The 43,671-nt window shown below is 44.2% G+C and carries 38 protein-coding genes and 3 pseudogenes; 20 read left to right on the top strand and 21 right to left on the bottom strand.

Features of this window, described 5'->3' with window-relative positions; all coding sequences use genetic code 11:
- Together ACK5MF_RS05265 and glgX are read right to left on the bottom strand one after the other, a co-directional pair.
- A pseudogene (locus ACK5MF_RS05265) lies at nucleotides 1-196 on the bottom strand (helix-turn-helix domain-containing protein); the annotation flags it as partial.
- Nucleotides 197-411: 215 nt separating this feature from the next.
- The gene (glgX, locus tag ACK5MF_RS05260; RefSeq protein ID WP_416920052.1) at nucleotides 412-2,391 is read right to left on the bottom strand and encodes a glycogen debranching protein GlgX; all 1,980 of its coding nucleotides are present in this window, start codon (nucleotides 2,389-2,391) and stop codon (nucleotides 412-414) included.
- Between the two features lie 445 nt (nucleotides 2,392-2,836).
- On the opposite strand from glgX, the gene lamB reads away from it, so the two are divergent.
- Nucleotides 2,837-4,018, top strand: a complete 1,182-nt coding sequence (gene lamB / locus ACK5MF_RS05255) for a maltoporin LamB (protein ID WP_416920050.1) — start codon at nucleotides 2,837-2,839, stop codon at nucleotides 4,016-4,018.
- Nucleotides 4,019-4,124: 106 nt separating this feature from the next.
- Nucleotides 4,125-4,955, top strand: a complete 831-nt coding sequence (locus ACK5MF_RS05250) for a MalM family protein (RefSeq protein WP_416920049.1) — start codon at nucleotides 4,125-4,127, stop codon at nucleotides 4,953-4,955.
- A gap of 233 nt (nucleotides 4,956-5,188) precedes the next feature.
- Here the strand turns inward: ACK5MF_RS05250 and nagB are convergent, their stop codons facing one another.
- On the bottom strand, nucleotides 5,189-5,989 hold the full coding sequence (gene nagB, locus ACK5MF_RS05245) for a glucosamine-6-phosphate deaminase (protein WP_416920047.1): 801 nt from the start codon (nucleotides 5,987-5,989) through the stop codon (nucleotides 5,189-5,191).
- 387 nt (nucleotides 5,990-6,376) lie between these two features.
- Between nagB and ACK5MF_RS05240 the strand changes: the two genes are divergently transcribed.
- On the top strand, nucleotides 6,377-6,628 hold the full coding sequence (locus ACK5MF_RS05240) for a DUF3081 domain-containing protein (RefSeq protein WP_165313243.1): 252 nt from the start codon (nucleotides 6,377-6,379) through the stop codon (nucleotides 6,626-6,628).
- Between the two features lie 162 nt (nucleotides 6,629-6,790).
- Here the strand turns inward: ACK5MF_RS05240 and ACK5MF_RS05235 are convergent, their stop codons facing one another.
- Entirely contained in the window at nucleotides 6,791-7,159 is a 369-nt protein-coding gene (locus ACK5MF_RS05235; RefSeq protein WP_416920045.1) for a DUF413 domain-containing protein, read from the bottom strand.
- A gap of 150 nt (nucleotides 7,160-7,309) precedes the next feature.
- Between ACK5MF_RS05235 and ACK5MF_RS05230 the strand changes: the two genes are divergently transcribed.
- Nucleotides 7,310-8,197, top strand: coding sequence for a LysR family transcriptional regulator (locus tag ACK5MF_RS05230; RefSeq protein ID WP_416920043.1), 888 nt, complete (start codon nucleotides 7,310-7,312; stop codon nucleotides 8,195-8,197).
- A gap of 150 nt (nucleotides 8,198-8,347) precedes the next feature.
- Here the strand turns inward: ACK5MF_RS05230 and ACK5MF_RS05225 are convergent, their stop codons facing one another.
- Nucleotides 8,348-8,785, bottom strand: a complete 438-nt coding sequence (locus tag ACK5MF_RS05225; RefSeq protein ID WP_416920041.1) for a DoxX family protein — start codon at nucleotides 8,783-8,785, stop codon at nucleotides 8,348-8,350.
- A 305-nt stretch (nucleotides 8,786-9,090) separates the two neighbouring features.
- Between ACK5MF_RS05225 and ACK5MF_RS05220 the strand changes: the two genes are divergently transcribed.
- Nucleotides 9,091-9,561, top strand: a complete 471-nt coding sequence (locus ACK5MF_RS05220; RefSeq protein ID WP_416920040.1) for a methylated-DNA--[protein]-cysteine S-methyltransferase — start codon at nucleotides 9,091-9,093, stop codon at nucleotides 9,559-9,561.
- Nucleotides 9,562-9,616: 55 nt separating this feature from the next.
- On the opposite strand, the gene nhaD is transcribed toward ACK5MF_RS05220, so the two are convergent.
- The 6 genes from nhaD to ACK5MF_RS05190 all read right to left on the bottom strand — a co-directional run bounded on the left by nhaD (nucleotide 9,617) and on the right by ACK5MF_RS05190 (nucleotide 16,907).
- A complete protein-coding gene (nhaD, locus tag ACK5MF_RS05215; RefSeq protein ID WP_416920038.1) occupies nucleotides 9,617-11,062 on the bottom strand; it encodes a sodium:proton antiporter NhaD in 1,446 nt (481 codons plus the stop codon).
- A gap of 219 nt (nucleotides 11,063-11,281) precedes the next feature.
- The gene (locus tag ACK5MF_RS05210; protein WP_416920036.1) at nucleotides 11,282-12,577 is read right to left on the bottom strand and encodes a dicarboxylate/amino acid:cation symporter; all 1,296 of its coding nucleotides are present in this window, start codon (nucleotides 12,575-12,577) and stop codon (nucleotides 11,282-11,284) included.
- Between the two features lie 688 nt (nucleotides 12,578-13,265).
- Nucleotides 13,266-14,309, bottom strand: coding sequence for a DUF2955 domain-containing protein (locus tag ACK5MF_RS05205; protein ID WP_416920034.1), 1,044 nt, complete (start codon nucleotides 14,307-14,309; stop codon nucleotides 13,266-13,268).
- A 12-nt stretch (nucleotides 14,310-14,321) separates the two neighbouring features.
- Nucleotides 14,322-15,380 carry an HlyD family secretion protein gene (locus ACK5MF_RS05200; protein WP_416920032.1) on the bottom strand — a complete coding sequence of 353 codons (1,059 nt, stop codon included), beginning with the start codon at nucleotides 15,378-15,380 and terminating at the stop codon, nucleotides 14,322-14,324.
- Between the two features lie 17 nt (nucleotides 15,381-15,397).
- On the bottom strand, nucleotides 15,398-15,871 hold the full coding sequence (slyA, locus tag ACK5MF_RS05195) for a transcriptional regulator SlyA (protein WP_416920030.1): 474 nt from the start codon (nucleotides 15,869-15,871) through the stop codon (nucleotides 15,398-15,400).
- 136 nt (nucleotides 15,872-16,007) lie between these two features.
- Complete coding sequence (locus tag ACK5MF_RS05190) at nucleotides 16,008-16,907, bottom strand: LysR substrate-binding domain-containing protein (protein ID WP_416920028.1); 900 nt, start codon at nucleotides 16,905-16,907, stop codon at nucleotides 16,008-16,010.
- Between the two features lie 205 nt (nucleotides 16,908-17,112).
- Between ACK5MF_RS05190 and ACK5MF_RS05185 the strand changes: the two genes are divergently transcribed.
- On the top strand, nucleotides 17,113-17,916 hold the full coding sequence (locus ACK5MF_RS05185; protein ID WP_416920027.1) for a DODA-type extradiol aromatic ring-opening family dioxygenase: 804 nt from the start codon (nucleotides 17,113-17,115) through the stop codon (nucleotides 17,914-17,916).
- A 22-nt stretch (nucleotides 17,917-17,938) separates the two neighbouring features.
- Here ACK5MF_RS05185 and ACK5MF_RS05180 read toward each other — a convergent pair whose 3' ends face one another.
- Both ACK5MF_RS05180 and ACK5MF_RS05175 read right to left on the bottom strand, forming a co-directional pair.
- Nucleotides 17,939-18,580 (bottom strand): esterase/lipase family protein, encoded by a 642-nt coding sequence (locus ACK5MF_RS05180; protein ID WP_416920025.1) that lies wholly within the window; start codon nucleotides 18,578-18,580, stop codon nucleotides 17,939-17,941.
- Nucleotides 18,581-18,737: 157 nt separating this feature from the next.
- Nucleotides 18,738-19,007: an Lpp/OprI family alanine-zipper lipoprotein gene (locus tag ACK5MF_RS05175; RefSeq protein WP_416920023.1), complete on the bottom strand. Its 270-nt coding sequence runs from the start codon at nucleotides 19,005-19,007 to the stop codon at nucleotides 18,738-18,740.
- 328 nt (nucleotides 19,008-19,335) lie between these two features.
- Between ACK5MF_RS05175 and ACK5MF_RS05170 the strand changes: the two genes are divergently transcribed.
- From ACK5MF_RS05170 to ACK5MF_RS05135, 8 genes and pseudogenes are all read left to right on the top strand, one after another.
- On the top strand, nucleotides 19,336-20,679 hold the full coding sequence (locus tag ACK5MF_RS05170; RefSeq protein ID WP_416920056.1) for a DEAD/DEAH box helicase: 1,344 nt from the start codon (nucleotides 19,336-19,338) through the stop codon (nucleotides 20,677-20,679).
- Nucleotides 20,680-20,864: 185 nt separating this feature from the next.
- Nucleotides 20,865-21,485, top strand: a pseudogene (locus ACK5MF_RS05165) (thermostable hemolysin).
- On the top strand, nucleotides 21,482-22,960 hold the full coding sequence (locus ACK5MF_RS05160; protein WP_416920021.1) for an AMP-binding protein: 1,479 nt from the start codon (nucleotides 21,482-21,484) through the stop codon (nucleotides 22,958-22,960). The pseudogene ACK5MF_RS05165 and the gene ACK5MF_RS05160 overlap by 4 nt, the downstream one beginning before the upstream one ends.
- Before the next feature lie 51 nt (nucleotides 22,961-23,011).
- Nucleotides 23,012-23,695 (top strand): TenA family transcriptional regulator, encoded by a 684-nt coding sequence (locus tag ACK5MF_RS05155; RefSeq protein WP_416920020.1) that lies wholly within the window; start codon nucleotides 23,012-23,014, stop codon nucleotides 23,693-23,695.
- A 9-nt stretch (nucleotides 23,696-23,704) separates the two neighbouring features.
- Nucleotides 23,705-24,514: an SDR family oxidoreductase gene (locus tag ACK5MF_RS05150; RefSeq protein WP_416920018.1), complete on the top strand. Its 810-nt coding sequence runs from the start codon at nucleotides 23,705-23,707 to the stop codon at nucleotides 24,512-24,514.
- Between the two features lie 14 nt (nucleotides 24,515-24,528).
- The gene (locus tag ACK5MF_RS05145) at nucleotides 24,529-25,164 is read left to right on the top strand and encodes a tetratricopeptide repeat protein (RefSeq protein ID WP_416920016.1); all 636 of its coding nucleotides are present in this window, start codon (nucleotides 24,529-24,531) and stop codon (nucleotides 25,162-25,164) included.
- A gap of 2 nt (nucleotides 25,165-25,166) precedes the next feature.
- Entirely contained in the window at nucleotides 25,167-25,823 is a 657-nt protein-coding gene (locus tag ACK5MF_RS05140) for a response regulator (protein ID WP_416920013.1), read from the top strand.
- Nucleotides 25,813-27,228, top strand: coding sequence for an ATP-binding protein (locus ACK5MF_RS05135; RefSeq protein ID WP_416920011.1), 1,416 nt, complete (start codon nucleotides 25,813-25,815; stop codon nucleotides 27,226-27,228). The genes ACK5MF_RS05140 and ACK5MF_RS05135 overlap by 11 nt, the downstream gene beginning before the upstream one ends.
- Before the next feature lie 100 nt (nucleotides 27,229-27,328).
- Here the strand turns inward: ACK5MF_RS05135 and ACK5MF_RS05130 are convergent, their stop codons facing one another.
- The 3 genes from ACK5MF_RS05130 to ACK5MF_RS05120 form a co-directional block, all read right to left on the bottom strand.
- Nucleotides 27,329-28,981, bottom strand: a complete 1,653-nt coding sequence (locus ACK5MF_RS05130; RefSeq protein ID WP_416920009.1) for an AMP-binding protein — start codon at nucleotides 28,979-28,981, stop codon at nucleotides 27,329-27,331.
- Nucleotides 28,982-29,109: 128 nt separating this feature from the next.
- Nucleotides 29,110-29,496, bottom strand: coding sequence for a VOC family protein (locus ACK5MF_RS05125; protein WP_416920007.1), 387 nt, complete (start codon nucleotides 29,494-29,496; stop codon nucleotides 29,110-29,112).
- A gap of 17 nt (nucleotides 29,497-29,513) precedes the next feature.
- A complete protein-coding gene (locus tag ACK5MF_RS05120) occupies nucleotides 29,514-30,437 on the bottom strand; it encodes a LysR family transcriptional regulator (RefSeq protein WP_416920054.1) in 924 nt (307 codons plus the stop codon).
- A gap of 143 nt (nucleotides 30,438-30,580) precedes the next feature.
- Here ACK5MF_RS05120 and ACK5MF_RS05115 point away from each other — a divergent pair, with 143 nt between their 5' ends.
- Nucleotides 30,581-33,460: an HD domain-containing phosphohydrolase gene (locus tag ACK5MF_RS05115; RefSeq protein WP_416920005.1), complete on the top strand. Its 2,880-nt coding sequence runs from the start codon at nucleotides 30,581-30,583 to the stop codon at nucleotides 33,458-33,460.
- 47 nt (nucleotides 33,461-33,507) lie between these two features.
- On the opposite strand, the gene ACK5MF_RS05110 is transcribed toward ACK5MF_RS05115, so the two are convergent.
- Entirely contained in the window at nucleotides 33,508-34,080 is a 573-nt protein-coding gene (locus ACK5MF_RS05110) for an MSMEG_1061 family FMN-dependent PPOX-type flavoprotein (protein ID WP_416920003.1), read from the bottom strand.
- A gap of 184 nt (nucleotides 34,081-34,264) precedes the next feature.
- Here ACK5MF_RS05110 and ACK5MF_RS05105 point away from each other — a divergent pair, with 184 nt between their 5' ends.
- Genes ACK5MF_RS05105 through ACK5MF_RS05090 form a run of 4 tightly spaced genes read left to right on the top strand, consistent with a single transcriptional unit; the run spans nucleotide 34,265 to nucleotide 38,122 of the window.
- Nucleotides 34,265-35,251, top strand: coding sequence for an iron-siderophore ABC transporter substrate-binding protein (locus ACK5MF_RS05105; RefSeq protein ID WP_416920001.1), 987 nt, complete (start codon nucleotides 34,265-34,267; stop codon nucleotides 35,249-35,251).
- Between the two features lie 2 nt (nucleotides 35,252-35,253).
- A complete protein-coding gene (locus ACK5MF_RS05100) occupies nucleotides 35,254-36,285 on the top strand; it encodes a FecCD family ABC transporter permease (RefSeq protein ID WP_416919999.1) in 1,032 nt (343 codons plus the stop codon).
- Nucleotides 36,285-37,325 carry a FecCD family ABC transporter permease gene (locus ACK5MF_RS05095; protein WP_416919997.1) on the top strand — a complete coding sequence of 347 codons (1,041 nt, stop codon included), beginning with the start codon at nucleotides 36,285-36,287 and terminating at the stop codon, nucleotides 37,323-37,325. Before ACK5MF_RS05100 ends, ACK5MF_RS05095 begins: the two co-directional genes overlap by 1 nt.
- Nucleotides 37,322-38,122, top strand: a complete 801-nt coding sequence (locus tag ACK5MF_RS05090; protein ID WP_416919995.1) for an ABC transporter ATP-binding protein — start codon at nucleotides 37,322-37,324, stop codon at nucleotides 38,120-38,122. The genes ACK5MF_RS05095 and ACK5MF_RS05090 overlap by 4 nt, the downstream gene beginning before the upstream one ends.
- A 21-nt stretch (nucleotides 38,123-38,143) precedes the next feature.
- Here ACK5MF_RS05090 and ACK5MF_RS05085 read toward each other — a convergent pair whose 3' ends face one another.
- Entirely contained in the window at nucleotides 38,144-39,022 is an 879-nt protein-coding gene (locus ACK5MF_RS05085) for a LysR family transcriptional regulator (protein WP_416919993.1), read from the bottom strand.
- 168 nt (nucleotides 39,023-39,190) lie between these two features.
- Between ACK5MF_RS05085 and ACK5MF_RS05080 the strand changes: the two genes are divergently transcribed.
- The gene (locus ACK5MF_RS05080; protein WP_416919992.1) at nucleotides 39,191-41,260 is read left to right on the top strand and encodes a TonB-dependent siderophore receptor; all 2,070 of its coding nucleotides are present in this window, start codon (nucleotides 39,191-39,193) and stop codon (nucleotides 41,258-41,260) included.
- 84 nt (nucleotides 41,261-41,344) lie between these two features.
- Here the strand turns inward: ACK5MF_RS05080 and ACK5MF_RS05075 are convergent, their stop codons facing one another.
- The 3 genes and pseudogenes from ACK5MF_RS05075 to ACK5MF_RS05065 form a co-directional block, all read right to left on the bottom strand.
- Nucleotides 41,345-42,487, bottom strand: a complete 1,143-nt coding sequence (locus ACK5MF_RS05075) for an MFS transporter (protein WP_416919990.1) — start codon at nucleotides 42,485-42,487, stop codon at nucleotides 41,345-41,347.
- 74 nt (nucleotides 42,488-42,561) lie between these two features.
- On the bottom strand, nucleotides 42,562-42,999 hold the full coding sequence (locus ACK5MF_RS05070; protein WP_416919988.1) for a DUF3859 domain-containing protein: 438 nt from the start codon (nucleotides 42,997-42,999) through the stop codon (nucleotides 42,562-42,564).
- Nucleotides 43,000-43,489: 490 nt separating this feature from the next.
- Nucleotides 43,490-43,671 (bottom strand): annotated as a pseudogene (locus ACK5MF_RS05065) (acetoin utilization protein AcuB); the annotation flags it as partial.

Raw genomic sequence — 43,671 nt, 5'->3', positions numbered from 1 at the left:
CTTCCAGCTTAGCTTCCGCACTAAGAGAATGGCCATCAATTAAAAATGAATTTGAACCATGCATAGTGAAAACATGAGCCCAATAACGAACATGTTTTGTTGGGACAGAATATTTTTCAGCGAGCTCTCGAGGAGTGGAGCCATCAAGATACTTTTTAGCTACTTTGAACTTTAACTCGCGACTGTATTTGGACATAAATAAAAGACCCCCAATAATTGGTTGTCCAACTATTGGGGGTCACTTCAGTCCCCCGTGGGAATGCATACCAAAGCCAAAATAGGCAGTTAATCTGACTTTCTGTGAGCCAAATATGCATTCCCACGCATAGCATGGGAACGAGGATTCTCTTAACTGATTGGCATTAGAGCTGCTAGCTCTCCCTTACTTTTATTATTTTTGAGAGCCAAATTCTATAACAACTTACCTTTTTTCTTTGGCTGAAAGTGCAAAAGCGCCATAGAGGTGGGTAGCTGAAGCACTTCACCTTCTGCGTGTCCGGGCTGAATATGACGTAAGTTAGTATCGCAGATGATTTTCCAATCTTGATTACGGTCATTTGGCAGTTTAAATCTAACCGGCGCATTGGTTTGGTTAATAAGATATAAAAGCTCTTGTTCGTCTTTGCCGATGCCCATGTGCAGCGCAACCGAAGTGACTCTGTTCCAGTCGTCATGTTCCATCAAATGACCATCAACGCGTCTCCAGAAGATGCGGTTGAAGTTACGTTCGTCGCCACTAAAGGCACGAATAAACGGAATCATATAGGTTTGGCGGGCTGTAACCATTTGTCCGAGCCACTCTCTGAAAATGTCTTTATTCTCTGAGTGTTCCCAGTTAATCCAACTGATCTCGTTGTCCTGGCAATAGGCGTTGTTATTACCTTTCTGGGTATGGGAAAGCACATCTGCGGTAAGAATATGCGGAATACCAAATGCAAACAGCAGGCTTGCCATAAAGTTACGCTTTTGACGTTCACGAGTTGCCTGAATGGCGAGATTATCGGTTTCACCCTCTTCACCATAGTTGTCGGAGCGGTTATCACCGTGACCGTCGCGGTTCTGCTCACCGTTAGCCTCATTGTGTTTGTGCTTGTACGATACTAAATCCTGAAGCGTGTAGCCATCATGGTAGGTAATGTAGTTAACCGTGAGTTTATAGGGCCAGTTTGCGGCGCTGTAGAGATCTCGCGAGCCCATAAGACGTGTTGCGAATTCTTTGAGAAAGCCTTGGTCACCACGCCAAAAACTACGGGTAATATCGCGCAGTTTGTCGTTGGTTTCATTCCAGCCAAAAGGGAAATTACCCACTTGGTAACCATTAGGACCAATATCCCAAGGCTCGGCAATTAACTTTACTTCGCGGAGTACAGGATCCTGAGCGACGGCTTTGAAGAATGCGGCTTCGCGGCTAAAGTCATCGCCTCGGCGTCCGAGAGTCGCCGCTAAGTCGAAACGGAAACCATCAATTTTATATTCACTAACCCAATAGCGCAGGGTATCCATCACCAAGTTAAGCGATGGCTGATAGGAGAGATCAACTGTATTACCGCAGCCAGTAAAATTGGCGAAATGGGGACCGTGTCTAAGATAATAATTGGGGTCTAACGCCTTGAGATTGAAAACTGGGCCATCTTGTCCGCCTTCTGCGGTATGGTTGTAAACCACATCTAAAATAACTTGGATGCCTTGTTTGTGGAGCTCCCGTATAACGGTTTTAAATTCGGTAACGGCGTCTTTAATCGCGTAACGAGGGTCGGGAGCCATAAAGACAAAAGGGTTGTAACCCCAGTAGTTGACTTTACCCATATCCAACAAATGAGGTTCATGCATACATGCGGCAATCGGCAGCAGTTGCAGAGTATTGATATGTTGTTGGCGATAGAACGATAGCATCGGCTCACTAATTAAGCCCATATAGGTACCACGCGCCTTTTTCTCAACATCTGGATGAAGTTGAGTGAGACCTTTTACATGAGTTTCAAACAACACCATTTCATCGCGGGCGATATTGGGCTTTGGTGAATCTTGCCAGTCGAAGTCATCATTAATGACCAAACACTTGGCAAGCTCAAAACTGTCTTCTGTTGAGAAGGGCGGAGTATATGTGAGCGGTGCATCTAACGCTTTGGCATAAGGGTCTGAAACATACAATAAGCTGTTGTCGTCTTCGTGGGAGATAAAACCATACCTTTGTCCCGCTTTAATTCCAGACATATAGGTGTGTTTTATTCCAGCATATTCACCTTCTAATGGATGAGTTTCGTAGCTGCCATCAGAATTAAATAGCGCAAGAACCAAATCATCATTGGCTGGAGCATAGATAGAAAAGTTGCATCCATTTGGATCAAGTGTTGCACCCAAAGGATACGGACGAGAAGCAGTTGTAGTCATTGTCAGTTACGTTCTTATAGTTTGGGTATAAGTTACCCACTTATTTTAAGTAAAAAGCGTTGCCACTGTTAGGTCAAGCGCCGTTCAATAAAATTTATTCTGTAATTTCATTACATTTTTATGAACATTTTATCGCTAAATAGTGATCTAATGCATTTTGTATTCCACGAAAGTGAAAACTTTCGATCACTCCTCCCCCTAAATTGCGTGATCAGCGTTTCAAAAACACCATACCTCAAAAAATCTCATCCCTAATCATCCCCCTCAAATTAATTTGGGGTGGAGGAAGTCATCCCTATGCGAGTTCATTAACCTAAATAACGTTGAAACAACTGGGGACTTGTCCCGTCTTACCTCTTTTTATCGTGACTCCGTTTCTGCCTTTCGGGCTCTAAATAGAAAGAGGACTAAGAAACTAAAAATAAGATCCTATTTGGAGTTAATAATGAAAAAAGTAAGTGTAATTGCTGCCGCAGTGGCTGCTACTCTAGCGGCTGGTTCTGCTTTCGCTGTTGATTTTAATGGTTACTTCCGCGCAGGTACTGGTATCAGCGGCAACGGTGAAGGTGATGTTTCTTTCATGAAAAGTGGTGTTGGTCGTCTTGGTAATGAAAACGACAACTACTATGAGTTTGGCTTTGCTGAAGAGTTGAAAACAGGTGAACAAACTTGGAAAGTTGAGTCAATGATTGCTCAGGGCAATGATGGTGCATCGGGTTGGGAGGATGGCGACTTTAACGTAGCTCAGTTTAATGTTCAGGCAAAAGGATTGCTTGCTTCAGATAAAGACGCAACTCTTTGGGCTGGTAAACGTTACTATCAACGTAAAGACATCCACATTACAGACTTTTACTACCTAAATACATCAGGTACTGGTGGTGGTATTGAAAACCTATCTGTTGGCAATCAAAAACTTTCTGTTGCTTTAGTGCAAGATGGTTCGGCAAGCGACTCAACTGGTTACATTTTTGATGCGCGTTTAGCTAACATTGGTCTTTGGGACAATGCATCTTTAGAGTTAGCAGTAGCATACAACTTTGCAACCGAAAAAGAAGGGGCTTCAGAAGCAGCTGATGATGGTGTAATGGGAACCGCAATTCTTCATCAAGGCTTAAGTAACGGTTTTAACCAAACTATCGCGCAAGTGGGTACAGCCGGTTACGGTGTACAAATGGCTAACCTCTGGGGTGCTGGTACATACTACAGTCGTGGTACTGATGAAAACAATGATGCATTCGGTTATCGTGTACTTAACTGGGGTGTCGTAAATCTAGGTGAATCTTGGGAACTTGGTCACCAATTAGCCTTCCTTGCTGGTTCTGATATCGGTGCTGAAAAAGCGGATATTCATCAATATTCAGCGGTTGTTCGTCCAATGTACAAGTGGAACGATACTATGCGTACGGTATTTGAAGCTGGCTACAATGGTGGTGAAGATGTTGATGGCAATGATTTTGCGGGTAGCAAATTTACTGTAGCGCAAGCTTGGGCAATGGGAGATAGCTTCTGGGCTCGTCCTGAACTGCGCGTCTACGGTTCTTACTTGACTGATTACGAAGGAACAACTTTTGGTGATGAAGGTGATTCTGATTTCGTAGTTGGTGTGCAAGTAGAAGCTTGGTGGTAAATTGGGCTGCTAACTAATTGACGTTTTTAATAGCCGATGTATATCGGCTATTTTTCTAACGGCTTTGCAAATTAGAGTTGTTAGAAAAATAACTAAGGAGCGCGAAATGAAGTTTAAAAGTTTATTGTTGGGCAGTTGTATTGCGTTAGCTGGATGCCAAACCGCTCCCATTATTGAACAACCAATGGATATGACTGAGCAACACTTAACATCAATTGCCCAACTAGAGGCGATCTCAGTTAAGCTACCCAGCACAACAAAGGTTTCACTGACATCACAAAGCCAGTATTTAAGTAATGACCGAGTCAACAGTCCGGTTGCTGTATTCGAAATCCCTGCCGATAGAGGAGAACTGACGCTTTCTATTACTAGTGAGATCAATGAGTCTGTTTTTTATCCGAACGCTCTTATCGTAAATAAAACTGGTGAGATTATTGAATCATACGATGAGTCGTATTTTGAATATCGAAAACCACGGTTGAACTTAGGCAATCGCCTTGTTGCCGATGTGGAATTTTATCCTCCTCAAGGTTATAAAAATCTCTATCTGATCGTTTATACCAAAGATGAGTATTTAAATGGCATCACTTCTGTTGCTCATCCTGGGCGTATTGACGCAGAAGCTCGTGGTAATTATATGCCCGAGCTTAAAGATATCCCTATCCCACATGCTTTGACAGGCGTTATTGAACTTGAGATATCCGGGCCAAGATTTTTATCGTTTATGCGTTCTTCTGAAAAGGAAAGTACCACTACCGAAGATGCCAGAAATGCCAAAACACCATTGCCAGACACACAAACCTATTACCACACTTCAATTCAGAAGGCGGTAGAAGTTGGCGATATCCCTAAAGCGCTAAGTTTGCTGGATGAAGCCAAAGCATTAGGTGTTGAAGGGGCACAAGAGGTGTTTGTTAAAGCGGTCAATAGCAAATAATACCAAACACATTAATTTCCTGATCAAGTAGACATTGAGTACCGATAAGCAAACCCTCCGAGCCATGGATGGCTCGGCGGAGCCCCATGGAAGGGTTTATGTGTGTTTGCGTTCGGTGCTCATTGTCTAATACTGAACAGATTAATCGTGAAATTGGTATAACAATGAGTGAAATGCATCAATAAAACAAAGGAGCGAAATCGCTCCTTTGTCCGTTTGAAAAGCGACAAAAATTAGAAGCCTTTGATGTTCTCTGCTTCTAACTCGTTGAAATAACGAACCGTTTTTACTTTTAACTCATGAGTGGCTGGGTCATCACACACTATGATGGCTTTGGCATGCAATTGAAGTGCACTCACTGTCCAAAGGTGGTTTACACAGCCTTCAACCGCCGCTTCTACAGCAAGCGCTTTGTTGTGGCCGATAGCTAGGATTAGAAGTTCTTCTGCGTCAAGCAGAGTACCCACACCGATAGTTAGTGCGTATTTTGGCACTTGGCTCACATCGCCACCAAAGAAGCGAGAGTTCGCGATACGAGTATCTTCAGTCAGTGTTTTGATACGAGTGCGTGAAGATAGTGACGATGCTGGTTCGTTAAATGCGATATGGCCGTCGTTACCTACGCCACCCATGAATAGGTTGATTTTGCCGTAAGATTTGATCTTCTCTTCGTAACGCTTACATACCGCGTCGTGATCATCAGACATACCATCAAGCAAGTTGATGTTTTGCTCTTGGATATCTACATGATTAAAGAAATTGGTGTACATGAATGTACGGTAAGACTCAGGGTGATCCGCTGGTAGACCGACATACTCATCCATGTTGAATGTCACAACATGCTTGAAGCTCACTTCACCTGCGTTATAAAGCTCGATTAGGGCTTTGTATGTTTCAAGAGGAGTGCTACCTGTTGGTAGACCTAGAACAAACGGACGTTCTGCAGTGGGTTTGAATGCATTGATACGCTTAACAATGTGCGCCGCTGCCCATTTGCCGACTTGTGCTTTGTTGTTCAGTGGGATAAGTCTCATGTTTCGCCCTTAATATTGGTCATTGTTTTCTCCCCTTGATGCGTAAAGTGACATTTGGATGTCTTCGATTGTTGCTGTTTTATGACAGCAACGCTTTAAACACCTTGGGTTGTTTTATTAATTTGCATTATAAAATAAGTTTTCGCTATCTGCCATTGTTTTATGTCAAACTTTCGTTGTATGAGCTTGTTTACGGTGTTAGTAACAGACGTTATGTCGTTTTTAGCGGCTATTCATGCTCTTCTTATCGCTAAATGTGTAAAAGTTAAATAACAAAATTTACATTTAAAATTAAGTGAAATTTTGATTCGTAGCGCATAGCAAATTGGCGAAGAGAAAGTTCGTTACCCATAATTAATGTGCAAGGAAAGATTAAGGAGTAAAGCAATGAAAAACGAACTTGATCCAACCAAAATCTTACACGCGTATGAGGCAATTATAGAACACGGCACACCGACGGAGCATGGCAAAATCTATGAGGGTGTTGAAGCATTTTCGGATTACGATGGATACAGTATCTATCTACGTGGCAATGGCGTGGAGCTGAAAGTAGGGTTTCACAATACCTACCATCTTGAGTATGACCAAGAGCACTTAAAAGACACCTTTTTGAAGAAGGTCTCCATGTTGGCTAAATAATATGCTGGCTAAATAGTATGTTGGCTAAATAGATAGTGACTAATTAGCAATCAGTGCCGATTAGCAAGCAGAACATTGTGAGGGCAGAGTAGCTATTTGTAGCTGTGGTATTTTGCTAAGTGGTACACAGCTTCAGCACGAAGTGTGTGCTGAAGCTGTTTCTTAACCTTCTTCGGTTAAGCTTGGCTCGTCATCAGTATCGGTGTAATCGTCTGATGATGCGTCAAGTTTGTTGCGACCATTCAATGTGTGAAAACGTTTCCGACCGCGAGCCAAACGCACGTATTTTAACCATGCTTTCTCGATTTTGTTTGATGCTAGTTCTGGGTTTTCCAAGACTTTTAGAAATTGTTGTTCTTCTGCGTTTTCAGGTTGCAGAGTACCAGCTTCCAAGCCGTTTAGAGTTTCACCGTAAAGTGTAAGAATATCCTCTTCTGCAAGAGTGAAATCGCCAGATTTCGCGAATCCGCGCGGGAACTTTTTCGTGTCGTAAAAACGTTTTTTACCTGTACGAAATGCAGTCTCAAACATATCAACCTCGTGTAAATATGAGCTGCTACTATGTAGCTTTGGTTCACCGCGAAAGTTAGGCGCAAATTATATAAAAGAAAAACAAAAATTTTTTATCGTCATAATTGTACTTCCTTGTTAATCTTCGATTGTAAATTCAGAGGATTCTATATGGACGTAAAAGTCTTTCGTACTTTTCTTGAGTTGGCTCAGGTACGCCATTTTGGTCGTGCTGCTGAAAACCTATATTTAACTCAAGCGGCTGTAAGTGCACGTATTAAACAATTAGAAAGCTATTTTGACACACAACTTTTCACTCGTGATCGCAACAACATTAAGTTGACATCGGCAGGGGAACGTTTGGTTAGTTATGCAGAGGTGATGGTGACGACCTTGCAGCAGGCCAAATTTGAGCTTTCTCTGGAAAATGGTCAAGCACTGCAACTGACCATTGGTGGTACACCAAACGTGTGGGATGCGTATTTACAAAACTGCTTGAGTGTTGTGACCGATGCATTTGGTGGTTATGCGTTCATGGCAGAAGTGATGGGACGTGAACAGCTTAGCCGACAGTTGCTGGAGCGCACATTAGATATGGCGTTTGCCTTTGATCAGATTAAAGCGGAAGAGCTGAACTGCAAGAAAGTGGCCGATCTGGTGCTCGTGCTTGTCTCTACCCAAGATGACACATTAGAGTCGGTATTTCATAATCGCTATGTCTACGTGGATTGGGGCTCTCGTTTTGCCGCAGAACATGCCGATAGACACCCAAAAGCGCCTGCGCCTTTTTTACGCACCTCAACAGCGCGTATTGCGTTAGATTTCATTTTGGAGAAAGGCGGTAGTGCTTATATGCCAACGTCGATTGTCGAGCCATTTATTGCTTCTGGTGAGCTGCATCTTGTGCCTGGGATAGATGAGTGGCATCGACCAGTGTTCCTGAGCTATCGCAAAAATAGCTCGACTATCGAGGCAATAGGGCATGTTGAAGAGTTAGTGAAGAACATTGATCCTCTCACTGCTTACAGCATTCAGCGTGCTGGCGAAGCGAGTTTGTAGTTTTCAAGGTTATCGAGCTATATCTAAAAAAGGTTATCCAAAAGAGAAAGGCGGGCAGATGCGAACTGCTCGCCTTTCTCTTATTCAATTTAGCTAGTCGCCGATCTGATCATATTTTTACCTAAGATGGCATCAGATTGAACCGCGTCATTATCTAGATTGGCTTAGTATGTTGTCTACACTCAATTTGCCCGCGCCAGAGATTGCGAGTGATACTGCGGCTGCAAGAAGCGCCAGACCAAACTCGTAACCACCGTTAGATAGAAACAAACCATTGCTAATGTGTGTGCTCAGGATTGCCACCGCCATAGTAAAAGCAAGAACTGCTGCTGCTGGACGAGTGAATAAACCGATTAGGATGAAGAGACCACCGAAGAATTCGCCGCTACCAGCAAGGAATGCCATTAGCACGCCCGGTTCTAAACCAATTGATGCCATCCATTGGCCTGTGCCTTGAAGACCATAGCCGCCGAACCAAGCGAATAATTTTTGAGAGCCGTGCGCCATAAAAATGATACTGATAGGAAGACGCAAAGCGAGTGGAGCAAATCCTGCATTTGATGCGAGAAGTTTTTTAAGAGCTGACATATATAGATTCCTTAAAGTTCAAAACTTTCGAATAAGTTATGATGTTGTCTGTGACTGTTGGAATGAATTTTAGAAGATGAATATCGACTTGATAATCTAGAATGATTGATTTTGTTGTTTGAAAAATTCGAATGAACTTTGGCGCCAGATTGGCATCAATTTGTGCTTTGCCAATCATTCAATTTCCCAAATGGCTAGTGTTATGCTGCAAGCAACGTAAACTAAAGTGAGTTTCAAGCTTATGAACAAACAAAAAGTAGTAGCTAGGGGTAGCTACACCACTTTCTACTGTTGGAACCAATAACATGAATTACTACACCTTGTATCAGAGCCCGTACGGGCAAATGACTCTTCAGGCAAACGACAACGGTTTGCTTGGTGCTTGGTTTGAAATAGAAACAACGAAGCCTTCAGAGTTAGGCGCTTACAGCGAAACCCATGAGATTTTGCATCAGGCTAAAAGCCAGTTAGACGAATACTTCTCGGGACAACGTACTCAGTTTGATTTGCCATTGGCAGCAAAAGGTACCGACTTTCAGCAGTCGGTTTGGCAGGCATTATGTCGTATTCCCTACGGTGAGACATGGAGCTATCAGCAACTGGCGGAAGAAATTGGCAACCCAAAAGCCGTGCGAGCTGTCGGATTAGCCAACGGTAAAAACCCAATATCGATCATCGTTCCATGCCATCGTGTGATCGGTAAAAACGGTAAGCTAACGGGTTATGCAGGAGGTATTGAAACTAAAAGTAAGCTATTGCAACTGGAACAAAGCTAAGCATCACAATAAATATGCTCAGTGGTTTGTTACCAGTTGCTGGTTAATCATTGCGCTAGAAGAATACATTGAATGACGCGTGGTTCAATGTGAGATGCAAAACAATACTCACTACATAACCTAATATGATGACAGGCGCCCACTTCAAATGACCAAAGAAAGTGTATTTGCCGTGGGCGGCGCCCATTAAAGCCACACCTGCTGCTGAACCTATGGATAATAAGCTGCCGCCAACACCTGCTGTTAGCGTCACTAACAACCAGTTTCCTAGCGACATATACGGTTCCATCGAAAGCACTGCGAACATCACAGGTATGTTATCTATGATCGAAGACAGGATACCCACAGTGATGTTTGCCCACATTGGATCCCATTGGGTGTAAATGACCTCGGAAATCATAGTGAGATAGCCCAACAAACTCAGTCCACCTACACACATAACGACGCCGTAAAAGAATAATAGTGTATCCCATTCGGCGTGTGATACCCGGCTAAATACGTCAAAGGGAACCACTGAACCGATGCGTTTGAGAGCGGCTTCATCATTGTTGGCGATAGCCATAGCGGTTTTCTTCGCAAGGGAGCCTGCTAATGTTTTACGTAAGAAATAGCCAAAGAATTGCAGATAGGCTAAGCCCATCATCATTCCTATTACTGGAGGTAAGTGGAAGGCACCGTGGAAGCCCACCGCCGTGGCGATGGTAAGAATAAACAGCAGTACGATGCGTCTGGCACCGCGTTTTAGCTCGACATGTTCGTTAACGGTATCCGGTGCCTCTTTTGGCACAAAGAAAGACATAATCAGCGCTGGAACCATGTAGTTAGCTATAGCAGGAATAAACAGGCTCAAGAATTGAGTGAAATTGACATGCCCAGCTTGCCATACCATCAGTGTGGTAATGTCGCCAAAAGGGCTAAAAGCCCCGCCCGCGTTAGCAGCAACCACTATGTTAATACAAGCGATATTAATAAAGCGATTGTGCTTGCCTCCCACTTTCATCACCACCGCACACATCAATAACGCCGTGGTTAAGTTGTCCGCGATGGGAGAGATGAAAAAAGCGAGCAAGCCTGTTATCCAAAACAGGGTTCGATAATTAAATCCTTTGCTTACCATCCACGCTTGTAAGGCATCAAAAAGCCGTCGTTCTTCCATCGCACTGATGTAAGTCATGGCGACGAGCAAGAACAGCAGCAGTTCTGCATATTCCAGTAAGTTATATTCGAGTGCTTGACGAGCGATTTCGGTTGCGCCTTGCTGTTGGTAAACATAGCCAATCATTGCCCAAATCAGACCTGCTGCTAGCAACACCGGTTTTGATTTCCTGAGTTGCAAATACTCTTCTAGCATGACTAGCAGATAAGCAGCGACAAAGATAATGACAGCCGCATAGCCAACGTAGGAATGGGTTAAGTTCAGTCCTTGAGCAGCAGTGCCTGAAGCCAAACTCGGAGAAGATATCAACAAGGAGCAAAAGATAAGTGGCCATTTTTTTTTCATTATGAATCCTCACATTTCTTTATCGCGTCGTGGAAATGATATGCCTCAGTGTAGGAAGGATCATTTGTTCAGAATGTGAACTTGGTAGATTCTGGTTGCAGATAAACTGATTTATTAGCGGGAGTGTGAGCTTGGGCAAATATTGAGTCAATTCAATCAAGTGAAAACGAATTCGCCCCAAGTGCCATGGCTACGAGGGGCGTTTAAATCTACATAAGCTTATTTATGAAGATGAACTTCTTCTTCTTTTTCGCCAGCGACGGGGTCGTTAAATTTGTCGATATCTAATGCGTTTTCAGATTTCGCAACAATACAGGTAACACAACAATCGCCAGTGATGTTAACCGCAGTACGAATCATATCCAGTAAACGGTCAACACCCATGATTAGAGCAATGCCTTCTAGTGGTAGACCCACTTGGTTGAGAACCATCGCCAGCATGACCAGACCTACTCCCGGAACACCAGCAGTACCAATAGAAGCCAACGTTGCCGTCAAGATAACGGTTAGGTAGTCACCCATCGTTAGATCAATGTTGAATGCTTGAGCAATAAATGCAGTTGCTACACCCTGCATGATAGCTGTGCCATCCATGTTTACTGTAGCACCAAGCGGAATAGTGAAAGACGCGACTTTGTTATCGACGCCTAAGCGATATTTAGCGGTTTCCATGCTAACTGGAATGGTTGCGTTTGATGATGCCGTCGAGAAGGCAAACATTACCGCATCTTCCATTTTACGCAGGAAGGTAATAGGGCTCAGACCAGAGAAAGCTTTCAACATAACGCTATAGGTGACTAAGCCATGGATAAGCAGTGCCGCGGAAAGTACCAGGAAGTATTCTGCTAAGTTGACAATGGCACTTAAACCAAGACTAGTGAATAGCTTCGCCATTAGGAAGAACACGCCGTATGGTGCAATGTTCATTAATAATGCAACCAGCTTCATGATCACTTCATTCAGGTCATTGAACATTGCAGCTACGCGTTCGCCGGCTTCACCAGCAGCGCTGATCGCAATACCAAACAGCAGTGCAAATACGATAATTTGCAGCGTTTTACCTTCAGCCATAGAACTGATTGGGTTGGTTGGGAACATATCAATGATCACCTTACCCAATGATGGTGCTTCCGTTGCTGTAAACGTGCTGGCAGCGGTTAGGTCAGCCCCCGCTCCTGGTTGAAAAACGGTACCCATAAACAGAGCAAGTGTAATCGCGAAAGCGGTGGTGATGATATAAAACGAAAGGGTTTTGCCACCCATACGCCCAAGAGTTGTGATGTCTTTGAGAGAACTTGTACCACATACCAGTGATACAAACACCAGTGGCACAACAAGCATTTTCAAGCTAGCGATGAAGATTTTGCCACCAACTTCAAACAGCCCGTTGACAATATAATCATCGACGAATCCGTTGCCTGCAAACAGGGCGCGAATGATAAATCCGGTTAAAATACCGACGACCATACCGATGATAACTCGGCTGGTTAAGGATAACGGCTTTTTGGTATCCATTATGAACACTCCTTATAGTTATGCACTTCAACATTCATTTTGAAGTGGGCGGCAGGGTATCAGCCTCGTCCGAAAATCAAAAATCAAATAAGGGTGTGAGATTTATGAGTGTGATCGTGATCACCATGTTGTTGGGTGAAATTACTATTATTTAACATTATTTTAGAATTTAGAAACAATAATGCTCATTTAATGAGCATAAAATGCGAATTGGCGATAAAGCATGCAAATTACTTTCAGCTATTGAGTTGTTAAATGTACCAACTGGCACAACGATTAGCTGATGAATATGTAATCATATGAGTAACGATTTGGTGATTTTATATGCAAATTTGTCAATGATGTTGATATAACGCGTGTTAATACCAAGCAGATTCATTCCCTGCTCAAGTCGATGTTGTCTAAGATTGAACAGATTAATGGTATAAAAATAGCGCCGATAGAATATGGCTTGTATTCGTAGGCGCTATTTCAGTTATTTAATTGTTGCGGCTAATACCATTCTGGAAAACTTTCTGATCAGTGAATGGGTGTCGATAAGCAAACCCTCCGAGCCATGGATGGCTCGGCGGAGCCCCAAGGACGGCCGCTCTTATAAAAATAAGGGCGTGTTTGTGTTCGACGCTCATTCGCTGTTTCACCAATGCCTAAATTTGATCATATTTTTACTTAGACTGGTATAAATGCATTATGCCATGTCATGACTGAATCGCGTTGATTCAAAACTATTCAGCAGGCGATGGACAAAGTAAGTGATCAGTAGTGTTACAACAATCGCAAACAAGATGCTGCTTACACGGTAAAGAGCACTGTAAACCAAGTCACCACCCGGAGAAAGATACTGGCCAAACAAAATTCCAAGAGTGGTTAGGCCACCAAACCCCGCTCCTGAACCACTGGACTCTTTCACATGCATATAGCTAAAGATCATTGAGCCGATCCAGAGCAGCGGAGCAACGAACAGTAATAAATCGGACCAGTCATACAGCAGTATTTGTCCAATTAAACCGAAGGTTACGCCCATTAATGTCCCCATCGCACGTTTACGTGCATAACCCATGGCGCCATTCCAGTTCATAGGGAAAAGCAGCAATATGGTGGTTGCCTGTGCAGATAGGGAGTCGTTTAAATTGAAAACCTGAAACACAATAAATGACAGGGTTGCAATGGTCGCGCCCATGATCGCTTCGTGGCGCATGCGATGGCTTTTCTTTGCTTCTGTTGGTCTTGGTGGCGGCTGCCTTGGCTCTACATCGGCAATCAAAAACGTCATTAGGTATGCAATGATAACTGAGAGCACACTAGCCAATAAGTTAGTGAAAACCAAGTTGTTGATATCTGTCGTTGGGTAGCTGGCAAAGTGCAGCATAATACTCAAACTAATAACGCTGTTTGCGCCAAACAGAAACAGGCTGCCCTTTGACATACAGGCAAATTTCACCAAGAACAAACCAAAAGCAATGATGGTCATCATACCCGGATGAGCACCGAACAACCCGCCCAAAATGCCAATTTCTAAACCACATACAACCGCAGCCGCAACCAACTGACGTGCCGCATGCGCATTCATCACTGGTACCATACCCAAAAGCAGCATGGGTGTGACGGTGAAAAATACGCCGTTATCCCAGTTAAAGATCTTACTGATGGTAAAACCAAGAGTTGCACCAGTAGCAATACGCAGGCACTGTCTGAGGTCGTTCGCAGACAGTGGATGATCCCATAATCTCATGCCTCCTCCTAATTAATAGATATAGTGGAGGGTACTAAGAAAGTGAATTTGTGCTTTCGCTAGTGATGCAAACAGTGAGTTTTCTGGGATCAGTTGTACCGTGGCACGAGCGCCAGAAGGTAACTTTTCTACCAACTTATTATCAATTGCTAAATGGACACGCATACGTTGTGCATCGCGAACCCAGCGGCTAGACGTGGTTGGCGTCGCCAGACTACCGTCAGCGGCGAACTGACCTGCGCTCACACCTGCGTCTAATGTACTGAGTTGAGCTTCAAATACTTGTCCTGGTTTGCTATCGAAAGCAACTAAGGCACGGCTGTCTGATGCAAAGTGGCGTAAGCTTTTTTCACGGAAATCAGCAATCACATCCACTTCATCAGCGACGAGAGCGATGAGCGGACTACCGGCATTTGCATAAGTACCGTTTTCCAGTTGCAGGTTAGTGACAATACCATCATGTTCGGCAACCACTTGGGTGTACGAAAGGTTTAACTTAGCTTTGTCTAACTGATTCTGTGCCACGCGAACACTGACGTTGCTATCACCCACGTCACCGCGATTGACTTGCAACTGCTTCAAGCGAGCCTGTGCCGCTGATACATTTGCCTGAGCCGCAATAGCCGCACTTTGTGCATCATCTTTTAACTGTTGTGAGGTGCCGTTACGAAGAAAAAGAGTATTAAGTCGGTTTGCTTCGCGGTGCTTTTGTTCTGCAACGATAATGCTCGCTTTCAAATCTGCTTGTGCAGCGGCGATGGATGCGTCTAATTGATCGTTGTTTTGCATTACTTGTTGGAGATTAAGCTCAGCCTGTTCAACCGCGAGTTGGTAAGTCTCTGGGTTAATTTCAAACAGAACATCACCTTTGTGTACGACCTGGTTATTATTGACATAGACGTTAGCTATTTGACCACCTACTTGAGGAGCAATTTTTGTGACAACACGGGTTGCCATTGCTTGAGGTGTCAATGGCATCGCAAGGTCCGCAACAAGAAAATAGGCGAACACAAAGACAAACCCGAAGCAGGAGTATTTAATCCAGCGAGCGAATTTTTGATCTGGGGTCATGATTTTTTACTTCTCTTTTATTCTAAGGTTTCTGACTTTTGACTAAGTGAATCAAGCGCGTTATGTGAAACTCGCTCGAGTATCGATGAAAACACTTTTATCTCTTCATCACTGATGTTGACCAACAACTGGCTGCGCACTTCGACGATTTTTTGTTCCATCTGTTTGAGCAGAGATTTCCCGTCGTCGGTTAATCTTACGATTCGAGCGCGTTTGTCACTTTTACAGCTATAACGAGTGATGAGCGATTGCTCTTCTAATTGATTTAAAGTGCGCATTAATGATGGCAATTCAATTTCAAGCGCTTCAGCGAGACTCTTCTGGCTTACATTGTCACCCAGACGTCTTAGTTTCCATAGGGCAGTCCAGCGTGGGTGTGTAAGGCCAAGCGGAGCTAACTCGCGATCTGCCACCATTTTCCAAAGGCGTGATACGCGAGCTAGTTGCTCAGCGAGAGACAATTCTTTGAGGCTTGCTATGTCATGTACCATGATTAACTCTTATTTACTTAGCGTGCTAAGTAAATAGGTGTGATTAAAATCACAGTTATTTTTATTTAACAGTGATCTCGTTGAAGCATGGGCGATGAGTTCAGAAAGGAATGAACCGTGTTCAAACAGCCGTCCATTAATAGCTATCCCAATAGGGTTGCTCGCCATAGAAGCTCGATAAAAAGTCGATAAAGTGTCTGACTTTGGATGCAAGAAATTCTCTGTGATTATAAAGCGCATAAAGCCCAAGCGGTTCGATTGGAAAGTTCTCTAGAACCTCTAACTCTCCGTCGGCTATCGCGGAACCGGTCAAAAAAGTGGGCTGAATAGCGTAGCCACGGCCTAACGTCGCCGTTTTGACAATGACATCGCCGTTGTTGCTGGCGAAATCACTACGAAAATCGTGTAGCGATAAGTGCTTCGGCCAATGCGTAAAAAGATTTCTCAGATCTGAGTAAGAAAAGCGCAGGTAGTTAAGCTGACACAACTGATCAAAGTTAGTTGGCCTGCCGTGTTTATGCCAATAACCTGGCGCCGCACACACACAGAGATTGATTGGCGTAATCTTTTTCGCTACAAGCGCCGAGTCTTTGAGATGTCCGATACGTAGTGCAATATCAACCCCTTCTTCAAGAAGATCGACTTTGCGGTCAGTCAAAAACAGTTCGACTTTAATTTCAGGAAACTGAGTTTGGAATTTTTCGATAGGGCTAGCTAAGTGATAAACGCCAAACGACATCGGCGCACTGATCCGCAGGGTACCTGACACTTGGGCATGCAAATTCGAAATGGCATTTTCCATGTCATCAATATCTATTAATACTTGGTGACAGCGATCGAAATACGCTTGACCTGCTTCGGTGAGATTGACACGGCGCGTGGTTCGGTTGAGCAGCCGTATTTTTAAATTATCTTCAAGCTGAGCGACATATTTACTGATCAATTGTGGTGACAGCTCTAGCTTATCAGCGGCTTTAATGAAGCTTCCTTCCGATACAACGGTCGTGAAAGCTCTCATCGCGACTATTTTGTCCATATTAACTTCTGCCTATATTAGCAATACCACGTTTATAATTAAGCAACACTACGCTATTTTATCACGCCTGAGTTGATAGGTATATTAAGCGACATTGTCAAGGCGAGCTTAGATTTAAGCCAGCATAGTGTTAGGACAGACATAGTGTTAAGCCAGACATAGTATTAACACTAAAAACGAAAGCCGCCGAATCAGGAGAAGTAAAATGAAATCAACTCAACGTATGCCAGCATTGTTCTTATCACATGGTTCTCCAATGATGGCGCTCGAACATTCGCAAACCACAGAATTTTTTAACAAGCTCAGTGAAAAATTTCTACAGCCTCAAGCCATCGTGATTTTTTCAGCACACTATGACCGTCGGGGTCCAGTGACGATCACCAGCGGACATAGCTTAGGAACCATCCATGACTTCTATGGATTCCCTAAACCGCTTTATGATATCGACTACTCAGCGAAAGGTGCGCCAGAATTGGCGCAAAAAGCAGCGAAATTACTGCAAGATGCCGGTATAAGTGCCCAACTGGATTCGACGCAAGGTTTGGATCACGGTGCTTGGATACCCATGCTATACATGTATCCACAAAAAAATGTGCCGATCATTCAGGTGTCTATTAATAGCTATATGGATGCGGTTTCTCACTATGAAATTGGTCGTTGGTTACGTCCACTTCGTGAAGAAGGTGTGTTGTTTGTCGGCTCTGGTGGTATTAGCCATAACTTGCGTGAAATCTTTGCGCCAGCTCAAGACCCACATAGAGTAGAGAAAGTGAATCAGTTCACGGGATGGGTGAGTGAGCAACTAGCGTCAGGCAATATTAGTGCCTTGTTGGACTACGTAAACCAGGCGCCTCATGCAAGGTTCAACCATCCTACGCCGGATCATTATCTTCCTCTGCCTTGTATCCTCGGTACAAGCTACGATGATGAAATCGGTGAAGTGTTGCATCGCGCTATTGATCTCGAAATTTTAGCGCTTGATGCCTACGGTTTTGGTATCGCTGCTTAATCAAATCATTTCACTGCCAAGCTCAAGAGAGAGGTCTCTGGGCTTTTTCCTGCGCGAAATTATCATAGCGTATGAAGTGATCGATCTGTTCTGCAACGCCTGAGCTGTAAATCAAACTGGTGTGAGTGTTTCGTACCAAATGGTGTGCCGTCATTCCCGAAATTTTGGTTTCTTCGACGGTGACGGTTCCATCGGAATGCGCCGCGTCTCTCCCCATTAATAATGAACGTACGCCAATGGGAATAGTGCCCGCTAAGCTCCCCAGTTTTTGTGGGAACTCCCACTTATCTTCGTGTTTTTGCAGGCCAAACTTCGCTGAATTTCCTAATAACACTCCCAGACCCATCTGTTGAATTTTGCCCACAATAGAAGCACCGTTTATCGGAGAACCCAAGGCGACGACATGGGAAATAAGGCGCACATCGGGTTTGCGTGAAGCGAGATATCGTTTGATCACCACTCCGCCTAAACTGTGTCCGACAAGAATATTGACTTGCTTGTGATCGAGGGCTTTATCAATGGCTGAAAACACTTTGTTTTCATCAATCGCCACCGTGTTATAGCTCACGACTTGACTTTCGTAGCCCAGTTTCTCAAGACGTTGGCTAAGTGGCAACATCGCAATACCGTGCATGTACAGTCCGTGAAGAATGATCACTTTCATACGTTATCTCAGGGTTCTTACTTTAGTGTTTTGCCAAGAGTTGCTAGTCAAAGGTGAACGATCCAAGTCAGTAATTGCGAAAAAATTAAGCCTCCATTTTCCATAGAGGAACTAGGAGGCTTAGAAAAACTCATCTGCGGACAGTTGGGTTGGGGTGTTATTTAGTATAAGACTGAGCGATGTTGTCGATACGCTCATTTGCACGTGCCGCTTCTTCTTGCGCTGCCATTGCAGAATCAGATGCTGCAGTTGCTTTTGAATCTAGTGCAGCGTGCTCACTCTTAAGTGTTGCAACTTCGTCGTTAAGTTGGCTAACTTGGCTGTTTAGTTCGTCCAATTTTGCTGTTGTTGCTTCGTCTGGACCTGATGCACAACCTGCTAGTAATAATACAGAAGACGCTGCCGCCGCGATTAACATCTTGTTCATATGAACTCCTTGATTTTATGTAAATATCAGAACGCCCTATACATTCTTGCCCATATAGTGACGAGTTATAGTGTAGCCACTATTTTACACTTCGCCTAATTGGTGAAAGTCAAAATAATCCAAAATAATGTCAATGAATCAAATAATTGTGTGAATTCTTACAGCTAAGAATTACTTTAGCACCAATTTTGACTTTAGTGCATATACTATTTAAGTGTTAGCAAGAGAATATTTTCTGTGATCTCTATCTATTAGCGCACTATTCGCGGTATTATACTGCGCTTTGATTTTGACCATTTAGCCGCATGTGTTCGGCTACCCCACTGATTTGGAGAATCCTTTGCAGTTTAAAGATTTAGGCTTAGATAATCGCTTATTGAAAAACCTAGCTCACTACGATTTCAAACAAGCGACCGAAATCCAGAAGATCGCTATCCCTGTTGCTATTGCAGGAAAAGATGTATTGGCTTCTTCTAAAACGGGTTCCGGTAAGACATTAGCCTTTTTGCTTCCTACTCTGCATAAAGCTTTAAAAACAAAGGCTTTCTCAGCAAAAGATCCTCGTGCCATTATCCTGCTGCCCACTCGTGAGCTGGCAAAGCAAGTTTATGGTGAACTACGTGTGATGTTAGGTGGTTTAAGCTACACAGGTACGCTCATTACCGGTGGTGAAAACTTTAATGACCAAGTAAAAGCGTTAAGCCGTCATCCACGTTTTATTGTGGCAACGCCAGGACGTTTAGCGGATCACCTTGAGCACCGTTCATTGTTTTTAGATGGTGTGGATACACTGATCCTTGATGAAGCGGACCGTATGTTGGATTTAGGTTTTGCGCCTCAACTTCGTCATATTCATAAAGCTGCGAAACATCGCCGTCGTCAGACTTTGATGTTCTCTGCTACGCTAGATCACGCTGAAGTTAATGATATCGCTGCGGAAATGCTCAATGATCCTCGTCGTATTTCGGTAGGGGTTTCTAACGAGCAGCACAAAGATATTCGTCAACGTTTCTACTTATGTGATCACCTCGATCACAAAGAGGCGCTACTCGAGCGTGTGTTAAACGATGCGGACTACCGTCAGGTCATTATTTTTACCGCAACTCGTGCTGACACTGAGCGTCTGACCGAAAAACTGAACGAGAAAAAGCTGAAAGCGGTGGCTCTGAGCGGAAGTCTAAACCAAGCACAACGCAATACCATTATGAGTCAGTTTGAGCGCACAGTGTTCAAGATTTTGGTGACGACTGACGTAGCATCACGTGGTTTGGATATCGCTAACGTCACTCACGTTATCAACTTTGACATGCCAAAACACACCGAAGAATATGTGCATCGTGTTGGTCGTACCGGTCGTGCGGGTAACAAAGGTGATGCGCTCTCTCTTGTTGGTCCTAAAGACTGGGATAGTTTCAAGCGTGTCGAAGCCTTCTTGCAACAAGATATTCAGTTCGACGAACTAGAAGGTTTAACCGGTAAATTCAAAGGTCTTAAACCAAGACAGCCTGTTCGAAAATCTGACGGACAAGCGAACAAAAGCGTTAAGTCGCAAACAAAGAAAGTGGCGAAAAAGCCAGTTAAACGTGATAAGAGCTTCTATCAAAACGTGGCTGTTGGCGACAACGTATTCATTCCTAAGAAAAAAGTTGCGCCGAAAGCAGACGAAGAATAATCGACCAGATGATCAAATAATGAATCAATGCCGCTCTGACAGCGGCATTTTTTTGCTGTTGTGCTGGTTTTTCATCTTGTGCCTAAAGTAGGTTGAATAAAAATGCTACTTTTAAGCTGTCCTTAAGTTTCTCTTAAGTTTGCTTCTTTAAGCTCTCTCTATAGCAAGTAGTGAGGGCTTCTTATATGGCAGATTTCTTTCTATCTCATCCATTTAAACTTGAGATTATCGATCGCTTTCATCCACGACGTGGTGATATTGAAAGCTATATTGCTCAGCGTTATTCATTAGCATTTGATGCTCACTTAAACACTTTTATGCCAACGTTTATGGCTTTATTGGAAAACGGAGAGATCCGTTCTCTATGTGGCTTTCGCGTTGCCAGCGATGAGCCTTTATTTTTAGAACAATATTTAGATGTGTCAGCGGATTCGATTTTAAGCCAAGTATTTGAACGTACAATTGACCGTCGTAGACTGATTGAGTTCGGTCAGCTCGCCTCATTTTCCAAAGGTTTCTCTACACTTCATTTCCTGTTGATGACTCAAAAGCTGGTGGAAAGCGGCTATGAATGATGCATTTTCACGGCGACTGATCCGCTTTATGCCATGATGTCTCGCCTTGGTTTAGAAACAACCGTTTTGGCCGAAGCAGACCCTTCGCGAATTCCTGATGCAACTTACACATGGGGGAATTATTACCAGCACCAACCGCGTATTGTTGCGGGTAACTTAAAACATGGATTGGCTCACTTAGAATCTTTGTTCGCTGAGAAAGCGTTGCGCGCTCGTGGAGGTGTTTTATGAACATTATTATTGAATCGCTGATTCGCCACTCCATGGATACGCCAAATAAAATTGCCTTTGTTGGTGAGTTTGAAGAGATCTCCTATCAGAACCTGCTGGTGAGAGTTCGTGAAACTGCTGAGCAGCTTATTCAATATTCGCCTAGGTGTATCGCTCTGCGTGCCGAAAATAGCCTTGATTGGGTGATTGCCGACCTTGCTGCTTTATATGCGGATATTCCTATCGTACCGGTTCCTCTGTTTTTCACCACAGAGCAAGTGACGCATATTTTGCAACAGTCTGGTGCCGACCTATTGCTGGGAAACTGGCATAGTTGGGCGAAAACCGCTTCATCTGAAATGGAAATGGTCGGTGAAGTTGAAGATCTAAGCATCTGGAAACGCTCAGTTGAAGGTGTTAAGCCACTGCTGCCACATACTGCGAAAATCACCTTTACTTCTGGCTCGACCGGCCATCCAAAAGGTGTTTGTTTGAGTCAAAATCAGCTATCCAAAGTTAGTCGATCTTTGACAGACACCATAGCAACCGAAGTGAGATGCGAAACGCATCTGGTGCTTTTGCCTCTTTCTACTCTTTTAGAAAACATTACGGGTATCTACGTACCTCTGATTTTAGGCGCTACGTCAGTCGTGCTAGCAGGTGCACAAGTAGGGCTGATGGGTTCAAGTTCATTTAACTCATCTCAATTTGCCTTGGCATTGGCGGAGTACTTGCCGAATAGCTTGGTGCTGACTCCTGCACTGTTAATGGCGTTGATTGACGTTGTCAAAGCGATGCCTTCTATTGCTCGCAACTTAGCATTTGTCGCCGTTGGCGGTGCTCGTGTTTCTCGGCAACTGTTGGAAATGGCGCACAGCTTGGGCATTCCGGCCTATGAAGGCTATGGACTTTCTGAAAACGCTTCTGTCGTCAGCTTGAACACGCCGTCTGCTTATAAAGCCGGTACCAGCGGTAAGCCACTGCCTCACGTTACTGTAAAAGTTGCCAATGATGGTGAAATCTATGTTTCTGGCTGTGTTGCTCTGGGGTATATCGATCAGCCATTTGAACAAGGATGGTATGCCACGGGTGATTTGGGCCATTTGGATGAAGAAGGCTTCCTCGTCATCGACGGTCGTAAGAAGAACCAAATCATCACCGCATTTGGACGAAATATATCGCCTGAGTGGGTGGAATCAGAAGCGCAAGCATTCATTGAGTTGTATGGCATGGTGCTGGTGGGGGATGGCGAAAACTCTCTGACCGCCATAGTGGAGAGTCAGAATATTGAGCAGCTTGTGGCGGCAATAATGCAACTGAATCAACGTTTGCCTGACTATGCGCGAATAAAAACGTTAATCACAGCATATGGATTACGCACTCTCCCCGGTTTTTTTACTAGTAACGGTCGTCCCATTCGCAGCCGATTTGAACAGTGGATGTTGAGCAACGCTGACGACGAGATTTCGCGAACCGTCACGTCAATCCAAGAATAAAACAACAGCTTTATTAATGAATTTGATTATTAGAATGATGAGGAAAAAGCCATGACTACATTTTTTGCAACCCTTAAAAAAGAAACTCAAGTCGCTCAACAGCAGATGCTACAAGCTCCTATTTTTGCCGCTTGTGCCCGCGGTGAAATTGACCTCGATACCTACGTTAGTTTTCTCACTCAGGCATTCCATCATGTGAAACATACGGTTCCACTTTTGATGGCTTGCGGTGGTCGTTTACCTGAGAAATACGAATGGTTGCGTCAGGCTATCGGTGAATATATCGAGGAAGAGAAAGGTCATCATGAATGGATCTTAAATGACATTAAAGCCTGTGGCGCGAATGCTGATGCGGTGAGAGAGAACAAAGGTAATGGTCGCGTTGGCTCTGCTATCGAGCTAATGACGGCGTATTTATACCACCAAATTGACCGTGGCAATCCTATGGCATTTTTTGGCATGGTTTGGGTGTTGGAAGGCACAAGTGTTGGCGTCGGTGGGCAAGTGGCGGCTTTGGTGAAACAAACTCTGAATCTACCCGACAGCGCAATGAGCTATCTAACCTCACACAGCGTATTGGACCAAGACCATATCCAACTGTTTGAGAGTTTGATGAACAAAATTACCGACCAACAAGACCAAGCGGCGATCATCGATTCTGCGAACATGGTGTACCAGCTTTATGGACAAATGTTGCAAGATCTTACTCCAGTTACGCTGAAGAATGCGGCTTAAGGAACGATTATGCAATTGCAAGATAAACGCGTACTGCTAACGGGTGCCTCGGGTGGCATCGGCAAAGAAGTGGCGAAAGCACTCGAAGCTAAAGGTGCGAAACTGCTTTTAGTGGCGCGAAATAGCAATAAGCTGCAAGCCCTGAAAGAGAGCTTAGCATTTTCGCATCAGCATGAAATTTTGGCTGCCGATCTGTCGACTGATGCCGGGCTTGAACAGGTCAAACAAACCTGTGCAAACCTTTCTTTCAAGGGGCAGCGTATCGATGTTGTGATCAACAATGCTGGCTGTAACCAGTTCAGTTTTCTTGCGCAGAGAAATGCTACCTCCATTGAGCTCGAAATGCGCTTGAACTTGTTGGTTCCCATGTTACTGAGTCAATCCGCTCTAGCATGGATTAACCTTCCGGGCATCATTCTTAATGTAGGTTCGACATTTGGCTCGATTGGTTTTCCCGGTTATACCACTTACTGTGCGGCAAAGTCAGGTTTGCAGCGCTTTAGTGAGGCATTAGACAGAGAGCTTGATGGTTCGGGTATTCGCACGCTTTATCTTGCGCCCCGGGCGACAGATACCGCTCTAAATGACCGGCTTGTCAATCAGATGAATCAGCAGCTTGGCAATAAAAGCGATTCACCTAGCGTGGTGGCAAAGCATGTGATCGACATATTAGAAAAAGAGCAGGCGGCACGTTGGATTGGTTGGCCAGAAAAGTTATTTGCTCGCATCAACCAAATTTTTCCTGCTGTGGTTTCCAGCTCTATTCGCAAACAACAAGACACTATTCATCACTTTATTAATCAAGTGCATGGCAAGTAACTGAGGGACAAATTATGAAAGTTTTATTATCAACTTTAGCTGCTACTATTTGTTTTACTGCCACGACATCCGCTTTTGCTGTGGGAGCGGATCCGTTAATCACGATTCAGAATAAGTGGGCAGTCTGTCAGTATGAGTCGAAAGATATAGATAACCAGATTTACTGCTTAGAAAACTTGGTTAAGCGCAACGAAGAAGCATTGAAGCAAGAACCAACCCGCCAAGAGTTGAAAGTTTGGCTAACAATCAACAAGTCGTCGCTTGCAGGAGCTGATGGTGGTTTAGGGGCACTCTCTTTGGTCAAAGAAGCAAAAGCACTTTTGGAGCAAGTAATTGACAAGGCTCCAGAAACGTTAAGTGGTTCAGCGTATACCAGTTTGGGTTCGCTATACTACAAAGTACCGGGGTGGCCAATTGGATTTGGTGACGATGAGATGGCAGAAAAGATGCTGCGTAAAGCGTTAGACATTAACCCAGATGGCATTGATCCTAACTACTTTTACGCCGATTTCTTAGCGCAAGGTGGGCGAAAAAAAGAAGCCATTCAATATCTAACCAAAGCACAGAAGGCTCCGTCCCGCCCTGACCGCGCGCTTGCCGATCAAGGACGTCAGCGGGAAATAGCGAAATTATTAGGAGAACTCCAATAACCATGCGGTTGCTGTTAGTTGAAGATGATGCATTACTAGGACAATCCATGGTGACTTCGCTAAGTCGCCATGGTTATACCGTTGATTGGGTAGATAGAGGCGGTGGTGTAGAAATTGCGATGCGAACAGAGCAATTCTCCGCGGTGATTTTGGATCTGACGTTGCCGGACATTGATGGGCTGGTGGTTCTGCGCAACCTGCGTCGTGCGGGTTTTACCTTACCAGTACTGATACTCACTGCACGGGACGATATCGAAGACAGAGTTAAAGGCTTAGATGGCGGTGCAGATGATTACCTCGTTAAGCCATTCGCACTGGAAGAATTGATGGCGCGATTGCGAGTATTGATCCGTCGTCAATCAGGATATTGTGACGAACGCATTGTTGTTGGGCAGCTTTCGCTCTCTTTAGCGGAGCAAGCGGTTGAATTTGATGGTAATAGGCTAAAGTTAACCAATAACGAGTTTAAACTGCTCACCGCTTTAATGACACATGCAGGAAGAGTACTCAGTAAAGATCAACTGCAACAATCGTTACACGGTTGGGATGAAGGTGCCAGTGATAATGCGATTGAAGTGCACATTCATAATTTGCGCAAAAAGGTACCCAATAACCTGATTAAAAATATCCGTGGCGTGGGGTATATCATTGAAAAATAAAATGGCAGCAACTTTCTCCATCAAGAAACGGTTAACCATATCAACGGTTCTGCTCAGTACTGTGTTGATATTGATTTCTCTGATATTTAGCTTCTCTTCGTCACGACATGAAATTGAAGAAGTGTATGATGCTCGTCTAGGTCAGTCGGCTAAAATGTTGCTTCTAAGTATGCCTATTTCAGAACAACCATTCCTGTCTGATCACACGCGTGAGTTATTTGATAACTGGATGAACCGCATTGCTTTACAAGCCAAGAATGATGATGACCCAACACCTTTTGGTCATCCTTATGAACAGAACATTCTCGTCCAATTCTATATTGCCGGTGAACTGATTTGGAGTTCCATTCCTGAAATCGAAGACCTGAAGCATGATGCTAAATACGCTGGATTTGGCTACATGGATGTGCAAAATGAGTCTTGGCGATATTTCCAGCTACCACTTCCGAATACGATGAATACTAAGCACGAATATATTTTTGTTGCTGAAAAGGAGTCGATTCGTGATGAAATGATCTATGAACTGGCATTGTCAACAGCTTTACCTCAGTTGATCCTTATCCCGTGTTTGGCGCTGGTTATGGTGCTGCTCATTGATAAACATTTTAAACCAATATCAGAGCTTAAACTGGCGATTGCTCAGCGCAATGCTAATAAGTTAGACAGTATTTATGTTGCGAATCCGACTCAGGAATTATCACCATTGGTGTCTGCACTTAACGCTCTGCTCAGCGAACTTGATCAAGCCTGGCAGCGCGAGAAGCGTTTTACCCGAATGGCGGCTCATGAGCTGAAAACACCGTTAACCATACTGCGTCTTAACGCTGAAAACGCCATGATGAGTCAAAACGAGCAACAATTGAAATCGGATTTAAACAATATCCTGCAAGGTATCGATAGAACCGATCGCATGATTCACCAACTTTTAACTCTGGCAAAAGTAGAGAGCATTCATGAGATGCAGTTCTGCGTTACTGACCTTACTAAACTTTGTCAGTCTGTGATTGCAGAGCGTGTTCCTCTGGCTCTTAAGCGTCAACAAGATGTCTCTTTTGAAGGTGGTGATGTTGAAGTTCCAGGTGATGAAGCATTACTTCGAATTTTGCTCACCAATCTTCTCGATAATGCCATGCGCTATTCTGGCGACGGCTCGCAAATCAATATCAGACTGGACGAACAAGAAGAGACAGTAAAAGTCTTTGTCTGCGATACGGGGAAAGACATTTCAGCGCAAACGCGTGAAAAAATGTTTGATAACTTTTATCGTGCTAACACGGAGAAAGGTGACGGCGCTGGGCTTGGAATGTCGATTACCAGAGATATTGCCAAATTGCATGGAGGAAGCGTTGAACTGCTTCCTCGTTCTGATAACCGCAATACGTTATTGGTTGTTCTGCAAAAATAAGGGCGTCCTTCCATGGGGCTCCGCTGAACCATTCTTGGCTCAGCGGGTATGTTTATCGATACCCATTCACTGATCGGAAATTTCTAGCACGGTATTACTATTAGGATTTGTTCAAGCCATAACAGCGTATTCCGCCATGACGAGTTCTTTCGACTTGGCTGCTCTGATGCCAGAAACCATCGTTATTGTTCCAAAATGCGAGATGGTATTGCTCGCCATCGTCATGCCAAAACCCGATAGGCTGATTAGGGAAGCTGTTTTTACAAACGAGTTCGCCAACGGCACATGACACTGGCTGACCATCTGTGCCAATCACATCGATATCCAGTCCTAGTGCCGCGCCTTGGCACTCTCCGCTGTACACTGGCGAAATCGGATTGCCGATGACAAAATTTCCAAGGATGGTGGAATCTGCCGACATTACCGAAAGATGTAAATCGGGCTTCACTTGATGGTAGATGTAATCAAATTGCTCTGCATCGAGCATTTCACCTGTTGAACATAAAGTTTTGAGTGATGCTAAAGAATAAAAATTGCCGGGCGCAAAGGCTTTTTTCTCTAGAGTTTGTAAGTAGCTCGCTGGGGTAGCTAATAGCGTCACTTCCGCTTCTTGGATGAGTTCCCACAATGCACTCGGCTGTGGGTAGAGTGGGCATCCGTCGTAAATGACTAATGTTGCGCCACTTGCTAGTGCGGAGATGTGCCAGTTCCACATCATTGAGTCACATTCTGTGTTAACTAAAATTCGCTCATCGGGTTGGATGTCGCAATGCAATTGATGCTCTTTTAAGTGGTTGAGTACAGTACCGCCGACACTGTGGGTGATACATCTTGGCGGCGTCGGTTCTGCCGTTGTTGGCTGGTGATCACCAACAACCGTTTTCGTATTAGAGAACGAGGTCTCATCAGAGAAGAGAACAAATAGTGGATCGTTAAAACCAATGCGCTCATAAGTGAGTCCACGAGGAAGGTAGCTGGAAAGGAGTGACTGCCAATCTGAAAACGTGTCGTTGAAATTGACGCTGTATTCACGCTGCTGTAAGTACTCAATTTGACAGGTGTTTTCAATACTTTCAATGGATTGAACAATTTTGGAGTTGTGCTCTTCCATCAGATGATTTGAACCGTTGAAACTGTATCCGTTGCAGCAGAACAAGATCTTAGGTTGAATCTGTTCAAATTTAGCGATTGTCTCTGTCACATCATCGGATGGTGAGGTGGAAGCCCAGATAGCGCCTAAACTTGTTGTTGCCAGCATTGCCACCACAGTTTCAGGCATATGAGGCAGACATGCCGCCACGACATCGCCTTTCATGACACCGTTTTGCGTCAGCCATTGCTGAACAACGGAAACCTGATCGCTAAGTTGTTGCCACGAGAGCTTTTTCGTTTGCCCACTTTCATTTTTGAACCAGATAGCAATGCCTTCGGGTTTTTGGAAAGCGTAAGAAAGCAGATTCTCAGCGTAATTGAGTTGGGCTTGCGGGAACCAAATGGTGTCTCGCGCGGGTAGAAACTGTTGCCAACGTGCAATACCTTCACCGTAGATGCAATTGCCACAAAAACCAATTACATCGCAGAACTGCCAGATTTCGAGCCAGAATTTTTTCTTATCAGCCACAGACCATTGATGGAGTTGTTGATAGCTTTCAACCGCTTCACCTTGCATATTGATATGTTGGATAAACTGTTGAAGGTTCGAAGTTTGAACTCTCTCTTCACTAGGTATCCACAGCGGGCTTTCATCTGACATAACTTTCTCAGTAATCCAATTTCCATTGCATAAAGTTTTGACGCAGATTTAAGCAAAGTCAAACAACAGCCCACTGATATTTAAGATAAAAGATAGGGTTAAAAGTGTCGTCAATTTACTGGTAACCGCTATTCACTTTGATACAGCTCTAGTGGCAAGCCATCAGGATCAGCGAAAAAGGTGTACTGTTTGCCAGTAAATTCATCCACTCGAATCGGTTCTACCGTAATTCCTTGCTGCTCAAGCTTTTGTTTTGCCGCCGCGACATCATCCACACAAAATGCCAGATGGCGTAGACCTTGAGCTTCTGGATAGCTTGGTCTTACAGGTGCGTCGGGAAATGAAAATAACTCAATTTGCGAGCCGTCAGGCAAAGCCAAATCAAGTTTGTAAGAACGGCGGGTTTCTCGGTAATTCTCAGCAATGACTTTTAACCCGAGAACATCCACATAAAAGGCTTTTGAGCGAGGATAGTCAGAACAAATAATCGCAGCATGATGAATTCGTTTTAGCATGGTGTCCTCGTATCATGTTAACGGTTGAGTTTTGGGCGCAGATGTTCAAGTGCGTAGTCGATGAAAACTCTCAAGCGCGCAGGCATATACTTGGTTTGAGCATATTGCATCGCAATCGCGCCGTGGTAGTTACTTTTGATTGTCCACTCTTGCAACAGTTGGACCACTTCGCCATTGGCTATCGCATCTTGGACGACAAAGTCATGGAATATTCCAATACCCAAACCGTTTTTTGTACCGTTCAATCGTATCTGTGATTGGTTAACCGCGAAACGCCCAGTTACTGCCACGGTGTGAAATTCGTCGTCTTTGAGAAAACTCCAAATATGATCATGCTCGGTTTCAGCAAGATAGAGACAATCGTGGTTCGACAAATCCGTTGGGTGTTTTGGTATCCCTCTTTGTTTGAGATATTCAGAACTGGCACACAACACCAGATTGGTTTTGGCCAGTTCCTTGAGTACCAAGTTTTCGTCCGGTTTATCAGTCAGCTTAAACGCCACGTCTACATTGTGTTTGAACAGATCAATTTCACCGTCAGCCGCTCTGAGTCTGAGCTTGATCTCTGGGTATTGTTTGAGAAATGGGACGACGAGTGGCTGTAACACCGAGTTCAGAAAAGCCTCTGGCGCTGCGATGGTTAACGTACCCGCCGCGTCAGTATGGTCTGAACTTGACAGCTCCACGGCTTGCTGCGCCGCGTTCATCATCACCAAACACTGGTCATAAATTTTCTGCCCAGCCTGCGTGATGGTGAGTTTCCTCGTCGTGCGTTCAAACAACTTCACAGACAAAGCTTGCTCCAGACGAGTAATCAGTTTACTTAATGCTGAAGGTGTAACGCCTAACTTGTGAGCAGCCGCGGTAAAGTTTCCTTCATTTACAATTAAGATAAATGTTGCTAAATCAGGGAGTAAAGTAATCAGCTTAGGGTTTAGCATGGTGTTTAGACGTTTAATGACCGCACAAATGTAGTTGTGCTGCGAACTGTACCATATTAATCCGTTCACTGATGAGATAATTCCTACTTGTGAGAAGTAGAAATAGTCTATCTTTACAAAATGTTGTACTAAGGAAAGTTGTCATGAAGAAGACTGAGAAACGGTGGTATTCGAGATTGGTTATGCCACTTCACATTCATTTATCGGTGATGTTTGTTAGTGTGGTCGCGGGTTCTTGTTTACTGCAAATTTGGGCCTCTTCTAAAGGTATCGACAACATCATCTTCGAAGCCAACCAGTCACTGTTTGAACAAATAGCGACGACGACAAAAAGTGATTTCGAAAACGTTTTTCAGCCTGCCATGAATGCGATTAGCACCTTAGAACTGACCTCGCTTGCTAACAAAAATTTTGAAGACGATAGAATCTCTTATATCGCTATTTTGCAAAAATTATTACATACCCAATCGAGTGTGAACGCTTATTTTGTCGGATATGGTAACGGGGATGTCCTCGCGGTTTTCAAAAACACCCAATCTCCGTGGATGAAAGATGTTCCTGTACCAAAAGATGCCGAGCAATTTGGTGTTATGTCTTCTTATGAAAAGGGTTTCGCAACATTGTTCTTTTTTTCCGCACAAGGAAAAGTACTTGGCTCACAAATTATCGCTAATTATGGGTTAGATGCGCGCGAAGAAACTTGGTACAAAGAGGCAAAAAACAATGAAATCAGTTTAGCAAGACCAAGGTTTTTCCAAGTTCAGCAACAAATCGGAGTCACGGTACAAAAGAAAGCGGAAAGCGGGACTGTCATTGCTGCTGAAATACTGTTGTCTAGCGTCTCGAATGTGCTAGCTGGTAATACTAAGGATCATCCTTCCACTCGATTGCTATTTGAGAAAAACCAACGATATATTTATGCCTTCAGTGAGGGCAATCATCATCGTATCTCGCTAAGTGAGTTAGAAACTATTGACCAATTACCTTTTCCAAATATTAGACAGGTCATTTTGGATGAAAGTTTGGTGGGAAAAGGTTTGAGAACCGAAATAATTAAAGGTGAAAAGTGGTTCGGTCAAGTGTTTCCGGTAGCCAAAATAGGCGATAAAGACTTTTATCTGCTTTTTGCTATCAAAGAAGTCGAATTGTTAGACAAGGCCGCGACAATTCGACATGACTCGATAGCGACGGCATTTATTCTGGCTTTGCTTGTGCTACCGATTGTTTACATTATGGCGCAATTTATTAGTCGTCCGATTCGCTTAGCGACCAAAAATGCACAAGATATCAGTCACTTCAAGTTTGATGCCCCGAATTATAAAACCAGTCGTATTAAAGAAATTGTTGAGCTTAACAAAGCATTAAAGGGTATGAACGTTACCATTCGTAACTTCTTTGAAATGACGAGAACCATCTCGAAACAAAAAGATTCACTGAAAATTCAGTCTGTTCTTAGTGAAGGCTTGGTTAAGGTCACTCAAGCACAAAGTGCTTTTCTATCGATCTGGAATCCAAAACACGATCGTTTAGAGGCTCACATTTATTGGGATGGCAAAACCAAAGACAAAAATGATGTCTCACTTGCCTACCTCGATGGTAATGAAAAAGTAAGCCAGATGTATTCAGAGGTAACCAATCAAGAGTATCTGATTTACGAAAACGCTGTTGAATTTGCGAAAAAGCTGCGTTTGCCAGAAGAAGTCTGGTGGATGATGGTGCCGCTGTATAACCGAGATGGAAAGTGTATTGGCTGTTTAAATCTTGCGTATCTTAATGAGCAGAAACAGTCGATATTGAACGAAACCTTACCGTTAACTTTGGTGTTAACCGGTTATACCTCACTGGCGATTGAAAGCAAAAAGCATCTAAGAGAGCAAAAGGAACTATTAGAAGCTTTCATTAAAGTGATTGCAGGTGCTATCGATACCAAGTCGCCTTACACAGGGAATCACTGTCAACGTGTGCCTGTTTTAACGGAGCGCTTAGTTGGCGCTGCGGCTAAATCTGATTTACTACCGTTTAGGGATTATTCACTGACGGCCGATGACCAGGAAGCTCTGCATATCGCATCGTGGCTTCATGATTGTGGCAAAGTAACAACACCAGAGTATGTCGTGGATAAAGCGACCAAACTGGAAACCATTTATAACCGTATTCATGAAGTCAGAACCCGTTTTGAGGTGCTGAAAAGAGATGCTGAAATCGAAGTTTATCAGCAGGCTTTTGGTGAACTGGCGGCTGATCAAAAAGAAAAAGTGAAGGAAATATGGCGTCAGTTGGATGACGATTTTGCCTTTATCGCTCAAATGAATGAAGGTAATGAATTTCTAAGTGACGAGTACAAACAGCGTATTCAAACGATTGCTGGCAAAACATGGCAACGCACTCTGGATTCAACATTAGGTCTCGGATATGAAGAGTTGAAACGATATCGTGATGAATCCAGTGAGTTGCCAGTCACCGAGTCTTTGTTGTCGGATAAAGCGTCACATCATATCCCCTGGGAAAACAATAAAACTCGTGATGCACGTTTCCACTTGCAACCTCGGCAGTACAAGAATGATCAAGGTGAGGTTTATAACCTTAGCATTGAGCGCGGCACACTCAATGATGAAGAGCGATTTATCATTAACGACCACATTATAGAAACTATAATGATGCTGGAGTCATTACCGTTCCCAAACAACTTAAAAAATATCCCACTTATAGCTGGGAGCCATCATGAAAAATTGGATGGAAAAGGCTATCCGCAGGGACTCGAGCAAAATGATATCCCTCTTGCGGGCAAAGCGATGGCGATTGCGGACATTTTTGAAGCTTTGACTAGCGCAGATCGTCCATACAAAAAAGCGAAGACATTGTCAGAGTCACTAAAAATTATGAGCTTTATGGTAAAGGACAAGCATATTGATGCGGATCTATTCGCCTTGTTTCTTAACTCAGGTGTCTATATGGATTACGCCAAAGAGTTTTTAGAGCCTGAGCAGATAGATCCGGTAAATGTGGCTGATTACTTGCTATAAGCTAATCAGCCATAGAGCGAACAAAATTCATAGAGCGAACAGAACGGTTAGTCACCGCGCTGTTCTTTCTCGACTTGCTGATCTTGAATAATCTTAAGCAGAGAAGGCAGGAACTCTCGTTCTACAAAGGATTCATTGTTCCAGATTTTGGACTTCATTAACGCTTTAGGGCAGTGGAACAGCAGAGAGTCAACAGTGACTTTAACCACTAATTTTGGCTTAGTTTTGCCGTCAAGACAGAGTTCTCGAATCTCGTCATCAAGATGAATAGACGCGGTACCTTTTACTCGCACGACATCTTCGATGCCAGCAACAATAAACAGCAAGCCGACTTTGGGGTTGGTGATAAGGTTCGTTAAGGTATCTAAACGGTTATTGCCCGGGCTGTCAGGGAATGCCAGTGTTTTTTCATCCAATACTTTGACAAAGCCTGCGTCACCGCCGCGGGGAGAAAGATCTAAAAATCCATCTTGATGAGTAGACGAGAGAAAAAACAGTCTGCTGTTTTCAATAAAAGTGCGAGTATGCTGGTCAATGTGCTTAATGTCTTTCGCCACAGCCAGTGGGTGAGGTGTGCTATAGAGCTCTCTTAATTCTTCCAGTGTTGATATTTGAGTCATTGTATACTTTCTCTTGCTTTTATAGTTTCGTATTGGTTATCAGTCATAAACTATTTGTAAATGATACCTAGTATCATTTGATATTAGTTTGCATTATCATGTTCTAACTCATAGGACAGAGTCAAATTTCATCTCGATGAGATGGCGCTGTTATAAAGTCGAAGCCAAAACCGAAGCCAATTGTATGTTGAAACTCAAAGCCGTTTTTACCGTTTTACTTTTCTGTTTAACCTCCACAATCAGTTGGGCAGACGATAACGTTACCTATCCCATTAAAATTCAGCATGCTTTTGGTGTCACCACCATCAAGCAAAAGCCAGTGCGCGTTGCGACAGTCGCTTGGGCTAATCATGAAGTACCTCTTGCGTTGGGCGTAGTACCGGTTGGTTTTGCTGCCGCGAAATTCGGTGATGATGATGGTGATGGCGTTCTGCCTTGGGTGAAAGCACGGCTAGATGCACTGGGCGCACAAACGCCAACGCTATTCGATGAAGGTGATGGTATCGATTTTGAAGCGGTTGCCGCGACGCAACCGGATGTGATTCTTGCGGCGTATTCTGGTTTGAGTCGTTCCGATTACGAAACGCTGAGTATGATTGCACCAGTAGTGGCATACCCTAATGCACCTTGGTCTACAGATTGGAGAAGTATGATCCGTATTAATAGCGCGGGTATGGGGATGGCGAAACAAGGTGACCGTTTGATTGCCAGTATTGAACAAGACATCGCATCGCGAGCGGCAAAATATCCAGAACTTAAAGGCAAATCAGCCATGTTTATTACCCACTTAGATCCGACGGATCTGAGTGTGATTCACTTTTATACGGGCAACGATACACGAGTGAAATTCTTCAGTGACTTAAATCTTGTCTCATCACAAAGCATTCGCGATTTGAGTCGTTCAGGGCAATTTTCTGGTGAAGCCAGTATTGAGCAAATCGACGTGTTTAACGATGTCGATATCTTTGTTACCTACGGTGGTGAAGAATTATTGAAACCTCTTGAGAACAATCCGCTGATGTCGAAAATGAACGCAGTTAAGCGGGGTTCGATAGTGATGTTAGGCGGTGGGTCGTTAGCCACTGCTGCCAATCCAACGCCGTTATCCATCTCTTGGGTGTTGGATGATTATCTTGAGGCGTTAGCGGCGGCAGCACGCAAAGCGCAATGAGTATGTCTATTTGCAAAAGCCATCAGTTTTCGCTGTGGGGGATTGAGGTTTCACGCTCGTTGACTCTTGTTGCTTTACTTATCGTCTTGTTCTTTTTGTGCTTGCTTTCCGTCGCGTTAGGCACGCGAGAAGTCTCGTGGACTGAAATTTTCAGTGCGGTTCAAGGCAACTTAGATACCGTAGGTGAAGCCGCAGTGGCTATGCGTATTCCACGTACCGTATTGGCAGTGATTGCTGGCGCTTCTTTAGGTTTAGTGGGCGCTGTGATGCAGGGGGTTACTCGCAATCCACTTGCTGATCCCGGCATTCTTGGTGTCAATATTGGCGCTTCATTCTTTGTGGTGATCGGCTTGGCTTGGTTTGGCATGAATCAAATTCAAACCTATGTCTGGATGGCAATTCTAGGATCAGCGCTGACTGCCGCATTTGTTTACACTATTGGTTCCATGGGGCGAGGTGGTGCAACACCGCTTAAGTTAGCGTTAGCTGGCGCGGCAACGTCAGCAGCTTTGTCCTGTTTTACTATTGCGGTTGTGTTACCACGCAATGATATTGCCGGTGGTGCGCGTTCTTGGCAGATAGGTGGTGTCGGTGGGGCGACATTTGAGACCATCGTACTTGTACTGCCTTTTTTGATCGTTGGTTTAGTGATTACCGCGTTAACCGCGCGAAAATTAAACAGTTTGGCATTAGGTGACGACCTCGCTGCTGGCTTGGGTGAGAATGTGGTTCTGGCTCGAAGTGCGGCAGGACTTGGCGCTATTTTGCTCTGTGGTGCGACAACGGCAATTTGTGGGCCCATCGGCTTTGTCGGTTTAGTTGTGCCGCATTTCTGCCGCCTTTTGGTGGGTGTTGATCATCGCTGGCTGTTGCCTTTCTCTGCGGTGACTGGCGCGAGTTTGCTATTGCTAGCTGACATTGTTGGGCGAATCATTTCCCGTCCAAGTGAGTTATCGGTTGGTGTCGTGACGGCTTTTATTGGCGCACCATTTTTTATCTGGATAGTGCGTCGTCAGCGAGTTAGGGAATTATGATGTCCGCTGAGTTACTTCTTTTACAACGAGTGAAAACAGCGCGTCAACACCGTATGCGACGCTGGACGTTGATCATGGTTGGCTTAACCATTTTGGCGCTGTCCGCTTGGTGTTTAACCCTGATTTTAGGGCAATCTTATACCTCTCCATCTATTGTCTGGCAGGTATTACAGGGCGAGAATATTCCCGGTGCGAGTTTTACCGTTGGTCATTTGCGATTACCGAGAGCGATAATTTCCTTACTGGTTGGAATGAGTTTCGGCTTGGCGGGTGTCGCATTTCAAACCATGCTACGTAACCCGTTAGCCAGCCCTGATATCGTAGGTGTGAGCTCAGGCGCTAGCGCTGCCGCTGTGTTCGCCATTATTGTGCTTAATATGGATGGCTCTGCCGTTGCAGTTTTCTCCATTGTGGCGGGGTTGGCTGTTGCACTGACGGTGTATGGTCTGTCATACAAAAATGGTGTGGCGGGCACACGTTTGATTTTGGTCGGCATCGGCGTTTCTGCCATGATTGAAAGCTATATTGCGTACCTTTTGTCGCAAGCCTCATCGTGGGATTTACAAGAGGCGATGCGTTGGTTAACCGGAAGTGTCAATTCAGTACAACTGGATCAAAGTGTGTCGTTGTTGGCGTCACTGGTTATCTTCGGTGGCTTATTGCTGAGTCAATCCAAGCCGTTAGAAGCATTACGCATGGGGGACGATACTGCTGCGGCGCTGGGTGTTAACGTCACCTTTACTCGTGTCACTGTTATTGTCTGTGCGGTGGGGTTAATTGCAGTGGCGACCGCTGTCACTGGTCCTATCGCTTTCGTGGCGTTTCTTTCCGGACCTATCGCAGCCCGTATTGTCGGCTCAAACGGGACTCTGCTTATTCCTGCTGCGCTAGTTGGTGCGATACTGGTGTTGGCTGGGGATTACATCGGACAATTTGTTCTTCCAAGCCGCTATCCGGTTGGGGTTATCACGGGTGCGTTGGGTGCTCCATATCTTATTTATTTAATTATTCGCGTTAATCGTAAAGGGGGAGCGCTGTGACCAAAGCTCATGAACTTGTGGTAGAGCAGTTGTCTGCTGGTTATGGAGAAAAAACCATAGTAAAAGATCTCTCGCTTAAGATTGCTCCCGGAAAAATTACTTCAATTGTCGGGGCAAATGCTTGCGGCAAATCCACACTGTTAAAAACTTTATCCCGATTGTTAACACCTTCTCATGGGCAAGTGTTGCTTGATGGAAAATCGGTACATAAAAGCCCAACGAGAACGTTGGCGCGCACATTAGGTTTATTACCTCAGTCTCCGATTGCGCCAGAAGGGATCACTGTCGGTGATCTTGTCAGTCGTGGGCGTCATCCACATCACGGCTTAATGTCTCGTTGGAACAGTAAAGATGACCAAGCGGTCGCTAATGCCTTAGAAGTGACAAAACTGACTGACCTAATAGATAGAGAAGTTGATGAGCTGTCAGGCGGGCAGCGTCAGCGTGTGTGGATTGCCATGGCGTTAGCGCAGGAGACGGATATCTTGTTGCTTGATGAGCCGACGACATTTTTAGATGTGGCGCATCAAGTGGAAGTGTTGGATTTGCTGGTGGATCTGAATCTACAGCGTGGGATCACTATCGTGATGGTTCTGCATGATCTTAACTTAGCGGCTCGCTATTCAGACTATCTGCTGGCGATGATCAACGGACTGGTTCATGCTCATGGTCAGCCGTCAACTGTGCTGACCCGTGAGACTATTCAGGCGGTATTTGGTTTAAACAACCACATCATCATTGATCCGGTTTCCAACATTCCAATGATGATTCCAATCGGTCGGCACAAGCTGAAATAACGGATACGTCAAAGACAACAGTTACTTAGAGAGTAGCTGCAAAAACTCCATCAGAGCCGGATTATCAGAAGTATTTTTATACACAAAGTTTAGTGGTGATGTGTGGGGTAATACATCCAGCGGAGTATAACAAAGCATATTCGATGGTCGGCTAAAGTGCCGTTCATTGACAATAGCCACCCCATTGCCCGCTGCCACTAATCCCAACATTGTGCTTTCACCATGCGCCCACTGGGTCACTTCTGGTGCCCAGCCTATTGCATTGAACAGTATTTCCTGCCAGTCGTAGTAGTAAGGATCAACGCTTCTCGGCAAGCGGACTGAAGGCAAAAGATTGAGCTCTTCAATCGAAGTGGAGGGCGCTATGGTTTTTCCCCAACTGGTAGGATAAGCCAGTACTAACTTGTCCTGTGCGATAGGGTGTACTGAGTATTCCGAAGACAACTCAGCGAAATGATACAGAAAAGCGCCGTCAATTTGGTCTAGCTCAAGTCGCTTTTGCAGCACTATTGGGGTATCTGAATACACTTCCAGTTCAACATCATTATTATCATGGCGAAACTGATTAATGCATTGATTAATCTGCCCTTCCCACAGTACAAAGTCATGGGCACCTAAAGCAAGAGAACCATATTCCGTATGACTAAACTGTCGAACGCGCTCATTGGCATCATCAATTTGTCGGATGACGGCTCCTAGCTGTTTTTGATAGATCTTCCCGGCGCGGTTTAGACGTAATCCCTTAGGTAAACGGTCAAACAATAGTACGCCCAATTCTGTTTCTAATTCTTTGATTTTTCTTGATATCGCTGGCTGAGTGACATGTACTTTCTGCGCTGCTAAACGAATATTTTGTGTTTCAGCGACGGCTAAAAAATATTTGAGGTGGCGTAACTCCATTCGATGATTTCTCTCTCGGCATCGGTTGATAACTATATATCAATTTAAATTACAAATGGTAACCATTATCGTTTGCATTATCAATAGTAAGAGATAACAATAAAAATTAGCAGTATAGGATTATTAAAAATGGAAAATATTAGAAGTGGTAAGGAACGTAGGAGTGCGATGCAATTACTCCTTTGTTTCGTTCCTGTTCTTTCTTATTCAGGTTCTGGTTATGCAGAAGCTCAAGATAGTGTTCAACAAGACCAAACTTATCGCGTAAACACCATTACGGTTTACGGACAGCCAATGGCAAGTGATGCCGATACTACGGTTGCTGAAGAACTGTGGGTTGGCGGCAAGGTTGCAACCAACGTGCATGATACGCCAGCGTTAGTTTCGGTGATCACGGAAAAAGAGATCAACCAGCGTAACGCCACCACAACAGAAGAAATTTTGCAGTATTCTCCGGGTTTGGTCACTGGTTATTATGAAACCGATGACCGTAATGATTACATTCAAATGCGCGGATATAACGCAACAACGTATCGAGATGGTATGACAGTTGGCTCTATGCGTGGTGTTCGAGAAGATCCTTATGCTTATGAAAGGGTAGAAGTTATTCGTGGAGGTAACTCAACACTATTTGGTCCTGCGGATCCTGGTGGCTCAATTAACTTTGTAAGCAAAAGACCTAAATTTGAACAGTTTGGTAATACTTATGTGTCTTATGGTTCTTTCGACAACAAAGAAATCGGACTGGATTTTGGTGATACGTTAAATACTGATGACACTGTTGCTTATCGTTTCACCGCTAAAGTTAAAGACAGCGATCTCGAATACGACTATTCAAAAGATAACTCTCAACTTATTATGGGCGGGTTGAGTTGGCAGCCCTCAGTCGACACAACGGCGACATTAATCGTGGATTATTTGAAACGCGATAGTACACCAAACAGTGGCGGTTACCCTAAAGATAGAGAATATGATCGAAGCAGCTTTTACGGTGAACCTGATTTTAATCAGCATGATGTCGAGCGTACAAATATAACTGCTCAGCTTTCTCATTATTTTACTAATCGTCTTAAGTTAAGCGGGAACTTACGTTATAGCGATGTAAAAGATGAATATCGATATGTTTATATTTCTGACACAAGAACTGGATCTGGAACGGAAGTTGACCGTGGTTATATGGCCTCTGATTCATCCGCAAAAGAGCTGATTGCCAACACGATTCTTCAGTACGATGTTAGCTTTAAACATCTCGACAGCAGTACGCTTGCAGGTTTGGAATATCGTGATGCAACGAGTGACAACCTATCAGCTTATGCGGGAGCAACGAGTATCGATGTCGCTAATCCGGTCTATAGCGGTGCACCAACGAGCTTATCGACATACGCAGATTATGAGCAGGACTATACCATTGAGTCTGCCTTTGTTCAGCAGAACCTATCGCTGAATGATCGTTATATTCTGACTGTTGGTGCTCGCTATGATTACATCGATCTGACTAAAGACGATTATCAACTTGGTCAAAGTTCTAGCGGCGATTTTTCAGAGATATCTCTGCGTGCTGCATTTACATATAAAGTCAATCAAGAGTGGTCAACCTATATCAGCCAGTCTGAATCAGTCGCTCCGCCATCACCGGGTGATAATGTGAACATTGAACCTGAGCGTGGTGACCAGATTGAACTGGGTGTGAAGTATTCGCCTTCATCTATCAATGCGCTGTTCTCTGCTGCTATTTATGATTTAGAGAAGAACAATGTATCCATTACGGTTGTTAATCCGAATGGTACTTTTTCTCAGTATGCGGGTGAAACCAGAGTTAAAGGTCTTGATCTGGAAATGAAAGCAGAGCTAACCGATGATCTAAGTCTGACTGGTGGCTATTCTTATATGGATACTGAAGTTGTTCGTTCTGACGATATTCCTGAAGGTAACGAGTTTGCGAATATACCGCACCATTCTGCGTCCTTATGGGGATACTACACATTACCGAATCAGACCATGGATTTTGGCTTAGGTGCGCGTTATGTAGGCAGTTACTATTTTGACGCAGCAAACACATCTAAAAGTGAAGCCGCGACACTGTTTGATGCCGCTTTCGCCTACCGTATTTCTAAATCTGCCAGCCTATCAGTTAATGTTCACAACTTGACGGATAAACAATATGTCGTTGGTTCTGGCACTGCAGATTATTACAATGCAGGTCGCTCGTTTAACGCTTCGTTAAACTACACTTGGTAATCTTTCGAATTAAGCGACCTTATTACTCATGTTGTTAAAACAAAAGCCACAGTCTTACGATAGACTGTGGCTTTTATCAGTTTTCTACACTCTGATCTTAAAGCTCAATAATACCGCGATGAAAATCAGTCCCACGACAACATAAAGCGCATTAATAAGACCATAAATCTCTGCGCCAAAACCTATCAGGGCAGGTCCGGCTAAAACGCCCACATAACCGACGGTAGAAACGGCGGTCACCGCCAGAGATTCTGGCATAGCAGTTTGTTTGCCGGTAGCAGAAAACATGATGGGAACAATATTGGAGCAACCAATACCAATGAGTGCATAACCGACTAATGCACTTTGCCAGTGATTAAACGACAAGCTGACCAGAAATCCTATGATCGCTACCGATGAACCCAACACGATCATTCTTTTTGCGCCGATCTTGCTGACCGCTTTATCTCCCAACAGGCGACCAATTGTCATAGCAACGGAGAAGCACGCTACACCCATTCCCGCAGAAGTGGCCGGAATGTCTCGATATTCACTTAGAAAGATACCGCTCCAATCGAGCACTGTGCCTTCGGATAAGAAAAACACAAAACAGACCACACCAATGAAAAATACCGAACCTTTTGGGATAGCAAAGTAAGGACCTTGCTCTTGTGAGGTGTCAGAGCGCAAACCGGGCTTATTGACAGTCAAAAGCAACAAAACGAACAGTGATGTCAGTAAGCAGGCGAGTGAAACAGCGAAACCTGCGGACAATATTGAGGTGAGTACGATTGCGCCAGTCATGCCACCTAAGCTGTAGAAACCATGGAAACCCGACATAAGAGGTTTGTTTGCCTCTTTTTCAACAATCACGGCTTGAATGTTCATCGTACAGTCAGTGATGCCAAGACACATGCCAAAGCAGATCAGCAACATTGACAAAGTCACGATCGAGTTGGCAAACAGCAGTGTCGGAAACAGCAGTGAAAAGCCCACCACTGAGATTAGCAAAACACGCTTACAGCCGTACTTACTGGTATAAAAACCAGCTGCGGGCATACCAACTAACGCGCCAATGCCAAGGCAGAGAAGCAGCAACCCCATGACGCCATCGCTGATTTGAACGTTGGTTTTCACAAATGGAATAATGGCTGCCCAAGCTGCGGTAATGAAACCGGCACCGAAAAACATTGAACGTGTCGCGATTCTATCGATATCGCCACGCTTGATGATCATTGCTGACAGCATTCTTGATGACTTCCTGTCGTAGTTATTGATGCGAAATGATAGTCATCTTATGACGAAAAATACACAAATAACTATCAAAAGCCTCTATGCTTCCAGAACTGACCTTCATCACGCGCCACGACTTTAAATTTCTTCTCAGCGATGGTTTTGCCTTCCATTTCCATCACCATACGCCACTCGCCTAAGTTACTTTCCAGCCCGTTAATCGGGCATAGCAACTGTACGGTGTCACCTAAGTAGAAGTTCCAATCGTCACTGCGCACGTATACTTCACCATCAAAAGGCTCAAGCACTTTGCCTTTTTTGTTGATGATGCCCGGGTGATAGATACAAAACTCAAGCAACTTTCCTTTGGCTTTTTTTATATTGATGGTGAAACCAAACTCCACACCTTCTTCGGCGGTGACCTGCTGAGTGAATTCTTTGATCTTTGGTAGGTCTTTGGATTTTGCATCCCAATGGCTATAAATGCCGTAAGAAGTAATTTGGATAACTGGAGTACGCTTTGCCACGCTGAGTTCTCGCTAATTCATGGTGCGTGGATCTTACTCAAATACTCTCTGAGCTTCAAATCTATACCAAGTTTAACCACGGAGTTGCTGCTTTCTCCCTGCTGAGCAAGGAGAAAGATTACTTGGAAGTTTGAGTTGCAAGTACGATTAACTCATACCAGTCTGGAAAACTTTCTGATCAGTGAATGGGCATTGATAAGCAAACCCTCTGAGCCAAGGATGGCTCAGCGGAGCCCCATGGAAGGGTTTATGCGTGTTTGTGTTAGATGCCCATTCGCTGTTCCCCGATGTTCAATCTGATCACTTTTTTACCTAGGATGGTATGAGACAGAGCTCGCCAATAAAATGCTAGCCAATAAACTGCGGCGCTGATGTTGGATCGGTACGGATGATTATTTGAAATGAGGGGAGGTAAAAGGTTAATACTAGCCAATACTAACCTTTGTATAAATACTAATCTTTTTATAAATACTATGATAATGCCGGATCGTTATAGATCATCTTCGATTTCTTCAGGTTCAACTTCTTCTTGTAACTCAATAAGGCTCACCGCAATCGAGACAAAAGCGATATCGGAAATAAACCCGACGACCACTCATTTAGCTATGACTGGTAAGCAACCGACTTTGTGTTTTTGCATATACATGCCGCTCTCTTTAAACCCTGCTCGCG

Source organism: Vibrio sp. (assembly GCF_047973365.1).
GTDB lineage: Bacteria > Pseudomonadota > Gammaproteobacteria > Enterobacterales > Vibrionaceae > Vibrio.
Note: the sequence above shows the minus strand (reverse complement) of the source record. Positions and strands in the feature narration are given on the sequence as shown.

Excerpts from the sequence above, each read along its gene's own strand:
- glgX (WP_416920052.1), bottom strand. The coding sequence starts at position 2,391 with ATGACTACAACTGCTTCTCGTCCGTATCCTTTGGGTGCAACACTTGAT.
- lamB (WP_416920050.1), top strand. The coding sequence starts at position 2,837 with ATGAAAAAAGTAAGTGTAATTGCTGCCGCAGTGGCTGCTACTCTAGCG.
- ACK5MF_RS05250 (WP_416920049.1), top strand. The coding sequence starts at position 4,125 with ATGAAGTTTAAAAGTTTATTGTTGGGCAGTTGTATTGCGTTAGCTGGA.
- nagB (WP_416920047.1), bottom strand. The coding sequence starts at position 5,989 with ATGAGACTTATCCCACTGAACAACAAAGCACAAGTCGGCAAATGGGCA.
- ACK5MF_RS05240 (WP_165313243.1), top strand. The coding sequence starts at position 6,377 with ATGAAAAACGAACTTGATCCAACCAAAATCTTACACGCGTATGAGGCA.
- ACK5MF_RS05235 (WP_416920045.1), bottom strand. The coding sequence starts at position 7,159 with ATGTTTGAGACTGCATTTCGTACAGGTAAAAAACGTTTTTACGACACG.
- ACK5MF_RS05230 (WP_416920043.1), top strand. The coding sequence starts at position 7,310 with ATGGACGTAAAAGTCTTTCGTACTTTTCTTGAGTTGGCTCAGGTACGC.
- ACK5MF_RS05225 (WP_416920041.1), bottom strand. The coding sequence starts at position 8,785 with ATGTCAGCTCTTAAAAAACTTCTCGCATCAAATGCAGGATTTGCTCCA.
- ACK5MF_RS05220 (WP_416920040.1), top strand. The coding sequence starts at position 9,091 with ATGAATTACTACACCTTGTATCAGAGCCCGTACGGGCAAATGACTCTT.
- nhaD (WP_416920038.1), bottom strand. The coding sequence starts at position 11,062 with ATGAAAAAAAAATGGCCACTTATCTTTTGCTCCTTGTTGATATCTTCT.
- ACK5MF_RS05210 (WP_416920036.1), bottom strand. The coding sequence starts at position 12,577 with ATGGATACCAAAAAGCCGTTATCCTTAACCAGCCGAGTTATCATCGGT.
- ACK5MF_RS05205 (WP_416920034.1), bottom strand. The coding sequence starts at position 14,309 with ATGAGATTATGGGATCATCCACTGTCTGCGAACGACCTCAGACAGTGC.
- ACK5MF_RS05200 (WP_416920032.1), bottom strand. The coding sequence starts at position 15,380 with ATGACCCCAGATCAAAAATTCGCTCGCTGGATTAAATACTCCTGCTTC.
- slyA (WP_416920030.1), bottom strand. The coding sequence starts at position 15,871 with ATGGTACATGACATAGCAAGCCTCAAAGAATTGTCTCTCGCTGAGCAA.
- ACK5MF_RS05190 (WP_416920028.1), bottom strand. The coding sequence starts at position 16,907 with ATGGACAAAATAGTCGCGATGAGAGCTTTCACGACCGTTGTATCGGAA.
- ACK5MF_RS05185 (WP_416920027.1), top strand. The coding sequence starts at position 17,113 with ATGAAATCAACTCAACGTATGCCAGCATTGTTCTTATCACATGGTTCT.
- ACK5MF_RS05180 (WP_416920025.1), bottom strand. The coding sequence starts at position 18,580 with ATGAAAGTGATCATTCTTCACGGACTGTACATGCACGGTATTGCGATG.
- ACK5MF_RS05175 (WP_416920023.1), bottom strand. The coding sequence starts at position 19,007 with ATGAACAAGATGTTAATCGCGGCGGCAGCGTCTTCTGTATTATTACTA.
- ACK5MF_RS05160 (WP_416920021.1), top strand. The coding sequence starts at position 21,482 with ATGAACATTATTATTGAATCGCTGATTCGCCACTCCATGGATACGCCA.
- ACK5MF_RS05155 (WP_416920020.1), top strand. The coding sequence starts at position 23,012 with ATGACTACATTTTTTGCAACCCTTAAAAAAGAAACTCAAGTCGCTCAA.
- ACK5MF_RS05150 (WP_416920018.1), top strand. The coding sequence starts at position 23,705 with ATGCAATTGCAAGATAAACGCGTACTGCTAACGGGTGCCTCGGGTGGC.
- ACK5MF_RS05145 (WP_416920016.1), top strand. The coding sequence starts at position 24,529 with ATGAAAGTTTTATTATCAACTTTAGCTGCTACTATTTGTTTTACTGCC.
- ACK5MF_RS05140 (WP_416920013.1), top strand. The coding sequence starts at position 25,167 with ATGCGGTTGCTGTTAGTTGAAGATGATGCATTACTAGGACAATCCATG.
- ACK5MF_RS05130 (WP_416920009.1), bottom strand. The coding sequence starts at position 28,981 with ATGTCAGATGAAAGCCCGCTGTGGATACCTAGTGAAGAGAGAGTTCAA.
- ACK5MF_RS05125 (WP_416920007.1), bottom strand. The coding sequence starts at position 29,496 with ATGCTAAAACGAATTCATCATGCTGCGATTATTTGTTCTGACTATCCT.
- ACK5MF_RS05120 (WP_416920054.1), bottom strand. The coding sequence starts at position 30,437 with ATGCTAAACCCTAAGCTGATTACTTTACTCCCTGATTTAGCAACATTT.
- ACK5MF_RS05115 (WP_416920005.1), top strand. The coding sequence starts at position 30,581 with ATGAAGAAGACTGAGAAACGGTGGTATTCGAGATTGGTTATGCCACTT.
- ACK5MF_RS05110 (WP_416920003.1), bottom strand. The coding sequence starts at position 34,080 with ATGACTCAAATATCAACACTGGAAGAATTAAGAGAGCTCTATAGCACA.
- ACK5MF_RS05105 (WP_416920001.1), top strand. The coding sequence starts at position 34,265 with ATGTTGAAACTCAAAGCCGTTTTTACCGTTTTACTTTTCTGTTTAACC.
- ACK5MF_RS05100 (WP_416919999.1), top strand. The coding sequence starts at position 35,254 with ATGTCTATTTGCAAAAGCCATCAGTTTTCGCTGTGGGGGATTGAGGTT.
- ACK5MF_RS05095 (WP_416919997.1), top strand. The coding sequence starts at position 36,285 with ATGTCCGCTGAGTTACTTCTTTTACAACGAGTGAAAACAGCGCGTCAA.
- ACK5MF_RS05085 (WP_416919993.1), bottom strand. The coding sequence starts at position 39,022 with ATGGAGTTACGCCACCTCAAATATTTTTTAGCCGTCGCTGAAACACAA.
- ACK5MF_RS05080 (WP_416919992.1), top strand. The coding sequence starts at position 39,191 with ATGCAATTACTCCTTTGTTTCGTTCCTGTTCTTTCTTATTCAGGTTCT.
- ACK5MF_RS05075 (WP_416919990.1), bottom strand. The coding sequence starts at position 42,487 with ATGCTGTCAGCAATGATCATCAAGCGTGGCGATATCGATAGAATCGCG.